Genomic DNA, 54,834 nt, shown 5'->3' with positions numbered 1-54,834 from the left:
CACCATGCCCACATATAGCCGGGGGAGGTAAACCAGTTAATGGCAAATAATATGGCACACAGAATAACGGCCCGCAGTAATTGGCGCAAAAATGACATTTCATTTTCAACAGCTTTACGCGCATCTAATACTCGCTGATCAACAGCTTCGCCAGGCCCATCTTGAGGTTGATTGACATCAAGTGAATAGAGTTCACTGACTTTCAATTCCATCACTGCCGCAATGGCACTCAAGGTTTCGAGACTGGCTTGTTCGCCATTTTCGATTCGCTGAATAGTGCGCACGCTGAGGCTACAAAGTTCCGCTAATTGCTCTTGTGACCAAGCCCGCGCCTGGCGTAATTCACGAATACGATAAAGATTCATTTTTAACTCCCCTGAGGTTTGAAAGTATATCTACAAACCTAAGCATAAGTGCGCAACACCACCACGACAGCAACCAGACAGTAACCCGACATCTGTCTGCCACAGGGATGACTGCCTTGATTCGGCCTGTTTAGTCAAGAATAGCCGCGCTAATTCAACTCAAGTCCTCATCCAGCAGCGGGGTATTTATCACAATTACTGACTATCTACATTGACAGTGTAGCGTCCGATTAATATCTTCAGTGATAGTAAAACTCCAATGATGAATAGTTTATGGAGTTTTATTGTCCTCACCATTCAACCCAATCTAACGATTCATTAATGAGGAATATCTTGATGACTCAGATATATCATCAATATAAGAAAAAATTGAGCACAAAAGTCATCCTGCTGGGTGCGCTTATTCCCCTCGTCATGCTTTCCTTATCTTACGCCAATGCTGAGAGTTATCCCGATGTACCTGTCCCTTTTAAATATGGAACGGGTACTCGGATTAATAACAATTTATATATCGGTCTCGGTAGTGCCGGTCAATCCTGGTATCGCCTTGATACAGATAAAGCCAGTGGCGGTTGGCAGAAAATAGCCGATTTCCCAGGTCAACCCCGTGAACAGGCCGTCACGGTAGCATTAAACAGCAAACTATATGTTTTTGGTGGGGTAGGTAAAAATGCCGCCAGCGACACACAAATAAGCGCACTGAATGATGTTTATCAATATGACCCGCAAACTAATCAATGGCAGCTGCTGGCAACGCGAGCACCGCGTGGCTTGGTCGGAACCGCCGCCACTACCCTGAATGGCTCCCAGGCGCTGCTGCTAGGGGGCGTCAATAAGGCTATTTTTGATGGCTATTTCGCGGATCTGGCCTCTGCGGGCAGCGATGAAACCCAGAAAAATGCGGTTATTAATGCGTATTTTGAACAAAAACCAGCGGACTATTTCTATAACCGCGATGTACTGGTGTATGACCCGGCCAAAAATCAGTGGAAAAGTGGTGGGCAGACGCCATTTTTGGGGACCGCAGGATCAGCTATCGCGGCTATAAATGGCAATCTTATATTAATAAACGGTGAAATTAAGCCCGGCTTACGGACCACGGCGGTGTGGCAGGGTAAAAAGCAGGGGACAGAACTCAAATGGCAACAGCGGCCGGATTTGATTGCTGAAAAAGGTACGGTACAAGAAGGACTGGCGGGGGCTTTTGTTGGCGTTAGCCATGATGTGGTGCTAGTGGGTGGTGGGGCCAATTTCCCCGGTTCATGGAAACAATTCAATGCAGGTCAGTTATATGCCCATAAAGGGCTGAAAAAACAGTGGCAACAGCCCATTTATGCGCTGGTGGATAATCAATGGCAGATTGTTGGGAAATTACCTCAGCCACTGGGTTACGGCGTATCTATTCAAGATAAAGATAAAGTGATTTTGGTGGGAGGAGAAACAAGCAATGGTGTTGCTACCTCAGCAGTGACCCAGCTTTCTTGGCAAGGTGGCAAACTGCATCTTGAGTAATTGGCTGCGACGGTGGCAACCAATCGCCACAGTTTTCATAGCAGGGCGCTTCCGTCGGAACGAAAAGCTTTGCCCTTAGCCCTGGGTCATTGAGAATCACGGAGATATTGAAAAAAACTCATGCATTTTTATGTTATGGACTACTGATCAATATGGCTGACAAGGGTTGAATCGGGCGGGAAACTAAAACTGGCGCCAGAAAATCTCTGACGCCAGATAATGACTACAGATTACTGTCGTATAGGCGAGTTTTGCGCTTTTTCAAGATGATATAGCCGATGGTGAGAATGACAAACCACAGTGGCGTCACAATCAGTGCCTGGCGGGTATCACTTTCCAATGTTAACAATACCAATACAAAGGCGAAGAATGCCATGCATACCCAAGACATGAAAATACCGGCTGGCATTTTGTAGATGGACTTTTTATGTAGCGCCGGGCGTCTTTTGCGATACACCAGATAAGAGCAAAGGATGATAGTCCAGACAAACATAAACAAAATCGCAGATACCGTGGTGACCAGCGTAAATACGGTCATGACGTTCGGAATAAGGTAAATCAGCACCACGCCACCTAGCAAGCAAATACAAGAGAATGTCAGGCCAGAGGCGGGAACAGAACGGCGCGATAACTTACCAAATTGTTTTGGCGCATCGCCTTCTTTTGCTAAACCGAACAGCATACGGCTGGTGGAGAATACGCCACTATTAGCTGACGAGGCCGCAGAGGTTAACACCACAAAGTTGATAACACTGGCCGCTGCGGGCAGGCCGACCAAAACGAATAACTCAACAAACGGGCTTTTATCGGCAACCACTGAGCTCCATGGGGTCACCGACATAATCATAATCAATGAGAAAACATAGAACATTATGATGCGGATAGGAATGGAGTTAATCGCACGTGGCAATACCACCTCTGGATCTTTGGTTTCAGCGGCGGTGGTCCCCACCAATTCAATGCCCACAAAAGCAAAGACGGCAATCTGGAAACCAGCAAAGAAACCACTGATTCCTTTAGGGAACATTCCTCCATCATTCCATAAATGGGTAAATGATGCAGTAGTACCAGAAGGGGACTGATAACTCAGTAATACCATGGTCAGGCCAGCGAAGATCAGGGCCACAATGGCCACAATTTTGATCATAGCGAACCAGAATTCCATCTCACCGAACATTTTCACTGTTGCCAGATTCAGCGACAGCAGCAGTAAAACCACTAATAATGAAGCGACCCATTGTGAGAAATCAGGGAACCAGAATTGTGCATAAGCCGTGATAGCGACAACATCCGCGATGCCGGTTATTACCCAACAAAACCAATAAGTCCAGCCAGTGAAAAATCCCGCCCATGGGCCAAGCAAGTCAGCGGCAAAATCACTGAATGATTTATATTTCAGATTCGACAGCAGCAATTCACCCATTGCTCGCATCACGAAAAACAACATAAAGCCGATAATCATATAAACAAAAATGATTGACGGCCCGGCAAGGCTGATGGTTTTACCCGATCCCATAAACAAACCAGTACCTATGGCGCCGCCAATAGCTATCAGTTGAATATGACGGTTGGAGAGACTTCGTTGAAGGTGCTCTTCAGGTTCCGGCAACGGTTTTGCCACTATCTTGGATTGGTCTACCATCTTTCCCATTCCCTCTTCCTGTATTTGTGAAGTTGTTGAGCTCTATGTTGGCTCTTTGGTCTTACCCTGTCTGTCTATTAGATTTTTTGCATGCTTTAAGTACAATTTTCAAATTATTTAATATCTTCGTAACAATAATCACACAATGCGCCTTATTTTCCAGTGTTTATATTTCACACACTGAAATTTGTTAAGTTCATCACAGCATATGGAATTACAACATGAAGTTACATAACTAACAATAATCGTCAGCATCAGGCGCATAATTAATTCGTAGAGAGGAATCTCACGCGGTATAAAGAGAAAAATCCGATGAAGTGTTTGACAGCCAACGCCAACAGGAGAATAATTATTGCCGTTGGGTCGTTAGCTCAGTTGGTAGAGCAGTTGACTCTTAATCAATTGGTCGCAGGTTCGAACCCTGCACGACCCACCAACAGAATCAATCACTTAGTATTAACCTCTAATTTCAAATCTATTTCATGGGACATATTTGGGACACAATCATTAAATATTGCGTCTATTTGTCTGGCATGTTCATTTAAATGATTTGGTGAAAGATGCGCATATTTTTTAATCATTTCAATTGATTCCCATCCGCCCATTTCTTGCAATGCAGATAATGGAACCCCGGATTGAACTAACCAACTTGCCCATGTATGTCTTAAATCATGAAATCTGAAATTATCTATTCCGGCTCTTTTTAATCCAGCCTTCCAAGCCTTATTTCCGTCAACTCTCATTTTCCTTATTTCAGCTGTTAATTTTCCGTTAGGTTTCACTGATGATGACATGTGAACAAAAACCCATCGATTGTGTTTCCCTATTTGCCTACATAAATAGCTGTCGCGTTAGTCGAAATATTCCATGCCAGAAAATCCGGTCAGATCATCATCAGCTCACGCTGACTGAAATTATCTCGATAGGTTTTCGCTTCAGGAACAGTCTCAAGCCCCACGCGCGACATAACCAAATGCGCGCAACTTCTGGCAAATAGACGCAAGTGCGACGGCGATCTCTTTGGTGTCCAGTCCGGTACCCCAAGAATACGTGGCTTAACACCAGTGACAGTCTCAGCTGTGAGTAGGGCTTTCCGACTGGTGTATTTACCATTTTCATCAGTGGTGCCAATGATGTTGGAAACTGTCTGCGAAAATTTGGCTTCCTCATCATCGCTGGAGCCATCCTCCACGCGTACGACAACAGTGACGGGTTTCGACTGGTTAGCAATAGCCTGTAATGTTATTGTCCGGTTGGTTTTAAGGAAGGCTATTTATTTGAATTGGTTAAGGTCTGGCACAACAGCAGACAGTGACATAATCATCAGACATGCAAAGTCGAAGCAGCACTTATCCGGAAAGTGGTTTTATGCGTGGACCATCTGCCCATATTACCTAAAAATATTTTCAAACATATATCTGTCATCGGTAACATGCGATTCTGGGCATAAAAATACGAACTCTACCGTTGTTTTCGCGGTGAGTTGATGTGCAGTATTGGGATAAATACAAAATACAGAACCTTTGCTAAATTTATCCTCTCGGCGATTTTTTAAAATACCCTCTAAAACATCTGCTGTCCAAATAGAGCCCTCCCCCGAAAGGATGATATACCATTCTTCACCCTCAGTATGACTATGGCAGCCAACATACTTTCCTTGATTAATTATTGTACCATAGGCCTGTAACCCCTTTTTCTTAAACATTTCTATAATTGATATACCCACCACGTGGTCTTCTTTTATTTTATTACCACCAAAGTTTGAAAAAATTATCATGCCAAATATCCTTTTTGTTAGCAGAGTAAAAAATGACCTAGACAGCTGATGGTAACCGCTATTTAATAATTAAACAATCACGACTTAAATATGAAAGTAAGATGAATTATTACCTATTTAATTAATAATTAAAATATAATTACGACACTAAAAGGTGAATTGAATGAATAAATCCCTATACGACTCACTCAAGTTATTAATACATTTTTGGAAACTCAGTTCTGAGCCTTGGGGGGAAAAGGATAATCAATCAAAGTTTATTTATGCAAATGATAAATACAAAGCCTTATTGGCATTACCAAACAAATTTTGCGTTGAAGGACGATTTGACGGAGAACTCCCAGCGCCTACCGCTGAATTTCAAATAGATTTTCAACAGCATGACCGCAAAGTCGAGCTATTGCAAGACCGTATAATATCAATTGAAATACATGCTTTTGACGGGCAAACCTATTTTCAAGCTTGGTTTTTTGATAAGTATCCTTTAATAGATAAAGACGGCATTTCACAAGGAACGATTTTCCATGGAAGACCGGTCGATAATCTATTACTGAAGAATTTGTATAAAATAAAAATCCCAACCTCACTTGTGTTTACACCTCCATCTGAACTGTTTTCAAAACGAGAGTGGGAAGTTATTTTTTATATCATGCAATCATTTACTAGCAAGGAGATATCAAAAAAAATCCATTTATCACCGAGGACAATCTGTAACATAATTCAGAATATTTATGGGGAAATTAATGTTACCAGTAAAAAACAGCTAATCGAATATTGTTATGAGAATAAAATAAATAACTATATACCCCAGAGCTTCTTAGAAGCTACAGGTTCATTTCCTTTGATGCCATAATTAAAAATAACCGTATACCCCTTTTTAGCGGGCAAAGGTTTTATTTTTCGTGCAATTAAAGCTAAAATATATTATCCAGTTTATCTTTATCTTTAATTTTTATTTTTTTTGACCTCTTATAAAGATTAAAAAGAGCCACACCTTTTGTGAGGCTCTTTTCGTGACTACTGAAAAATAAAATGGATAAACCCAGCAATCAATAGTAAAAACACGGTGTATTGTAAGTAGTGCGCAGACATTGTGTTCATATGTACCCCCTTTTGGCATTGCTATAGTTAGTAAGCAATTTTTGAGCCATAACTAACTGATTGAAAAGTTGGGTTCTTTCAATTTCTTTATTAAAATAAAGCACTATATTGGGGAGTAAGCACCATTTTGGGGCATATAGACAGGGATATGTTCGTGGATGCTTTGAAATAGATAGCACGGGAGTTACCTCCCTGATAGCGGATAACTAATTTAGATTTATTTATTAATGTTTAAATTTGTGTTTATGCTGGTTTTTGCGTGGAGAGTAGAAATATCATTGGGCGCTCTTTTTCCTCATCCAATGCAGGCAAATCTGTTACTCGTTTCCCTTCAGCCTGATAGCTATTTACAGGCCATGATTTTTGCCCAGGTAAAGGTGGTAAGATTTTGCAAATAGCCGGCCACTCTGGAGTACCATCCAATCCATCAACTGAACGACTAAGTTTGGCGTAACCTGAAAAAAGTCTTGATTATCATAAATTTTTTGCGTCATTTATTTTTCTCTTTAAACGTCATTTATATTGTTCCATAAAAACATCTCTAATTAAGCAATTTCAGCTAACAGCTAGTTGTTATAAGAGAATAATAGGGATCTGAATATCCCAAAATCAATCGACAATAAAAAGCTTAGCACCAGATAGGGTTGATGAACGATGTGCTTCAGCATGGTCCGCGACTTGATAACTCATCCCCGCTTTTAATATAAAAATGCGCCCATCATCGAGCTTTGTGCTTAATTCACCGTCGAGGCACAGTAAGATATGTCCTTTGGAACACCAATGGTCAGCAATGTATCCCGCACTGTATTCCACCATACGAACCCGGATACTGCCAAAGTTCTGAGTTCTCCAATATGCAACTCCTTGATCCCCTTTATGCTCGGTTTTATCGACAGTAGACCAATTTGTGATCCCGAAAGGGATGTCCCCTATATTCATTTAAGCTCACCAATAGACAGATAGATAAGGCCTACATTAGCCCATTAATAAAAGAAATACACAGTCTATTACCTTATTACCAACCCAAATGTTATAAAGTGGGCCATACTATGAGAGAACGATAAAATGGAGTCATCAAGCCTATGAAAAACCCCACTATTTTTCAGTTTTTCCATTGGTATTATCCTGATGGAGGTAAGCTATGGCAGGAGGTCGCTGAGCAAGCAGAGCATATTAGCCAACTTGGGATTAATTATGTTTGGCTTCCTCCTGCCTATAAAGGAGCCTCTGGTGGATATTCCGTCGGATATGATACCTATGACTTATATGATTTAGGTGAGTTTGATCAGAAAGGAACTCGGGCGACAAAATACGGAAATAAAGAGGAGCTTGTGAATGCAATAAATCGATTAAAGGAAATGGATATCAAAATCCTTTTTGATGTTGTATTCAATCATAAAATGGGCGCTGACGAAAAAGAGGCGGTAAGTGTTCATAACGTCAATATTGAAAACCGTACTGATATTGACGATGAGGTTATCGATGCCCAGGCTTATACCCGATTTACCTTTCCGGGCCGCAATGAAACATATTCCTCCTTTATCTGGGATAAGCAGTGCTTTAGCGGCGTTGACCATATCGAAGATCCGACAGATGAAGGTATTTTTAAAATTATAAATGATTACAGTGAGGAAGGTTGGAATACTGAGGTCGATGACGAGTTAGGTAATTTCGATTATCTGATGGGGGCCGATATTGATTTTCGCAACCCTGCGGTAATAGGTGAGTTAAATTATTGGGGAGAATGGTTGCTAGAAACATTACCCATAGATGGTTTCCGCCTGGATGCAGTGAAACATATTCCCGCATGGTTTTTCAAACAATGGATCCAGCATGTACAAAATAAAGCGGATAATAATTTGCTGATTATCGCGGAATACTGGTCGCCTGATATTGCAAAGTTACAACAGTATCTGGAGCGGGTAGAGGGTTTGGCAATGCTGTTTGATGTCGCTTTGCACCACAAGTTTCACGAAGCTTCAAATCAAGGTGAGGAATTTGATCTTACACAAGTGTTCAGTGGGACATTAATTGAAGTCGATCCAATGCATACCATCACGATAGTAGCAAATCATGACACTCAGCCACTCCAATCACTAGAGGCGCCAGTGGAACCTTGGTTTAAACCGCTAGCATACGCATTAATTTTAATTCGTGAGCAGGGTATCCCATGTGTGTTTTATCCTGATTTATTCGGTGCTAGTTATGAAGATACCGGGGATGATGGCGGGACTTATCAAATAGAAATGCCAATCATTGTGGAGTTGGAAAAGTTAATTCAAGCTAGAAAGCGCTTCGCACATGGTGCACAAAATGACTATTTTGATGATAAAAATTGTATCGCTTTTGTGCGGGCTGGCACAGAGGAAGACCCCGGCTGTGTTGTTATTCTTTCTAATAGTGCGGAAAATAAAAAAGTAATCACGCTTGGGGAAGACTTAGCTAATAAAGAGTTTGCTGATTTTTTAGGTAATCATCCAGCTATTATTACTACAGATGATTCTGGTAAGGCGGTATTCCCAGTGAGTGGGGGGAGTGTGAGCCTTTGGGTACAAAAAGAGTTTTTGCAATAATATGATGTGAGTTAACCTTGTATACCCAAAACGTTAGGTGATTAATCATGGTCTTCGTCATTATTTGGTTTGTTGTTGCAGGGCTAAGCGAGTATTTGGTCTGGGGTTATCCTCTGTTGGCGGTATCATTAGCACTACTTTTTGTGGTGCTTGGTGGGTACTGGATTTACAAAATCAGAAAAATTCAAGTCAGTGATGAGCCGTCTGATGAGGTGAGATCAAAGTCAATCAGTAATTTGAACCTGACTTTTTCTGTAATAATGCTGGCTATTCATGCCCTTGTTTTGTTGCTATTACGCTGATTAGACGAGGTTTATAACATCGTCGCCGTTAACTGTGCCACTGACTCCAGGCAGATATGAGTATCCAAGCTGCAATAATCCAACATAAAACAGCGGCACTTAACGCAAGGGATAAGCGTAGGTGGTCAAGGAAAAAATAAAGTGATATCAGATAGATAAAGTAAGGAATGATTGCCCATAAGCCAAAAACAATTGTTACGCGTAATGCTTGGATACTCCTTTCACTGCCGACAATATAATGCGCAATAAGTGCAAACGTTGGAAACAATGGGATTAAGCCCGCAATATAGTAATTACGTGTTTTCGCTAATATTCCAATTAATACCACAACGCTGGCACCGATTAATGCTTTAAGTAACAGGCTCATCATTGTCTCGAGCGACCATAAAATAAGCTGCCGATAGAGTATATTTCAATGAAAGAAAAAGAATTTTCTATATCGGCAGCATGACTGCATAGGGATACTACTGGTTGTCACCTGCTGCTATTGACGATAGCCGCTTTTAATTTGAGCCAGTGTATTGGCGAAAACTTCAGCTTGAGCAGTGTCTTCGATATCGGCAATGGAACGTTCGATATTTAAGATTACTTTCCCCGCATCGGCTTGGCCGATCGCTTTTAGCAGCAGGGTTACAGTAGCTTTCAAACATGCAACTTCATTGGCTAAAATTTCTGGGTCAGCAGAAGTGGTAAAGTCTGGATTACTCATTTTTTTTCCTGAAGTAGTCACTTGCTTGTGGACAAGGTGATGCAGGTAGGCCCGCACGACAGTGGACATAAGCGGCATTATTAAACAGTTATCGTATTATATCATAAACTGATGATTAGCTTTGATAACATGTGCGCAATCTCCAATGAGTACCACAAATCAAGAGGGCATTTATGCCGATACCGCAGTTAATCTATGTTTCTATTCGTGCTGGAGGCATTAAGTTAATTAAGTTAATTTTGTTCATAATGTCCATGTCTTTCTGGTAATGGATTATTTGTGTCAGAAATCACTCATTTTCATAGTGAATAAGAGATCAATAATAAATAAAAAAATAAGTATAATTCCTATACTTAAAAATAAAACAAAGTTATCTGATTGTTAGTTGTATCAATATGTTGTGTTTGCTTGCATAAAAAATAACTTTCTGAGGGTGAAAATTATTTTTTTATGAATGAATAGATAAACCCAAGAAAAATCTTAAAAAAACTTTTCTTTTTTATCTTGTCGTTAATTGATACACCTGAAATTTTATGTACATAGTAAAAATGTTGATGAAAACAATATCTGTCAAACAATATAGATATGAATTTGCAATTATTCTGTATTCATTCTTTGCCCGAAAACAAGTAATATCATTGCTGTAAGTAAAGCGTGATTAGGTTACTCCCTTATTTTTGGAGAATTTTCTTTGATTAGCGTTCTTCTTGTTGATGACCACGAACTGGTGCGCGCAGGGATACGACGCATTCTTGAAGACATCAAGGGTATCAAAGTAGCGGATGAGATGCAGTGTGGCGAAGATGCGGTAAAATGGTGCCGCAGCCATATTGTTGATATCGTATTGATGGATATGAATATGCCCGGTATCGGCGGGTTGGAGGCTACACGTAAAATTTTACGCTTTTCTCCGGATACTAAAGTTATCATGTTGACTATTCATACTGAGAATCCATTACCCGCGAAAGTTATGCAGGCGGGTGCCAGTGGGTACTTAAGTAAAGGTGCGGCACCTCAGGATGTTGTTACTGCTATTCGTGCTGTCCATTCGGGGCAACGTTACATAGCCTCAGATATTGCACAGCAAATGGCGTTGGGGCAGTTGGAACCCCCGACGGAAACACCTTTTAGTTGTTTATCTGAGCGTGAATTGCAAATTATGCTCATGATAACGAAAGGCCAAAAGGTGAATGAGATATCGGAGCAACTTCATCTGAGCCCAAAAACGGTGAACAGTTACCGTTACCGGATGTTTAGTAAGCTTAATATTAGTGGTGACGTTGAATTGACCCACTTGGCTATCCGCCATGGGCTGTTTAACGCGGAGACGTTATCAAATAGTGACTGATTGTTTTGATTCTAAAGAGTTTTTGAAAACTGTCACCAGCCAGCCTGGTGTTTACCGCATGTATGATAAGGCGGGAACAGTTATTTATGTCGGCAAAGCAAAAGATCTTAAGAAGCGCCTGACCAGCTATTTCCGTGCTCAGGTTGCGAGCCGTAAAACGGAAACCTTAGTTAAGAATATTGCCCAGATTGATGTCACCGTCACTCATACGGAGACGGAAGCGCTCTTGCTCGAGCATAATTACATCAAACTTTATCAGCCCCGTTACAATGTGTTGTTGCGGGACGATAAATCGTATCCACTTATTTTCCTCAGTGCAGATAAGCATCCTCGTCTGGCGATTCATCGTGGTGCAAAGCATGAAAAAGGGGAATATTTTGGGCCATTTCCAAATTCCTATGCCGTTCGTGAAACTTTAGCATTATTACAAAAGCTTTTTCCTGTTAGACAATGTGAAAACAGTGTTTATCGCAATCGCTCGCGGCCTTGTTTGCAATACCAAATTGGCCGTTGTTCTGGGCCCTGTGTTAGCGGATTAGTGACTGAAGAAGAGTATCAGCGCCAGGTCGATTATGTGCGTTTATTCCTCTCAGGCAAAGACCAACAAGTATTGACGCAATTGATTTCACGAATGGAAGATGCCAGTCGATTACTTCATTTTGAAGATGCGGCGCGTATTCGTGACCAAATACAAGCGGTACGACGTGTTACGGAGCAACAGTTTGTTTCCGGCGACAGTGAAGATCTCGATGTCATCGGTGTGGCGTTTGATGCCGGGTTAGCTTGTGTACATGTGTTATTTATTCGGCAGGGAAAGGTTCTGGGAAGCCGAAGTTATTTCCCCAAAGTTCCTGCTGGAACTGAATTGAGTGAAGTTGTTCAGACATTCGTCGGGCAGTTTTACTTACAAGGAAGCCAGGGGCGTACGCTCCCTGGTGAAATTTTGTTAGATTTCACCCTTGAGGAAAAGGAGCTATTGGCATCCTCTCTTTCTGAACTGGCGGGAAGAAAAATCCAGATCCAAAGTCGCCCTCGTGGTGATCGTGCTCGTTACCTCAAGCTTGCTCGGACGAATGCTTCAACAGCACTGGTGACACGTTTATCGCAGCAATCAACTATCCATCAACGTATGAAAGAGTTGGCTAAGATTCTTAATCTTGATGAGATAAATCGGATGGAATGTTTTGATATCAGCCATACGATGGGAGAGCAGACGGTAGCATCTTGCGTAGTATTTGATGCAAATGGTCCTGTACGTTCAGAATATAGGCGCTACAATATTAGTGGCATCACGCCGGGTGATGATTATGCGGCAATGTCTCAAGTACTGAAACGCCGGTACGGCAAAGCATTAGATGATAAAAAGATCCCCGACGTTATCTTTATTGACGGTGGTAAAGGTCAGTTATCCCAAGCTTTTGACGTTTTTGCTTCACTCAATGTTACGTGGGACAAGCAAAAACCACTATTAGTTGGGGTTGCCAAAGGAAGTGACCGAAAAGCGGGGCTGGAAACATTGTTTTTGGCAGCTGAAGGCGAGGGTTTTTCATTGCCGCCAGACTCTCCTGCATTGCATTTAATTCAACATATTCGTGACGATTCTCACAATCATGCAATAACTGGGCATAGGCAGCGTCGTTCAAAAGTAAAAAATACTAGTGCATTAGAAATGATAGAGGGAGTTGGCCCTAAACGGCGGCAAATACTGCTGAAGTATATGGGGGGACTGCAACCTTTACTTAATGCTAGCGTCGAGGAAATTGCAAAAGTGCCGAGTATTTCACAAGCATTGGCAGAAAAAATCTACAATGCATTGAAACACTGAAGCTAATGTTGCACCATACTCATAATATCCACACCAGCCAGATAGTTATCGTAGCATTATGCAATTGAATATACCGACTTGGCTTACCCTGTTTCGTGTTGTACTCATCCCATTCTTCGTTTTGGCGTTTTACCTGCCATTCGTCTGGGCTCCGATGGTTTGTGCCATCATATTCGTGTTTGCAGCAGCAACCGATTGGTTCGATGGCTTTTTAGCCCGGCGCTGGAAGCAAACAACCCGTTTTGGGGCTTTTCTTGATCCTGTTGCGGATAAAGTTATGGTGGCCATCGCATTAGTGCTGGTTGCTGAATATTACCATGTCTGGTGGATTACTTTACCGGCAGCGACCATGATTGCCCGTGAAATTATCATTTCTTCTCTCCGAGAATGGATGGCTGAAATTGGCAAACGCAGCAGTGTTGCGGTTTCATGGATTGGTAAGGTAAAAACAACTGCTCAAATGGGCTCATTAGTTGGGTTACTTTGGCGTCCTGACCACAATATTGAACTTGCGAGCTTTGTTCTACTCTACATTGCCGCGGTACTGACATTTTGGTCAATGTTTCAATATTTAAACGCTGCCTGGAAAGATTTGCTCGAACCTTGATCGAAGCGCCGGAAAAAGCAGCAAACGAACGAATTAGTCAGATAATTTTATTGACTCATCGCGTCAGGTAAGTAGAATGCATCGCATCAGACGGCAGCAACCAAATGTCGAAAGATAGCAAAAGAATCAGTAAGTTCTGATGTTGCGGGAATAGCTCAGTTGGTAGAGCACGACCTTGCCAAGGTCGGGGTCGCGAGTTCGAGTCTCGTTTCCCGCTCCAAATTAGTAGGTTGGCTATAAGCGAACCTCAGCAGTAAGGCAAAGAAGAATAAGGCGCGTTGGCAGAGTGGCCATGCTACGGATTGCAAATCCGTCTACCTCGGTTCGACTCCGGGACGCGCCTCCAGTTTTCCAGAGCCCGGGTGGTGAAATCGGTAGACACAAGGGATTTAAAATCCCTCGGCTTATGGCTGTGCGGGTTCAAGTCCCGCCCCGGGCACCATGGAAAATAGTATAAGTAAAACAAAGTAGTATGAGTATGTCGTTAACCGCCGTGAGGCGGTTTTTTTGTGCCTGAGATTTGGCGAAAACAGGAAAGTGGCGACAGAATGGCGACACCTTGGCGGCGAAGCTTTTTTGAGCAGGATTGTTTTACAGTGATTTAGGCGAAAAAAATCCCGCAAAAGCGGGATGAGAGCAGGGCAGATAGATTTATTTTTAGCTCTCAGAACATCACTTCTTGCCCACCATTTTGTGGGTGAGGTTCTACAGGGTTAATCTCACCGGGCTTCGATATTGAACGCATAAAGCTTTCCATCGTCACAAAGGTATGACCGCAATTCACATTGATGCACTGGTGATAGCGCTCTTTGGTTTCTGTGGTGATCTGGCTGCTGCTGCGGGTATGGGCTGCACTGTGGCATAAGGGACAATTGAACATGATCCGGACTCCGGCATCATCCCGGCTATGGCCGGTGTTAATGATAATTATGCGTGATTATTGATTAAAAATCATCATTCCATATCCAAATCATCTATTTTCACCTCTAATTCCAGCGCGGTAGTAAAGCCGCTATCACTCACGGAATGGGTCACGGTGACCAGCGTCCAATCAGCCTCATCAATCTGCTTTTTGAATCCGATCACCTTAACCGGCACTTCTGGATAGAGATCTGCGCGTCCCTTGGCAAGCTGAATAGAGAATTTTGCCGCGCCACGTTGCAGCCGTTCCCAATTCGATTTAGCTGCTCGCTGTGCATTGTGTTTGTTGGCGTAAGTGGTGCGCAAGGTCAGCACATTCTCATCAGTGCCGATCAAGTATTCGCCCTGTTTCTCTTCTGGTTCTTTTGGCTTGGCAGTAGTTGTTGCTTTACCTTTGCGCTTCCGCTTTACCTTTACCTCCGGTTTTTCGGTGGTGCGGGTATTAAGCCAGTTTGCCACCATGCCGGTATAAGCGCCCCGGTCAGCCATACTAAATTGATGACCATCGCCCAGGCTGCGGATAATCATCATCACCGGAATCGGTTTACCGCTGGCGGTTTTCGCCTGGCCCTGACGGATAAATAACAAATTGCCATTTTTCACTGTGGCAATAGCGCCGTATTGTTTTGCTAATCGGGTAATTAAATTGCCGTCTGATTCATTGGTTTGGTCTATATGGTCGACGGTTAAATCAGACATGGTTTTATTTAATGTAGCCGTGAGTTTATTGCGCTCGGCAATTATTTTAATCATCCCGCCAATGGTGGTTTTATGATAAGACTGGTCGCGGCGAATATTGAGTGTTTCACGGAAATCAGCACTGCGGGCGCGAATAGTCAGCTTATCCGGCGCGCCGCTGTGTTCTATTTCATCCACGGTGAACGTGCCTTTATCAATCAGCGCCGCCCCTTGCCAGCCTAGCGCCACTGCTATTTTAGCCCCGCGTCGGGGTAGCACTAATTGGCCGTCTGAATCATCCAGTTCTATATCAAGCTGATCCGCTTCAAAACCCCGGTTATCGGTCAGGGTTAAGGACATCAGGCGTTCTTTAATACCATCACTTTTATCTATTCCATCTACGGTAATAGAATAATCCGGCGCGTTATGGCCGTTATTTAACAGGCTATCTATCATCGTCATGATAATAATCCGCTGGCGGCATCAGAGACTTGAGAGGCGATATCGTCAAATTGCTGGGATAAATCACCAAACATCTCTTTTAATGATTCATCGGTACGTTTCAGTGTGAGGGTAAATTCAATTTTGCGTGCCGAGCCGTCACTGAAAAAGATACTTTTGGTACGGCTAAGACTCTCAATCACAAACATGCCGTGAATAGCACCGTTCCCCTCAATTAATGACCATGCCTTGCCGGTTTCAGCCATCAGTTGCAAGGCCATCAATGAGACCTTGCCGCCGGTCAATTCAGGGTATAACACGCCGGATAGGGTAATTGATTCTTCATCTGGCCCTAAAAACTGGCTTGACGGGCGTAAACCAATACGCGCATTGGACGGGTGACGCCATGCCATTTGATGCTGAAAATCTTGATAGGGGACGGTTTGCAGCATAAATACAAACATCCCTAACGCCATCATCATGTTATTACTCCTTAGTCGTCATGGTCTTGATAACTGCGGTTTGATTTACTTTGTGTCTGGCGCTGATAGGCCGCTAACTGGCGGGCTACCTCGCGCGCGATATCTTGCGCGTCATGTTGTGGTAGCGGGTAAATATTGATAATGGGCGCACCAGTGCTGACTTGGTTTTGCTGTTGGTTGCCGGATTGGCCGTTATTGTGATTGCGGTACTGCGCCGCTGGTAAACTATACGGATGCAGCGGGGCGGCGGCAGCTTGATAGCCACTAAATAGCATGGAAGCGGCAACCGCCATGGCGGCAGTATTGCGGCGGCCGGTAACTTGCGCCGGGCCGTTAATAATCTCCGGCCCATGCTCACCGACTACGCCAAATTTACCCAACGGGATAGTGCCGCCGTTATCATATTCACCGGTGTATTTCGCGGCGATATCAGCGGCACTGTTGCCCTTGGGGGCGGGTTTCCATGTAATACCGTAGTTGCCAGCGGCGGCAGCTAGCGCCGGATTACTCTGTGCCAGTTCGCGGGTTTTCTCGGAGCGCTGTTTCACTTCATCCAGTTTTTCCAGTACCCATTTAATGGATGAAATCAGCGCGTTAAGGGGGGTCATGGCAAAGCTGATACCATCGGCCAGAAATTTACCGAAAGATTTACCGGCATCGGCAGCGCTGTTTAAATCGGCGGTGGTGGATTGCACCGGCTCCAGTAATTTTTTAAACCAGTTCCACACGCTTTTAACTGCATCGCCGATCCAGTCAAACACCGGCCCCAGCGGTTTCAATGCCTCTTTAATTGGGGCGGCGGCTTGCATAAAGCCATCCACTACACCGCCTAAAAACGCCTTAATCGGATTCCAATACTTGTAAATCAGCAAGCCCGCACCGGCGATGGCCGCACCAATCAGGCCGATAGGGCTGATTAAGATCCCGAACATGCCCCCTAAGCCGCCAAGAGCAAAGCGCAGGAATTTAAGCGGAGATTTAGCCAGCCAGCTAACGGCATTGCCCAACATTTTAAAACCGCTGATAGCGGATTTAACCGGAGAACGCACCACATTAACCAGACCATTACCCAGCCCTTTAAGGGTGGCAATCGCCGACTGCCCGCCATTTTTAGACAGGGTAAGCAGTGAGCGGCTAAAGTTGCCGATCTGTTGGGTGGTGATGGGTGTGGTGCTCGCCAGTTTGGACATACCAAACGACAGTTGCGGCAACAGCCGAATACCTAATACCGAGGTGGTAAAACGCAGTAGAGCAAACGGCCCCAAGATACCGACAACAGCGATAGCCAATGCGCCAAATGCGGCGGTAGCAATAGCGACAGCGGTACCCACCTGCACAATGCCAAGGCTGATTTTTGGATGCGCTTTGAGGAACTCGGCCACACCGTGCATAAACTCGGTAATGCTTTTAGCTGTTGACCTAAGCCATGCGTCATTTTTCTCAAACAGTTCAACGCTGACGTTTTCCAGGGCGGCATGAATAATAGTCATGTCGCCTTTTAAGTTGTCCAGCTTGGTCGCTGCCACGCGCGCCGCCTCGCCATCATACTCACCGGGCTGACCGCGCATCTTATCCAACGAGCCATTACCGGCAGCGTGCATCAGCACGCCAAAACCGGTCACGGCATATTGCCCGGCGATGCTCTTAAAGATAGCCCCGCGCTCAACGTTGCCCATTTTAGCGGTTTTCTCATTGATATCTTTGAGGATATCCACCAGATCACGCATATTGCCGTTTTTATCGGCCGTCTTAACCCCTAAATCTTTAACGGTACTGGAGCCACCAATACGGCTTAAGATGCTACGCATGGTGGTACCGGCCTGACTACCCTGAATACCGGCGCTACCTAGCATGGCGGTAGACGCTGCGACTGTCTCCAAACTCTGCCCGTATTCGCGCCCAACGCCGCCAGAATACTTCATGGATTCGCCCAACATCGGAATATCCACGTTATTCCGGGTAAACAGGGCGGTGAGCACATCGGCCACCCGATCCATTTTCTCCGCCGGTATCCCCATCGCGGTTTGAATATTGGACGCGATATCGGCGGTGGTACCCAAATCGATATCACCGGCCGCCGCTAAATTCAGCATGCCCGCCATCGCCCCAACAACCTGTTTCGGGCTGTAGCCGGTGCGGCCAAGGTAATATTGGCCCTCGGCGACTTGCAGGTCGGTAAATTTAGAGGAGAGCGGCAAGGTACGGGCCTGATGGCGCATCGCTTGCATTTCAGGCGAGTTTTTATCTTGAATGCGCGTTACCGCTTGGGTGCCGCTCATCATGGCGTCAAATTCATAGCCGACATGTAAAGCATTCCCTATCCCACGGCCCATGGCGCGGCCGGTGGAGAGCGAGGTGTAACCCAATCCGGCGGCAATGGCTTTGCGCTGATTGCTGCTATCAAAGCGGTTGCGGGCAGCACTAAGGCGCTGTTGCTGCTGCGCTTGCTGCTCTAACCGGCGCTGTTGCGCGGTCAGCGCGGCGGTGGTGCTGGTGATATTGGCTTTAAGGGATCGCTGTGCCTGGCCTAATCGGTTAGTGGCAATGCCGTTGCTTTGCAATGCGCTGCGCTGGGTATGTAGCGCGGTGCGTAAATCATTGTATTTTTGTTTTAGCTTGGCGGCGGCTTCACTGGCGCGCTTAAACTCTCTGGTTTGTTTCGCGGTGGGTGCGACGCTGTTTTTTAATTCATTAGCAAGCTGGCGCGCTTTATCGCGGGCGGCGGCCAATGCCTGAGCGGCACCATTAACCGCCGCTTTGTTCTTACGAAAACCCTCAATGTTAGCCGCCTGGCTATTGAGTTGTTTTAGTTCTTGTTTGGAATTTTTAATCGATGCGGCCAGCATCTTATTACTGGCCAACATAGATTTAAATGGCTTGGTAACTTTATCGATGGCACTTAAAGAAACCTGCAAGCGGAGGTTCTTATCACTCATCACTGCCCCCGTTACGGATAATGGCCTTATGTCGCCACTCTAAAAGCTCGCCTACAGTCATCGGATCGGTGGCTGATGGCGGCCAATGGAATACCACGGCAATATCAGCCATCAAATCATCAACCGTTAAACTGGTAGGTAATCTGACCTGACCGAGTTCGGTAAGAAAAAAAGTGCCAGCGCCTGAGACAATGCATAAATGTCAGCCGGATCAAGATTGTTGACTTCCGGCACGGTCAGATTGGGCGTGGTAATACGAGGTAATACTCTAATTAATGCATCAACGTCGGTTTCCATCAGCGCTTGCAGCCTGACACCGCGTAATGCGCCAGCATTGGGTTTATTTACCGTCACTTCGGTGATGGTGGTATTACCTCGGACAATGGGGACGTCCAGTGTGATCACATTAAATTGGGGTTCTGTCGTGTCTTTTTTCATAGTAATTATCCGATTAAAAGTTAGGAGGTTTGCCCCCGAGTGCGACGGGGTGACTGTTCCTACGGGCGCTCCGGCGGCCTAAGCCGCTACGACCCGAACGGAACTTTTCCCCATCGATGGGCTATCGTGACTCGTCATCCACTCTCTGATGGGGGTATTAAAGGCCGATATTGCGGCGGTGGGCTTCCAACATATCGACGCCGTTGACCATTTCGACCATATTCACAATATCGACCTCGATCAGCACTTCGCCGTCCCAGGTCAATTTGTAATAGGTATTTTTGGTGGAAATCTTGGTGGTGGTGTTATCACCTTGCTTGCTGTCGCCGCCGTCAATTTCCTCATGGCGGCCGCGCATCACAATTTCTACCGCGTGGGTTTCCCCGGTATCGTCGCGCTGATAGGAACCCGCAAAGCGCAGTAACACCCCATCGACCTTGGTCACGCCCCACTGCTTGTAGATTTCGGACTCTATACCGCCCAGTGTCCAATCAACATCTAGCGCACCATCGGCCAGCCCCAAATCAACCTTGGCGCTGCCGTTCATCCCGCCACCGCGAAACTCTTCAAATTTGCGGCTGAGTTTGGGCAAGGTGATCGATTCAACCACCCCTTGATAGCTGTTCCCGTCATTGAATACATTCAGGAACTTAAGTTTGCGTGGTAATGCCATGATTAAGCTCCTTAGCTATTAACGGCGGCGGCGAAATTAGCCAGGTAACGATCGGTAATGCGCTGGCGCAGAGTTAAATCTTCCAGCGGCGGTACCGGTGTATAGTCGTAATCAATAAACAGGCGGCCCGCTTTAAGGGTGTCTTTATCGTTCACGCTATCGTCGTACCAGCAGTCGCCATCAATCAGATAACCCAATGATTTCAATTCACGCATTTTGGCGCGAATGCCCTCAATAATGTCTTTTGCCAGTGACGGGGTAAGCGGCTTATCGTTAGCCCACATATGCGCCTCGGCCATGGTGTCAGCTAATACCTGTGCGGTGCGGGTGTAGTTCTCAAAGGCAAATAGCGGATCATCAGAGCAAGAGCGGGAACCCCAAAAACGGTAACCGTCCTTGCGGATCAGAGTGGTAACGTCTTTGCTGTTAAGCAAATTGGCATCAGTGGCGCTGTTTTGCAGATCCCAGAATACATCCGCACTAATCCCGGTAACGCCATTGACGCCCACGTTAGACAGGGATTTATGCCAGCCTGTGTCATTATCAATCTTGGCACGCAAGCCCAAGGCGCGGGCCGTGGCGTAAGCAGTAGTTTCGGCGTTGGCGACGGTATCCCAACTGAGGAAATCCGGCCAAATCACCATCGCTTCACGCTGGCTAAAGTTATCACGGTAAATAATGGCTTCTTCTTTGGTTTTACAACCATAGGCGCTGATGTAGGCAAAGGCACGTAGGCTCTGAGCAATGGCAAGCAGTTCAGTGGCAACCGCTTTGGTGTCATGACCTGGCACCCCCAAAATGCGCGGTTTGACGTCAAACTTACCCTGGGCGGCTAACAGCGCTTTCATGCCGGTATAACGGCCATCGGGTGTTATTCCGCCAATAATATTGGACGTGGTTTCAGCTTCGGTTTCACCTTGAGCTACACGGACAACGATAGTGACGGGTTTGGTTTGGTCGCTGATAGCGTCCAGTGAATGGGCTAATGTGCCAGTTTCACCAGCCTTGCCGCTGGCGGCTAACACATCGGTGAGTAATACCGGGGTATTTAATGGAAATACGGTGGCGTCAGCATCATCGGAGGTACAAACCATCCCGACCACCGCCGTACTGGCAGTGCGGATCGGGCGAGTGCCTTCGCTAATTTCAATGACGCGCACACCGTGGTGGTAATCGGTTGCAGACATGCGGTTTTCTCCGGTTAAGCGTTCATTCGCTATGATGCCGGATAATTAGGCGCGGGGCAGTGGGTGGGGGTTGTGTGAGGGATGGCACAAAAAAACAGATACACAGATTCAGCGATATTCTCCGCATAAAAACCGACTACATCACGAATATGAGTACTATGCAGTGTTTCGTGTTGTAGCCGGTTTTTGCAGTGTAACCTTTATATCTCATTGTATTTACGGTTCAACTCCTACAGATTCAAAGTCATTGTAGATAGGTTAACCATCAATAAATCCATTCCAGTGGTGACCTATCTGTTGTGTTAGAGGGCGAACGCTAATTCTAGCGGCTCCTCGCTATCCCGCAGATAAGTGCTACGTAACGCATCAATTTGTTGCCACAAAATAAGCGAAAGAATCTCTTTAGCATCGGCCCGATCAACGGAAATGATGGCGTAAATCAACGCACGGCAGTGATCGATAAGTTCTTCTACTTCGCAGGGGGTGTCATCGTACATAGCGCACCTCCGGCAGCAGAGGGTCAGATGAAGAAACAGGTGTGGGAATAACAATGATATTGCTGGTCAATAATGATAGGCGTCTAGTCGTCAAATCCATGATGACTACCTCTCTGTATGAGTTTTTAAACTCACCACCTTGAGGTTCCAATCTCTTTATGGGTGGTGAACTGGGCAGGGTTGGAACTACCGGTCAACAGAGAATCCGGCGCATCTTTCGATGCCCCTGCCCAGCTCACCATTGTTTTACAGATGTAGCCGTGCCTGCACATAATAACCGACTAGGCAGTCATGCGCCCTGTTGAAAACGGGGTTCCAAACCCGACAGCGGATTTTGCCGCTGCGGCGTGACTATAGCCCAGCGAAGTTCTACCGTGCAATCAGCCAACATCACTTTAGGACAAACATTTTTTGTGGAAAAATAGGAGGTTATCGTGGTGATGCGTTAAAGAATGGATGAGGCAACAAAGAGTAAGAAATAAAAAGGGAAAGGAGTGATAAACAGCGTAAACAGACGACGTTTAAGGCAACATCGCCTGTTAAAAGTAGGGATTTAACTAGCAACTTAATGGCAAATTTGTGCCAGTTCTTCTTCTCTCAGACCTGTCATTTTCATTACTGTGGCACGGTCAAGACCATTGGCTAACATGGTACGGGCAATTTTCAGAGTGGCATTCTTCTCGCCCCTTGCTTCACCCCTTGTTTCACCTTTTTGTTCCAGTTTTTGTGCAATTGTCATCAGTGACTCCTCATGCTGCGGTAAGCGGTTGGCCAGGCTGCGGAGGAACGCTTCTGGGTCTGCCGTATCACCAACCTGTATGATGTAATTTATCGCCGCTTTTAGTTGATCTTCTGTAGTGTAACCACTTGCTATCAGCATGACCAGTTGATCCGATAATTCGGATAGGTCACGTTGACGAATGTGTTTCTGCAACAGCTCCAGAATGGCGACATGCTTATGTGTCATGATTTCGTCATCGGGGATAACGGTCACATCAATCAACGGAAAGTTGCCGCCATATAGCTGTCCGGCAAGTGTGGGTACGCTGAACGCTTGTAACCAGCTCATGGGATACGGATACGGCGTGACCATGCCATGATAGAACAACATGGGAATGACCAGCGGCAATTGGTCGTGTCCGGCATCAAGATGACTCTGCATAGCGGCAATAGCGTAGCGCATCATGCGAAAAGCCATATGCTTATCAGGGGAACTTTGATGTTCAATGAGGGCGTAAACATAACCGTCCCCCGCAGTCGTTTTGAGCGAGTAGAGCACGTCCGAGTAGCAAGCGCGCAGGTTGTTTTCAATAAAACTGCCAGATTCCAGCCGTAAGGTGCTCAGGTCACAAAGTTGCCGCAATTCAGGTGGCAAATGGAACTCCAGCAGGTCACACGCCGTCGCGGGCTGGGTCATAAAATTCTTAAAAAGTGCATCATGGGGGGTAGGGGTCGTTTTCATCGGGCGATAATAGTCATGGTGATCAGTGTGAGCAATCACTCCGCACCACTTTAGGACAAACATTTTTTCTATTTAAAATAATGAGTTATCGATATAAATAAGAAAGAACAAACAATCACAGCGCGGAATAAATAAGGTACGAAAAATAGCAGAAATAAGGCGACATCAACGCGACATCGCCCGTTAAAATTATGGTTTTTCCGGCCAGTCAATATCCGGCGCGGCGTTTGAGTCAATGCGCATTAGCGCGACACGGTACTGTTTGAGTGCCGCCAATTGCTGAATATCAGTCTGTTGATTATCCATTGCGATGGCGTCGAGTAGGATGTTGATGTGCTCCGAAACCTGCTTTATCAGCGCGGTTTTTTGTTGGACGGCGGCGGCAATATGGCTGGCTTTTAATGCCTGTTGATCGACTTTCCAGGCGGTTCCCGTCCATCGATCAAATTCATGTGTTGGCTGAATCAGTGTTTTATTGTGTGGCATGGGGCCGAGCGCAGAAATGATGGATTCAGTTTTGGTTTCAATGTCATACACCGTTTGATGGCGATGGTCTGCTACTGTTATCCACTGGTTTTCCGTCAAATCTCTCACCAATGCCATGCCGGTTTTAGGCTGGATGACTGGCGCGTCAGCCACCGAATGAGCCGGTAAGCCGACGCCGAGCGGCAAGTACTCCATATCCGCACTGGTGTATTCCAGACTACCCGCATCATAGTGATAGAGCGTTATCCACCCCGCCTGACTGGCGAGTTGACGGTCATCCAAGATGGCCGGTTGCACCGTAAAGTCATATTTCATTAGATCGCCCTCAAGATATAGCAAAACGCAATATTGCGTGGTCGGGTTTCGGCGGCGGTGCGCACCACGCGGGAGGCGTCAAAATCAAAGCTGCCACAATGGGTGATGTCGGTATGGTGTGGGGTGTTGTCGTTGCCGACAGAGTGCGTTTTCGCGAAAGCACCAGTGAAATTGCTCTCTGCTGCGCTGCCGAGGCTTTCCGATACGCCACGGATACCACCGGTGATATTTTGCAGCGCGTCGGTTTGTGCGCTTAACAGGGTGCGACTGGTATCAATGCCGCGCCCGTCATCAAATCCACGAATAAACTCACCGCGCAAATCGGGTAATTTATGAGTCGGATATAAGGTTGCCAGCGTGGGGTAACGGTAGGGATAAAATGCTGCGCCGTTGCATTTTAAATAGCCAGCCGGTGGCGTGGTGCCTGGGTAGGGCAGTGGGATGCCGATGGGCGTTAGTGTATCGCTGCGACTGGTGACGATATCTATCCATTCCCGCCATTGACCATAGGAGCGCAGGCGATAAGCTATTTTTGCCGCAGTGTGGGTATTATTGGTGGAGAAAATGAACTGGTGGGCGGTTAACGAGTCATTTTGAATATGCTGAATGGTCGCATCACCAAAGCCCTCGGGCTTATCGGCAGCGTATTGATTGACACAGTACATGCCGGTTTTTGTCAGCGCATTGATCCCCGCCGAGGCAATAATGCAGGAGCCGCCCCAGCCAAAGGCCCCGACCGCCATGAGTTCATCTTGCGCATTACCGACATTTCTGGTGGCCGCAGAGCCTAATTGCAGGTTTTTCCGCGCCGCCTTTTTATCGATAAGCTCATATAAGTTTTGGCTGACGAGGAGATATTGCGGATGAGGATAGGGGGCGTCGAGATGGTCGCGCATCAATGTCATCGCCGCCCTTACCGCTTTTTGCACCGCTTTTGGCGTGGCGGCTTCGGTCTCAATTTTGCTATCGATGGCGTTACTTAATCGCGTAAAACCTTTGGCGTATAAGCTAGCATCGGGATGGTTGCATGAGTTTTCATGAGCAATCATTAACTCATCGATATAGGTTTTGACCTCAATCGCTTTTTCATCCGCATAGTTTCGCGCGGTCAGTACCGCTGATGGGATAATTTTCAGTATCACTGACGCGGTGCTGCTGACCATGAATATCATACGAATCAGTTGGGTACGGCCACTGCCTTCCTGCATTTGCGGCTTATAGCTTTCCGGGCAATTGGCGATGGCAATTAATTCCCCGGCTTTATTCAGCAAGCCAATCTCCCGAATCCACCACCCGCCCTCAATCTCAGAGATAATCTGTTCCGCAATAATCTGACGGGGATTGCTCGGGTCAATCGTCAGGGCACTAAGGGCGGCGCGGCGCTGTTCATTCACCAACTGAGTTTGTGCCGGATCGGGTGTCGGCAGGGTGCCGCCGCCATCCCCGACCGCCATGTGAGTTATCTCTAAACGGGTGCCTAACGCGGTGGCGCTCGCCAGTCTGGCCGTGCCGATATGGGTTAATAAGGCAAAGTATTTATTTGTCATATTGAGTCCATTCATAGGGGTAAATGGTCATTTCGTCGCTGTCATAGCTGGCGGCGCTGATGGGGATTGCCCCGTTAACCGCCAAATTAATCGACAGGCCATTCAGATGGCGACTGCACGGTTTGGCATCGTCTATCAACCGCTCCAACTCAAAATACATTTCCTCGGTAATACCGGTTTCCAACACACCTACATCAAGGCGAAAGGTGCCGGGGGTTTCGTTGGTTTTCCACCATTCGATCACCCGAATAAGGTAGCCGAGCGGCTCTACCACGCGGCGCAATGCGCCAATGGTGCCCTTGCGTTTATGCACAGTGTAAGAGGCTTTAACCACTGCCCGTTTTGTGGCTTCCGGCCATTTTTCATCCCAGCGATCCACTGACCACGCCCACGCTAAATAAGGCAATAAGTCCAACGGGCAGGTGTCAGCGTTCCACAGTTGGCGTAATGGCACGTCAATATCCGCCATACGGGCGCAGGCTTGGGCGGCGGCAATTTCCAACGGGGTAGAGCCAACCGGCAATAGGCGTTTATTCATCGGAGCCTCCCGCCGTCAAGGTATAGCCGGTGCAGTGAGCGGCTTGCGTTCTATCCAACACCACATCTGCCAGCGGCGCGACCAGCTCTACCCGCTGCACCCCCTCAACATGCAGCGCGGCGTAAATGGCAGATTGGCGAATATCCCTGCCTAAGCGGCGTTGGGTGCTGATATAGGTTTTTAGCCTGGCTTCGGCGGCGGCGCGGATCGGTTCGGCTTCTGGCCCCGGATAAAAATAGAGCGTGGCGTCAATCTGGTATTCCACGATAGCGGCAGAATTGACGGTTAACCGATCCGCCACCGGCCGCACGTTCTCATCGTTTAGCACGGTAAAAACTTTATCCAATAAATCTTGTGCGGCTACGCCATTGCCCTCGCGAGAGAGCACCGTGACGGTAACGCAAGCGGGGGATGGGCTGATTGCGGAGGCGTCAGCAATCCGACCATCTGCACTGCGAGCATGATATTCGTAAGCGCCGGTTGGCCCGGCTACGCTCAAACCCTCAAAGGCCTGCGGGATACGCATACGGAAATCGTCGTCAGATTCCATCACTGCGGTAATCGGCGGGATAGCATCTGGATTGGCTGGCGTGATGGTCAGTCGCGCAATACCATTATTTGCGCCGAGGTGATCTAAATCACTCCCCATCGCATGGGCCACCATCACCGCTTGCGCCCCCTCATTGACACGCTGACGCAACAGCAATTCACGGTAAGCACTTTCCTGCAACATTTTCACGATGGGTTCGGACTCAAATGACAGCGTTAGTCGCACCGCGTCTTGTTGGTCAGCCGGATATAGGGAGATATATTCCTCTTTGCGCACGGCAAGTAGGCTTTCAAAATCCAGTGATTCAATCACCAGCGGGGCTGGTAACTGGCTTAAATCAATGATCGCCATTATTGGCCTCCTAGTGGCACGGCCAAACTCAACCGGCTATCGCTATCGGTACGGCTACCGGATAAATCCACTATCATCTGGCCGTCAATCTGGGTGGTGATACTGATGGCATTTAAAGTCACACGCGGCTCCCAGCGCATCACCGCGCCATACACCGCCGCCATCATTTTGAGGCGCAGAGCGGGATTTTGCGGCTGGTCGATTAGGGTTGATAGTAAGGAGCCATAATCACGGCGCATCACTCGCGAGCCTTGCGGCGTGGTCAGAATGTCACTGATTGACTGGCGAATATGGTCAATATCTCCGATGTTTAAACCGCTGTTGCGGTTCATACCGATATATTTATAGCTTGTCATTTTACCCCCTCAGTCCAGCTTCCGCCGCGCTGCACGCCGCCGTGGTCATGCTTATCGACCACCACGCCATTGGATGAAAACTGGCCGCCGGAATGTTCAATATTGCCGGTCATTTTGCCGCCTTGTTTCACTTCTAAGGTGGCGGTCGCCAGATGTTGAGTGCATTCCACTTCGGGTGTATCCAGGGTGATTTTGACTGATGCGGTACAGGTGATATTGGGGGCGGTAACATCCACCGATTTACTGGCCTCAATCACCGCCGTGGCTATGCCGGTGACAGCCAGGTGACTGCTTTCCGGCTCATACTCAAAACGCGCACCATCGGGAAAAGTGATCACCATGGCGTCAGCCGATTGTGATGGCGCAGGATTGGCATCCGAAAAGATGGCGGGCAGCACAAAACCGGTGGTGAGTTCACCGCCGATACTCAACACCATGACTTGTTCACCCTTGGATGGGGCAGACCAAAAACGCACCCGACCGGCGCGGAGGGTGAGCCAATTGAGCCAATCGGTTTCAAGGTTGCCTATTTTAACCCGGCACAGTCCGTTGGCGAGGTCGACGTCTGAGACGATGCCAATACGAATAATGTTAGCCAGCAGGCGTTTAAGACCAGCAATAAGGATATTCATGCGGCCAGTGTGCCGCCTACGGGCGCGCGCGGCATGTGATGAGTTTTGTGTGGGGGATGGCACAAGAGAGAACAAATTTTAACAATAATAAGAAACCTTGAGTGAGGCTTCTTATTATTTATTATCGTATTTTTTGCTTACTTACCATTCTGGTAATCAGCTAATATTTCTTCTGTCATAGCATTTATTTCTTTATCTGAAATCAGCTTTACAACAGCGGATTCCATTACGCTTGTTTTATCTCCATTAATTTCTAATGCATCATTCATCATTGCAGCGATAGTTAGGTGAAAATAAATTAGCTTCTCTTCATCATAAGATTCAGTCTCATCATCAAAAATAACATGATAAAAATCTGACATGAGAGCTAAAAGGGATGCTGTTTCCTGTATGTCAACTTTATCACCTGCAACCATTACTGTCAGTTTCGTAAGATAGAAAGATGATTCGGCTAGCTGTATACCATTTGCCCGCAAAAAAGATGCACATGAAATAAACGCTGTTCTTTTGTTAGCATCAGCAAAGGCATGTGACTTAGCTATAGAAATTAGATACATGGCCGCAAGTTCAAATATATTATTGCAGTTATTGTAATGTTGATGATTTTCAACGCGGGCAAGTGCCCCAGCTAATTTTCCTCTATCAAAAACTGCACCTGTAGGAAGAGTAGTACTCTGGATTTTAATCACTTGATCAATGTTAAGGAAAATAAAGTCATCCATTACTTATCTTCCAAAGCTTTAATTGTCTCTGCGTGGCGCGCACGAACTTCTTTTACTGCGTCCTCTACAGATATTTTATTTTGTTTATTTATTTCGACTGCTGTTTCAGCTAGTTTTCTCAACGTACTTATTAATTCAGGGTCAGATGAATCCATAAAGGCTTTAACTTGTTGGCCTAAATTTTTATATATTGAGGCTATACCCAATGTGGCGTTGCCAGCATTAATCATGAATTTTTTCGCGGCGTCATTGAGTGTTAATACTGTAATCTGAGTCTCCGCAGGCGCAGCTTTTATTTCCGCTGATTTTAGTTTTACCGGTTCTTTCCCACGCTGAGTTACGAGAAATTCTTCTCCATTCCTTATTTCATCTAGCACATTGGCTAAATCTTGTCTAAGACGTGTATATGTTATTTCTTTCATTGGCTACCTCGGTATTCCTGCCATATCTATACGACAGGTTAGCATGTTGCCCGCCAAAACTCACTCTGTACATGTACATAATTTACCATATGAGAATAGCTGTGTTTAACAGGCTATTTAGCAAGCCACTCCAATGCCAGATCCCCAATCCATTCACTGTCGCCGTCAGTAAATCCCAATAACTGGCGGCGTTCGTATTTCACTGTTGGCCCGTTCTTTGTGACTTTATCCCGCAAGCCGTAGTGATGTACCCGCACCAGATTATTAACCTTGCCACTGAATGTAACGGCGGCCTCGTCGGCGTTGGATTCGTTTTTGATATAACGAGCGGTGCGCAGTTTGGTAAACATTTTGCGCTTGATGCGGCCTTGTTTATCACGGCGTTTTTTCTTGCGCGGAACAAAAGGGGAGCCGTCCGGGTTCTGCTGTGCCTGAATGTGTTTTTGCTGGCGCTGGCGTAACTCTTTAGCCACCTGACGCATAAATGCACCGCGCGCCTGTGGTGCCAGTTGCGCCAGTAAGATGGATAAAGCTTGGTCTAGCTCATGCAGGTCATTCATGCAGCCCATTCCGCCACGGTTTTACCGTCAACATTCACTTTGTAACTTTTGACAAAATGCTCCGGTGGCACTGGCTCATCAATATGGGTAACGTTTAATGTTCCGTCCTGCTCTTTGACAATCACCCGCTCAGTGAGCTTGATATCAATACTGATATCGCGCACTTCATTATCCAGATAATCCACCTCAAAGGTGAAACCATCCTGACGTTTATCGGGATTCGCCATGATATCCGGCTGATGGGTGCGCAACCAATGCAGGATCGGGACAACAATCAAATCAATGCTATCAGCATAATCGGTCACCACCAGATTTAAGGTGTACTGATACTCAAACGATAATGACGGGGCCAGCGTGGCAATAATCGCCCCTTTATCAATAAACACATGTAAGCAATCTGGATTTTGCTTGATATACGGCACCGCCTTTAAAATAGCGCTACGCAGCGAATCAGGCTTTAACATTGGCAGCCCCTTGCTGGCAAGTTAGCACTGTATCAACTTGCGCCGCGCAAGCGTGTAACGCTGCTTCCAACTGGTCAATGTCGTCGTTTAAATCACCGTTAGTGTGCGGTTCCGCTGCTGGAAATTGGCACTGCGCCACTCTCGGACAGCCATTGACGGTAATCTGCGGCCCCGGTGATGGCGGGGCGTCGGCGCAAGCGGATAATATCATCAGGCAAGGGAGCATCAGCCCAGCGGCGTAAGGTTTCATTTTCACGATATAACCTCTTGATTTGATTATTACGTTGCGCCAATAACTGATCTGTACTGGCAACCTGCTGGCGTAAATGCGCCTGTGCCTGATTGTTGGCGTTGGCGGTCAGTGCCAGGGCAATAAGTTGGCCGTTTTTACTGGCTGTCTCGGCCGCTTGCTGGTCAATAACCAGTTGCCGAGCCTCAGACAAGCGGTAGGTCTGTACGCCATTGGCGATCAGCAAGACGGCGGCAATCGTCCAGGCGAGCGGGGCTGTATTGATAATTGACATGGATTAGCCCGGATATTGACGGGCGGGCAATTGAAAATGCGGGCCGTCTTTAAAGGTTGTCCAGTTACCGCCCCATTCCACAGCGATCCCCAACTCGGCGGCGGCCTGTTTCATCGCGTCAGCCATTGGATAGAAATATTTCCATTCCCAGCTGACCTTGCCGTCCGGCAGCGGCACAATATCGACCGCATGGCCGGTTAAGTGGCGGCTGTTTAGGGTTTGGCTGGCTCCAGCCTTGACTAGTTCGCGCTGGCGCTCCAGCGTGCGGCGTCCCTCAATCACTTTAAAATCAATGGGGGTCAATTCCAGCGCGCGGCGCACCACTTTCACCAAATCAGGATGCACGCCGATCAGGTTGTTTTCGCTGGCTTTGCCGAAAATAAATTTATTGCTTGGCATCAGTGGCTCCCGTCTTTTTGTTAACAATTTTAAATACCAACTCACGAATGGTCTGCAAGCCGATTAGTCCGATAAGGCAACTGACAAATATCTCCACTTTCCCGGCGGCAACTTCGGTTAACGCGCCATTTAGCCAGGGAATGGCATCAATCAGGTGGATCAGCATCGGGGAAATTACCGGGCCGATATTGACGCCGACCAGCCCACACACCACGCCCTCGCCAATGCCCTCACGCAACTTACCGCCGCCCCACACTACGCGGCGAAACGCCACAATAAAGGCGACGAGAAAGCCGTTTATCACGGTTGAATGGGTAGAATAAAAGGCCAGCACCACCCCCACCCAACTTGGATCTTTTTCTGGCATTTTCATATCCGTTACCCCCTATGGGGAATTGTGCAATTAGTCCCAAAGTTGCAGGGTTTGCGTCTTTGTGGCGGCGCTGACTTCGGGCATTTCCACCGGATAACCGTGCGGTAAAGTTGGCCCGATATCCGCTAAACCCGGATTGGCCGCCAGCACTTTCTCAGTCACGCCCTCGGTGCGGCCGTAGTAGCGCCAACACATGGCGTCAAGGGTGTCGTACTGCTGGGCCAGAATGCGCATTAAATCAATTCCACTGTCATGCGGTTGATGGCCTGAATATCGTTAATTGCCCAGGCAGCATCACGGCGCAAATTATCAATGGTGGGTTCCAGTGAATCGGCCCGCTTGCCGCCAGTGCCGGTAGTATCAAAGCCACGAAAACGATCAGTTAAACGGGCTTGCATCAGGCAAAACACCGCCGTGCGGTACAACTGAATACGGGTACTTTCCTCATTCAGTTTTTCCGCTGGCACCTCCGCTGCTGACAGATAACCCTGTTTTTGCTGGGTTAAGCGCCAGACTGTCAGCCGATCATTCACTTCATTGATGGCAAACAGTGCCGCCTCAATCACGCGCGGCTGCGTAATAGTGCCGTCTTGGCGCGACTCTTCGCGGTACTGATTCAGGTCGATATCCGGCCAGAAACCGTCATTTTTAATGACCGTGTTTTCCGCGAGTTCCTCCGGTGCTGGCGCTTCTGGTGTCTGATTGGTGTTGATGACGATTTCCATGCTGACACTCGCAAAATAAACGGGCGGTGGACGCTGGCTTTATCAGGGTAAAAAATATCCTGACTTAGCTAGCGTGCCGCCCTCGCCGGGGCGTTTGGGTGATTAGGCTATTTTATTTGCCATTTTGGGCTTGGGCAGTGCTCGCACAAAAGTACGTGTACTTTTGAACGCCAATAAAGGCGGCCCGTAAGGGTGAGCGAAGCGAATAACCATCACGTACTACGTGTACGCTCCGGTTGCTCCGCGCTGTCCGCGTCCAAACTGCCTGCAACAATTACGCCTAATCGAATTTTTCTTAAGTGGCTTTAATCAGCTTCTCAAGATTCTTGATATCGGTTTTCACACCGCTGTTATCGTCCAGTTGCAGCGCCGTTTTCAGGTTTGCCAGCGCGAGAACGTTGTCGCCGTCCTGACGCAGGGCATAACCGACAAACTTAAGCAGCCGGGCGCAAACCATATCCGGCATATCCTGACCGGTGAGAATTTGCTGGGCGCGTAATAGCTGCGGAGTATCCAGCGGCTTTTGGTCGGTCAAGGTACGCTGTGCAATGGCGGCGACTTCCTCGGCAATCAGGCACGCGGTGGTGCGCTTAAAGCTATCCGGCGTCACCAAATCATGCTTGATGGCATACTCCGCAATATCCAGAGCGCGGGTGATATCGCTCACATCCAGATGCCAAATCAACATGCGCATCAGAATGTCGTCCTGCTCGCCGCTCCCTTGCGCCAGCACTCCCGCCACCCACGGAAGATAGGTGGGCAACATGCCTTGTTTAACTTCGGCTTTGCGGGCGATCGACTCAATACGGCCCAATTGGGCCATATCCTGCTGCAACTTGAATAACAACAGCTCGTAGTTGCTGGCATGGCTGAGGCTAGCCGCCTCGCTCAGTGAACCTGATTGTTGGGCCGCCACGAATAGCCGGTGGCGGCGAACGGGGTTAGTCATAGGAATTAACCCTCTTTTGGCACGGAGAAATCACCGAATTCAATGTTTTCAATCAGCGCCACGCCGTCAAAATCTTCAACCACATAGGCTTCATTGACTGACTCATAGTTTTCAATGCGATCGCGTTTTGGATTGTCGATAATGTGGCGGCGGCGGGTGCCGTCTTGCCAATAAATAGACAGGTTATCCAACCGGGTGATCAAGATGGCATTAGCCGGGAAAGAGGGCGCACGCACTGCGGGCAAACCGCCAATACGTTTTTGACTGATAATTAAATCAGCGGCCAGTGCTTCGCTGTTCGGCTGTTCCTGATTGACGATCGGGAAGTATTTATCTGCCAACAACTGACGGCCAACAATCACCACCAGTTCGGTATCGTCCTGGTACCACGGCTGAATCAGCTCATCAGTGGCGGCCATCACCAGCGCGTCAAGATTGTGGAAGTCGCCACCCTTGCCGATGCGGATTTTGGGCGAAATGACACTGCCTTGCTCATCAACCACTTTATCCATCACCTGCCCGGGAGCATCTTCACGAATGCCTTGTAGCCAGCCACGGCTTACATCTTCCAGTAGCTTATTAACGGTATGATCGGAGGTTTTTGCGCGGTGAGTACCGTTGAAACCAATCATGATGCGATCGAGTGCCTGGCGTTTCACAATGGCATCACGGATACGGGTTTGAAAATCAGGGAATTTAGCCCACATATCCAATTTGATATAAGCCAGCGCGGTATCAAAGTTAGTCTGAGTACAGTTGTATTTTGTCCCATCCAGACCGCTGGGATCGGAGGCTTCACGCTCTTGCTTTGAGGTGTCAGTGGTGCTGGCAATCGGGCGATCAATGCTTAAGCCAACCTTTTCACCCTCTTTTTCATCTACTGGATAGATGTTTATTTTTGACAGGAAAACACTGCTTTCCTGTTGTTTGGTTTCCAGTTTTTGCGCAATGGACGGCTCAACGGTAAATTTCGCGCTGATATCCTCTTTATTGTCCAAATTGTTCAGTTTGGCGACTTGCTGCAAAAACTGGTTGTACTTAAATCGGGTGGTTTTTTTCATGTGAAATTAAATCCTTAACGTAGCAAGCGTAATAAATTAGCAATCCGTCAAAATGGCACTGTCATTGCCGGTTGAGCGCTCGCGCTGGGAGAAGTTGCGATCTGTTTTACTGAGTGTGGTTTTAAGCTCGGCAAGCTCTTGATTTGTTGCCTCACTGGCGGTTTTTAGCTCAGAAAACTGCTGTTCCAGTGCGGTAAGGGCGTTAAATTTCCCCTCAACTTGTTGCGCGACCAATCCAACCGCCTGATGCACATCATTAAAACGTGCGTCATCACCGGTTTGCTTTTTGGTAAACATGGTTTTGATGGTGGTCAGCAGGTTGGTTTTAACTTCCTGCTCGGCTTCGAATTCAAGGTTGATTTCGGTGGCTTCGGTAAAAATGGCGTCAGACTGACTTTTGCGCGATGCCAGCGGGCTATGTTCGCTTTGCGCGCAGAATGTCAGCATTTCAGCACCTAATGAGGCCGGGGTGTCAGTAAAACCAATGCCGGTTAAATAGGCTTTGCCGGTATCCGCGAATTTCTCAATATATTCAATGCTGGAGTAGACCTTTTGCCGCGCCTGACGCAGTTTTACCAGATCGTCAGTGGCATCTACCTGGACAAGCAGCGCTAATTTGCCTTTCAGTGGCCCGTCACTGATTTCTTCATATTTGGCCGCTGTGATATCGCCATAGGCGCGGAACTGGCTATCAGGTAAAGCGCTCTTGATATGTTCCAGATTGGCGCGCGAGCCACGAAATGCCGGGTTGTAGCTTTCGGCCATTTCAATGATATGGGCGCGGGGGACATGGCGGCCATCACTGGTGGCACCCTCCACCACGGCACGGAAAAACTTGGATATTGGCATGTGATTGATTCCGGTCTGATTCGATAGTAGTGACCTATGTTGGCGACCGGCGACCAACGGAACAATCAGGCGCTGTTGTGCCATGGCTGGCACAAGGTGTAATGCGGGATGGAGGCGGTGCGGATAGGTAGCCTTGCCGTAATTAAGCAATAAAACAGGCTATTTCACATGGAAAGCGTTGTTATCAATGCCGATTTAGATCCCCGTCGTCAAGCCATGTATCTGTATTGGCAAGGGCTGCGTATCGCCCGAATTGCGGAAATGATCGGTGAGAAAGCCGTCACGGTACACAGTTGGAAGCGCCGCGACAAGTGGGACGCGTACGGGCCATTGGATCAGATGCAGCTGACCACGGCAGCGGAATATTGCCGCCTGATCATGAAGCCTGTCAAGGAGCCGAAAGACTACAAAGAGATTGATTTGCTGGGCCGACAAGCCGAGCGTCACGCTCGCATTGGTAAATACAATGATGGCGGCAACGAGGCCGATCTCAACCCCAATATTGAGAAGCGCAACAGCGGAACACGCAAGGCACCGCAGAAAAATATATTCAGTGAGGCGCAAGTTGCCAAACTGAAAGATATTTTCAATGAATCCATGTTCGACTATCAGCGCAACTGGTATGAAGCTGGTTTATCGCCTGATTTCCGCATCCGTAACTTTTTGAAATCGCGCCAAGTCGGTGCAACCTACTTTTTCTCTTGGGAAGCCTTGCTTGATGCACTCGACACTGGCCGCAACCAAATGTTTGTTTCTGCCTCAAAAGCACAGGCGCATCAGTTTAAAAATTATATTGTGGCGGCCGCTCGTCAGGTGGATGTTGATTTGCGCGGTGAGGTAATTATTTTGCCTAATGGCGCTGAAATGCATTTCCTCGGTACCAACGCCAGCACCGCACAGGGCCGCCCCGGCAATCTCTATCTGGATGAATATTTTTGGATACCCGGCTTTCAGAAGTTACGCCGTGCCGCATCGGGTATGGCCTCACAGAAAAGATACCGTTCTACCTATTTTTCTACTCCCTCCAGCACCTCACATGAGGCTTACCCGTTCTGGGCTGGCACGCTGTTTAACAAAGGCAAGGCCAAAGATAAGCGCATTGAAATTGATGTCAGTTATCCACGGCTGGCGGCGGGCCGGTTGTGTGAGGATAAACAGTACCGCCAGATTGTCACTATTGAGGACGCACTGAAAGGCGGCTGCGACCTGTTTGATATTGATGAATTACGCAATGAAAACAGTGATGAAGATTTTGAAAACCTGTTTATGTGCGGCTTTATTGATGATAACGCCTCCACGTTCAAACTGGCCGAAATGCAGCGTTGCATGGTGGATAGCTGGGAAAAATGGACAGACGTCAAACTGCTGGCGTTACGCCCGTTTGGTGATCGGCCGGTGTGGATTGGCTACGACCCGGCCAGCACCGGTGATAGTGCCGGTTGCGCCGTTATTGCGCCGCCAGTGGTGGCGGGCGGTAAATTCAGAGTATTGGAGCGCCACCAGTGGAAAGGGATGGATTTTGCCGACCAGGCCAGCAATATCAAAAAAATCACTGAGCGCTATAACGTCACCTATATCGGCATTGACGATACCGGTCTGGGCCGCTCCGTGACGCAATTAGTGCGGCAATTCTTCCCGGCGGTGAACGCCATTCACTACAGCTTAGAAATGAAAGCTGACCTGATTTATAAGGCCAAAAATATTATTCATGGCGGCCGCCTGGAGTTTGACGCGGGCTGCATTGATATTGCCACCGCGTTTATGTCGATCCGTAAAACCATGACTGCCACTGGCCGCAACGCCACCTTTGTCACTGACCGCTCCAAAGACGTCAGCCACGGCGACGTGGCATGGGCCATTATGCACGCCTTATTCCATGAGCCTCTTGAGGGCATTAACAGTAATAACACCAGTGTGATGGAGATATATTAATGAGTAAACGCAACAGGAAAAGTCGCCCGACCAAAGTAACAACAGCCATAGCAGGCAATAGCACCCCACAAGCCGAGGCGTTTACTTTTGACGACCCGATCCCGATGATGGACAGGCGCGATATTCTGGATTATCTGGAATGTGCAGTGATGGATCGCTGGTATGAACCGCCAGTGTCATTTAACGGCCTGGCGAAATCCTTTCGTGCGGCCGTGCATCACAGTTCGCCTATCTACATGAAACGTAATGTATTGGTTAGTCTGTTTGAGCCGCACCGGCTGCTATCCAAGCAGGATTTTAGCCGCTATGCGCTGGATTTTTTGGTATTCGCCAACTCGTTTTTAGAGGCCCGCTATAACCGGCTGGGCGGCATCATGAAACTGGTCCCCAGCCCGGCCAAATATACCCGCCGAGGGGTGGATCTGGATACTTACTGGTATGTCTCATCTTATGGCAACCCACACCCATTTGAAGCCAATAGCGTTTTTCACCTGTTAGACCCGGATATTAACCAAGAGGTCTACGGCGTTCCTGAATATCTCGCCTCGCTAAACTCAACTTGGCTTAATGAGGCTGCCACGCTTTTTCGCCGCAAGTATTATCTGAATGGCAGTCACGCCGGATTTATTCTGTATATGAATGATGCCGCCCATAAACAGGAGGATATCGACGCCTTACGCAAGGCGTTGAAAGAGTCCAAAGGGCCAGGCAATTTTCGTAATCTGTTTATGTATGCCCCAGCCGGTAAAAAGGATGGGATACAGGTGATCCCACTGGCAGAAGTGGCCGCCAAAGATGAATTCGCCAGCATTAAGAATGTCACCCGCGACGACCAGTTAGCCATGCAACGGGTACCTCCCCAATTGATGGGCATCCTACCCAACAATACCGGCGGCTTTGGCGATGTGGAGAAAGCCGCGCGGGTATTTGCCATTAACGAGCTGGCCCCCTTGCAGGAAAGACTGATGGAAATTAACGATTGGGTAGGGGAGGAAGTTATCAGATTTAAGCCCTATGAATTACTCGCCAAACAAGAATAAATTCAATTTATGCACACACTAACCGCCTTTTATGAAGTGAACCCCATATGTTGGACACTTTATCTGGCGGCTTTGTGCCTGATCAGCCAACCATTTAGGCCCAATGGTAGCGAAGCTGCGATTGGCAACATTTGGGCTATGTCACAACCAAGCGCTTTCGTACATCCAAAACAATGCGGTCCGAAAATAAATTCGTTACGTGTCGCAATTAATTTAAATAACTTACGTTTTGTAGCCCTGCCAGTTACCCGAACTAGACCTAAATTCGGGTGGAATGCAAATTTATTGTGATATCCATCACAATAAATAATAAATTTTCTTAGATTTTGTTAACCCGTGCGGATTATTGTTCCGGCGTAAATACGCTAAATTTATCAAGGAAAATGATATGTATAAAATTATAGAACTGATTAAAGCTACTAAAAAATCTCCTAAGCCGACACAAAAAGTGAACGGCAAAGATATGTATGTTGGTGGTGCTGGGTCAGATCATAGTTCACATTGCCAGGGTGGCGGTGGTTGGTAAGAATGATGTGTGGAGGGGGGAAACCCTCTCCACAGTTTTAGTAAAATGGATGCTTATAAAATGCTAGAGAAAATAGCTGAAACGTTGCCCCATAGTATGATTGTTGATAGTCAAACCCATTACCCGACCTTAGAATCAGCTGTTAATTATATTGATTCAATGGAATTTGTAGAACTTAAAAATAAGTTATCAAGACAAGATCCGCTTATAAGTAGAGTATGGACTCTGGATGAGTTGAATCTAACGGAACAGTATTATAAAAACTTTCTTTACTTGAATAAAAAATATGGTGAAAAGATTAAAGTCATTGTTCCCACTTTATCTATAGATGAATTCTGGCATCATCATATTTTAGATACCAGAAGTTACTTTAAAGATTGCCAAGGAATATTTGGTTATTATTTTCATCATTATCCTTATTTTGGCATGCGAAGTGACGACGATTATAAAAACTTAAATGAAGCTTTTGAGATAACCCAGGTGATTTATGAGGAAGAATTTGGTGAAAGAATTAAGGCTGTTTGGTAAAGATGATTACTATCATAATCTAAAGGAAAAATTAATACCCTTTACAACAAGCCGCCTTGCTCCTTTTATTGCCTTTACACTCATATTGATTTCGATATCAAGATTTAATTACCCTGAGCTAGCTAACTTCAGTTATCTTACAGCACTTTATAGCCTGCCAGTAATCCTGCTATCGATGCCGCTAGCTATGATTGGAAATCTTGTATCCAATAAAAAAAATGATATTGTACATGGGGTTTCTGCCTTTAAGTCAGGATTGCCATTATGTATATTTTTAACTTTAGCTGGATTCATTGTCTCACTAGTAATTCATTTATTTTTTTTGCATTCGACAAATCATAACTTTGTGTTAGCTAGCGGCATTTATATTTTTTGTGTTCCATTTTTAATATTAAACACATATCTTTTTTTCTTTATAGAAAGCTCTATTAACAGCAAAGTCATGGCTAATATTAAAATTTACACCGCGTTACTTTGCACTATAGGTATTGTTGTAACAGCCTTAAATGTTCAACTTCTTTTAACATGGCATGTTTTTTTTGTGTTTTTTATTTTTGAAATAGTCTTGTTTTTGTGCTATTTAAATGTGATTAGAAAACATCTAAAAGATTGTTATCTTGATTTAAATAAAAAATCAATCTATAAGTACACAAAAAATATATTAGCAATGGGTTTGCCTGTGTCATTAGGCATGGCCGGACAGAAATTAGTATATTTTCTGATGGCATTACGTCTGTTAAAAGTAGATGAGTTATATGTTTCAGATTTATCAGTTTTAATGAGTGTGTTGGGGTTTATAGCTCTACCTCTAGGTGCTTTTACTCAAATACACAGTTTGTATGTTAGCAATGGAGATTATTCAAATCAGCTTCATGCCTTTAAAAAAGGAATTGTGGCTTTTTTATTTCTTATTATTTTTGTTTCAATTATTTTTTTGTTACTAAACACTAAAATAATTGAAATTTTTGGTAGCACCCATATAAATGATCAACATGGTTATATAAAATCATTGACGATTTTTTTTCTTTCCACTTCGTTGATGTCATTATGCATGGCTCACCTTAGAGCATTAAAAGATACTTTTATTCCACAAGCTATGGCCAATATAATTTTGCTTTTATTTTACATTCCCGCAATTTGGTTTCAAAGTGATTCGGCTAGCACGGTGCCAATATTTCTTAATTATCAATCAGCTTTCTTGTTTTTTATCTCGTTTTTATTGGTTTTACGTATTCACAGGAAGCGCATGGCGACTTGTGAAAATGAGGTTTTACCATGAAAATTATTAACTTAAAAGGTCAGGAGTTAAATTCTGATATATTAATGCTGCATACAGATAACATGAAAAGGCCTTGTATTTTTCAAGATGTAGCTATTAATCAGGATCTTGAGTCATGCACTAAAGAGGAAATACTTCAGCTCAAAGATAAAAGTTTTGTTTCCAGCCTGCATTCTGGCTCTTACTGGGATAAGAAACCTCTTCAAGCTGAAGTCCAGGGAAGAAAAATCAGGTTAAACTTAGAAAGAATGTTTTTAGGCGACGAGGGGCATTATTATGTTACCTATTTCAAAGTGAGCGATTCTCATCCAATTGTATGGAGTACGGCACGGACTTGTGGCAATAACAGTTTTGATGATTATCTTGCTAGTAAAACCAAATTCAAAGATTATATGAAAGGTGCTTACCTTCATAATCACTGGGTTTCAAATGGAGGCACTCTTAGTTCATTACATGCAGACCCTGTTGATACTGTTTTTTTACAAGTAAAAGGTGCTAAAACATTAAGACTTATTCCAGAGTCGTTAAGACTATGTTTATATGCTGATCTAAAACAGCCTCACAAGTTAATCCACACTGTGGAACAATTTCGGCATATGAAACTCGGATTTAAAGAAATTTTAATAAAACCCGGCAATGCCGTTTTTATGCCAGCTTGGTGTTTTCATGAAATTGAAAGTGAAAAAGGTGAGTTGAATATTTCTTTAACGAGCCATTTTCAAAGAAAAAGGAAAGGTTTTGCTTTTTCCATATTTAAGCACATAAATGATGTTCGCCGGAAAATCTATCCTAAGTTAGTTAATAAAAAAAGAATAGCTTTTCAACTCGAAAATCTATCCGGAGATTCAATCCCATTCTTCCCATGGCACACATCGTATGTTAATAATTTAGTTTTCCAGAATGATACCTCATACCAATATGAAAATTTAATTCTAAATCGTAAGAAAAGAGTCATTAACCCTATACAGAATGAAAGTCTCAAGGCGTTTTTAAAAGAAATTGATGGTTTTAAAAATATTAAAGATATTGCAAAAAATATAAATTTTGATGTTGATATGGTTATACATTTTTGCTATCAATTAATTCAGGATGAATTTATCCAAATACTATTTGAAGCGGATGATAAATATAATTATTTTTATCAAAGCATTGAGGCCAGAAGATAACAGGAGAGGCATCCAAAACAGACAGTCCACGTTAATGGCTGGCGTTCGCCAGCCGCCCCTCCCGGCACTGTCCTAATTCTTCTCTCTTGGCTTTCCCCGCAGAGTGCCAAAACGCAAAAACCGCCAGCTAAAGCGTCTAATAAATGGGGTTCACTTCATTTTAGGCGGTTTTTGCATTTATATGCATACGAAAAAATACACCGGCTGCCGATTTATTTCTAATACTGAAAATTGTGTCAGTCACATCGAGTAAAAATTAATTCACTGTGACATGTCACAAGCCTCTTGATTTTACTTCTGTGCCATGTCACGATTTTAAAAGAGTAAGCCGCAACGGCCACATAGAAAATCAGTGATAATTGCTCATATTGTTTAGCCAACTGACCGCTACAACACCGCAAGTTCAAAGCGCAACAATCCGCATTATTCTATTCACCCCTTAATCACTACCTAAGCCGCGGCAATACTGGGTTTTTAACCTCTTCCTAACTGCATAAAAAGTGAATATTTAGTCATTGCAAAGCGCGGGCGGGGGAGCGCGCGGAACGGGGTGTGGTCGGTGGTGCCGTGTCTCCGCATATATGGCATAAATCACCCTGTATACGCATGTGCTCAACCCTGCCTTTTCGGCATAAAATGCACATCATCGGAGGTGAAATAAAAAAGCGCCTCTCTGTGTGGCGTGGAGGCGCTTTTGTGTGGGGTGATTTTGAGGGTAAATTGAGTGAGACTTTTATTTTATTCAAACTGACGCATATCTATTCATTTCTATGGTTTATTTAATATTGTGGTGGTACACTATCAGCACCCGCGTTATAGGGTGTCCAACATCAGTTTCTTATACCCCTGCGTCTGCCAGCACTCCGTGTCACCTTGTAAACAGCAACCGGCTTTATCGCCCGGTAATGTGTCACCACATCGCTTGCAACTGCTTTTTTTCAACTCATCAAGCTGTTTGTGTAGCAATTTATTGTCCTGGCGAAGCAAGCCGATCAAATACTCGGCCCGTTCATAAGGCCCGCGAGCAATGCGGCGCTGTTCGCAGCCCTCCAGTAGCATTGTCATTTCTGCGGTATCCAGACGTAAAGTCAGTTCAGTGATACCTAATTCTTTATCCCGCTGGCGCTGGGCGCGCTTACGTTCACTTGCTGCTGTCACAATCGGCCACCTCTTAAAATTTAATACGCATGAATCGGTTTGCATTCCAGCAACCCAAGCCAATAATTTCTATTTTTGAGGTGAAATGTTTATGGCTTTTCTCCTCTTTTTTAAACGTTTTTAAGGCTGCAATCCCGTGGAGCAATTCGATTCTTGCAAAAATATCTACAGTTCTATCTTCATGAAACTTAAAGTTTTCATCTTTAAAGTTTTTAAAGACTGACCTTGTAGCAAGATAGCCATAAGCGAAACGATCGGCCCTAACGGCCACTAACTCAACCCGGCGGCGTTCCATTTCTTCATCAAATAAAAACTGAATATCTGTCTTGATCATTTCATTCTCCTAATAGAAATAGGGCTATTTCTTATATCCCTGGCCTTTTTCAGCCAGTCCACGAATTGCTGGGCGGGCCAATATGATTCTCTGGCAATCGTGAATAGCTCGGCAGAACTCATCACGCTCATATGGATGCTCAACCGGAAGCTGTAAATATTGATTCCATGCGTCGCCAAGCATTTGAGCAACGCGCTGTTCATCGGTTAACAATGTGCAAAGGGTGTCGGTGTAATTAATTTTCTTTCGCAAACTCATAGCTATTCGCCTGTGGTCTGATGGGTTTTAAGGAGGGCGTTTAAGATAGCGAGCTGTTCATTCGCCGATAAACCGTTGTAATTATTGGCCCAGCGCAAAGCCTTGCGTTTGATTCGCTGGCGGTCGATATAATCCCTACCAGCAAAAGCAGCACTGCAAGCGGCCTCAGCCGGATAGTTCATCCATAATTGCTCTGTGCGCGGGCCGCCGCGCGTCATGACTTGAAACTGAATTGAGCGCCAATCACCTAGTAAGTCGTTGTATAAATCCGATGGATAGCCAGAAATCATGACGAAAGCAGGGACATTACGCAGAGCGGCAATCAAACGCCGGTGATCACCAATGGTATATTCATGTTTATAACGGGCCCGACTGGTGCGGGTTTCCAATAAATAAGGTGGATCAGCATAAATTAGGACGCGCCCGGCGCGGCTAAAGTCGAAGTGGTCAAGGTAGTCAACGGCATCTTTATTGAACACTCTGACATGTGGTAGATCATGAGAAAAAACAAAATCTTTTACGGCGCGCGCATCAATATCTATCCCAATATTATTGGCAGCCGGCGGTTTTTTTAGCATCACAGCGCCACCGCCTAAATGTGTTTCGATATAAGTGTCATGGGGCGGCATCTGGCTAATAATTGCCTGATATGCTCCGCTTGCTGCCTTACTGCCTAAATATCCCATTCCGATCTCCATAGTTAAAAATATCTATACTGCAGCGGATTTTTACATCTGACACAGACGTGTTTATCTGTGCTTGCCGGTAAAACTACATTCTGGCCAGTACAGACAAAGCTGACTGTGCTCTTGGTATCCGGTACCGCACAGACACTCATGACTGTGCTCGATAACCCTCTCGTAATTTCGCCACTCGGCTCATGACGCTAGATACTCGCTGGGCGGTGGTTGGTTGGCACTGGTACAAACAACAATCCTCTCTTGCCCGCCAGTTCTGGCCACCGATGGTCAACGTTGCGCCACAAGCCAGTGATTGCGCTTGCTGCTTGCTAATGGAAAGCCCGATTGACTCGGCAAAATCGCGGATTTTTGTTGTCACTGGTGCCAGCTGTGCGGTTTTTTCTTGCCGCTGGACGGCCTTTTCGGCTGATACCTGGCGCGATAATTCCTCGGCTGGCGTCAATGGATTGGTTTTAATCGTTGCTACCGGTGCGTTTTTTATCCTGCGCAGTAAGGCCCGACGTTCTGCGTCGGTGATCGCGGTGAAATCGATTATTTTTTCTTCTAATGTTCTGTCTATGGCCTCCTCCGGTTCGACTATTTTTTGCTCTACCGGAGAGTTATTGACAGAACTCCAAGGGACGGCGGGGCCGTCCTGAAAAACATCAAACCCCACGGCAACGGCGGGTTTCACCTTTTGGCGGGCGACAATCTTCCAAGTTTTTAGGCGAGTACAGATGCGCGACGCCTCGCCCAAAAGCGGGGAATAGATGCCGAAAATCTTCTCGGTGATTTCGCCGTAGGCGTTGGGCTGTTCATTGTCCTGATAGGCAATGCGCACTGTGTATTCCCCGCGAGGAATTAAGACGCCACCCTGCTGCATGATGTAAGTAGCAAAGCACCCAGCATCAGCGGCGGCGGTAACGGCATCCATTGCTGGATCAAGTAATAGCTTTTTCCCTCGCATGGCGGCGACTTTCGCTGCAATGTCTGCGGGGTCGGTTTTTTTATCTATCAGGCGCTGTATGGCTAACTTAAATTCATGTGACTTAATCAGATCATTGAGTAGCTGGTTATTCAGCTTGCGCAGCTCCCGCCAGACAGTCACCGGCGGCGTGCCTATGGGCTGATATTGGCGGATACGGTGACGAGATGCCCAGGCCATAGCAAAACGAGCCGTTTCTTTCAGCGGCTTGTCGGTTTCATGGTCTAGTTCACCGTCCAGTGCGTAACCATCAATATTTTTACTGATGTATTTAGCGATATAGGCGGTGGCGCTGCCTTTCTTCGGATCCAGCCGTTTAGCGGTAAAACGGGCGCTGGTGCGTTTACCTAATTCGGCGCGATCAGTTTTGACAGCGTAGGCACGCATAATTTCGGTGATCGCGTGGCACTCTTGCGGTTTCATAAATAACAATAAGTGCCAGTGCGGTGTGCTGTCATGATGCGGCTCAGCCACACGAAAACCGTAGACGCGCAGATTTTCCCTACCCAATTTTGAAGTAATGTTTCTCCATAACTTGGTGAGATAGGCTTGCGCTTGTGACGGCGTGGTGTAGTTCCATTTCGGGTTAGCGTGGCCGCTTTGGTTGTTGGCGTGGTATTTAGACGGGCAAGTGATGGTATAGAACATACCCACATCATCACGCGACTGAGCAACCAGTTCGATCCCTTTCATGCGTGCCATTAGCTCATGGCGGCGAATAGTCGGATTGCTGATACTGGCATCCACCATTGCCTCTAAAGAAACAGTGTTGCCCTCATCATCAACTAATTCATGTCGTTTAAAAAATTCACGGTTCCGGCGTTTTTGCTCTATCCAGTCGGCCAACGCCTCCTTACTGATGTAAGGTGCGGCACGCTTATGGATCAAGCCAGCGGCGCGCAACTGACTTTCTCGCCAGTCATTACGCAGTCGCCACAATTTACCTTCCCACCAATCCGCATTAATCAGCCGGGCAATAGCAGAATAATAGATTGTGCGATCAACAGGCTTATCTGGCTGGTCGGGCTTCGGCCCCAATTCACGCCAGTGCGACGGCCTGACGCGTAAAGACCACACTTCAAGCGCAATATTGCGATAAATGGTTAATAACTCGGCATCAGTTAAATTGCGAGTTTCTTCGGTGGGCGTGGATACCTCGGTGCAGAACATTTCATTAATGCGGCCAGCAACATCATTCGCCAGCGACTTAACCCGGCGTTTGTTTAGCTCGGCAAGGTGGTTGTAAATTCCCTGAAAATAAGCCATTAACTCAGATTTTCGGCCCTTGCTCACTCCCTGATATTCGCGCACGGCATCCAGACGTAACAATGCATTCTTGCCGGTGCCGGTTAAGAATGCATTGGTATGTTTATCGCCATGGTTTTCACGTAACCACTTAATTTTATTTTGAAAATGCGATTTAATAAAAATAGGCTGCTGATCAATGCGGGCCTCTACACCCTGCGGTGAATCCGCCCATTGCTGCTTGTCCCGCAAATAGATTTGGCGCTCAAGCTCGGCGCGTTCCCTGCGCATTTTAAGTAAGGTTTGATTAGGCTCGCGTAATTCGGTATATCCCAATGCATTCAGGCGTTTCACATAGCGAATAACCAGCGGGTGAGATTTTGGTTTTGCTACCACTGCGACCGGTGCTAAAGATTGGTAGCCACCAATGGCAGGGCGCGGGGCATTCCATGAGTGCTCCCATTCAATAGAAACATCACCGCTGCCCGGATAAGGCAGCGGTGGTACTGGGGTGATGCGGCTTCGTGAATGCTCGGTCATTCAGTGACACCAGCCAGATCGGTACCTATCCACAGGGGCGTGGCTAAATATGCCCTAATGAAAGCCTCTGCCGTCGAAGCATTGATGGCGTTTCCGTAGGCGCGCAGTCGTCCCACGCGATTGGTAATCCCATCAACCAACGGGAATGTGCCGGATTCAGCTGGCCGCCACTTTCCATCCCTGCACAGGAGCCAGTCAGCATCTCGCCAGAAGCCGTTAACCGCGCCGCCTGATGCAACGGAAGATGGTCTCGGCTCCCAATTGAATTGATCACTACTGTCGTGAGGCTTTCCTGAGTTCCTTTCTTGCCCGTGTTCCGGTTCTGATACCCCAGCCGGGCTTCTGTCGCTAACGGTGTCGGCCATCCCGCTAAAAGAACCTGCCCGTTCAATGTCATGCCGCCCTGCCTCAACGGCGGTGTCTTGCTGCCTTTCCCGTTTCCCGCTGTTGGCGTTGTCCAGCCCGACAAGGTAGCTGCTAGCGTTAAAGGCATTCCACCCTGCGCATAGGGCTTCGTTCGTTGGGCTGTATCGCAAGTCGGTGTCGGCCAGCCCGCTATGGCTGACGCATTCGCCAGCGTGTCCGTGAAATTCCCTTTCCGCATTTGTCTGCCCAACCCCGACACCCCCTTGTAATCTCTGGTCGTCGGTGTCGGCCACCCAGAAGAGGCGCTGCCTGATGTTCGGCGCACCGAAGCCCGCAGCGCAAAGATCGACCGCTGTTGGGGAGTAATTCGCACTTTCCAAGTCAGCTTGTACAAGGTCGAGCCATGTAAGGCCGTCTTTGCTTGCAACCTGCTCACCAAAAATTGTTGGTGGCCGGCGCTGTTGGATGAGGTGAAAGAATGCGGGCCACAGGTGCCGCTCATCATCAAACCCGCCGCCTTTGCCTGCCGCGCTGAAAGGCTGGCAAGGGCAAGAGCCTGTCCAAACTGGCTCGTCGTCAGGCCATCCGGCACGACGCAAGGCGTATGACCAGACGCCGATTCCTGCAAAGAAATGGCACTGAGTGAATTCTCGTAAGTCATCGGGTTTGACATCTTCAATACTCCGTTCGTCAACATAGCCGGGGGCAATATGACCGGCCTTAATAAGGTTTCTCAGCCACTGGGCTGCATAGGGATCAATCTCGTTGTAATAGGCGTTTGTGGTCATATTGCCGCCCCCAAGGTCGCAATGATTTCACCTACAGCTTTACGACCATCGGCTTTACAACTGGCAGAGCGGGGGGCGGTGATGCTGTGAATATCGAAACTTTCGTAAAGATACCGGCCGTGTGGAGTATCGCTGTTCGATGCAATAACATGGCAACCCTGACCTGCGGTGATCGTGAGTATTTCCGACAACCAAAATTGCTCGCTAAGGCTAAAGCTGCCGGTGTGGTAACTGGTAAAATCTGCGGTCGTGGATGTAGGGATATAAGGCGGATCGCAATAAACCACGTCGCCCGGTTCGGTCATTGTTAACGCTTCGGAAAAGTCACAGCATATAAATGTGGCCTTTTTTGCTTTTTCAGCGAAATGGCGGATCTCAGCTTCGGGGAAATAAGGCGCTTTATATCTTCCGTAGGGAACGTTGAATTCGCCTTTTTGGTTATAACGGCAAATACCACCGTGGCAATGGCGGTTTAAATATAAAAACATGGCGGCGTTGAATTCGTCGCTAAATTCACGCTCATTAAAAGATTGGCGATTAAAATAATAATCAGCCTCGTTGTTATCTAATCTGAAAAGCGCTTCCGCAAGAACAATGACGGTTTTATAATCCTTTTGTAATTGCTGATAGAAATTAATTAAATCGCCGTTAATATCAGCGATTAGATACTCGTCATAATCAGTATTCAGCATGACGGAGCATGACCCGGCGAACGGCTCTACCAGCCGTTTACCTGCGGGTAGATGCTGGCGCAAGATTGGCATAATACGGCCTTTGGAACCGGCCCATTTCAGCGGGGAGAAAATTCGTTTCATGATTTCACTCCTGCCATGGCACGGATAACACCCAGCGTTGTTTTGCAATCGGCAAGTGCGCGGTGCGGCGTTCCATCAATAACAACGCCTTGCTGTTTGGCTGCATTACTCAGACTTTGCCATTTAAATTTATTCCGCTTCTGATCCCACTGGCCGTAATACTCGGCATAATTGTACATAGCGCATTCAGTATTAAGTTCAAAAGAACCAAAGCCACAGTTATTTATTTTGGCTGTTTGCATAATTAACCGGATATCAAAAACTATATTGTAAATAACCAATGTTTTGGTATGGGTGAGAGCCATAAATTGCCAATGAATATCACGCCATGTTGGGGCGGCGGCGACCATTTTATTAGTAATACCATGAATCGCAGTTGCCTCGGCTGGGATGGGATTGCGTGGCCTAATCAGCGTATTGAGCAATACTTTACCGGTGCAGTCGATAATACATATTTCTATTATCTCGGCATCTTTACCAAGGCCCGTTGTTTCCGTATCCAGAATAAAACAGTTATTCTTTAACCACTGGTTAGCGCGATATTTTGCAATTAACTTGCAGTATAATTTTCCGGATTTTTTAATAGCTTTCCAGAAAGCGTTCGCCAAGTGATAGGGTAAGTTAAAAATATTCAAAATGGGATACCTCCATCAGAACCATCAAGGTAACAATCTATAGAATCAATTCCCTCAAATGAGAGCATGACGTAGTTGGGTATAGCGAAATCACATGGAGTGACGTCCGTAACTTCAACTACAATGCTTCGCCCTGAATATCCGGCGTTTAATTCCCATTCATTTAAAATTAAACAATCGCCGACAGAAAAATTACGGTCATTCAGTCGCAATTCAGCTTTTTTACATCCGATGAATACGGCGTCGAAATACTCCGGGATTATTTTTAATGCATGAAATACTGGCACCCCCCGCGTGTCCAACGCTTCCCTGTATGCTGATTCGGTTTTACTAATGGCTGAAATAACATTAATCACAGTCTGGTGTGCGTAATTAGTGGTGCAGCCTTTGCCGTGCGCTGTTGCTTCAATCGCTGCGACGATTGAATCTAGGTAGGTCGATACCTTTGTTGCAGTGCCGGAAGCTATTTCCACCTGTTTTTTCAAGGCATCTATGGCGGTTGATTGTTTATTTAGTGTGCATTCCAAATAGGCAAGGTCTGCAAGTGCCTTATTTTTCCCTCCCGGAGTAAGGCCATGCCCCGGACGTCTGTTAATGAAATTTTGCAGGTATATGATTGCGGGGATATTGGTAGTTTCTTTCTGCTTTTCCATATCACATCACCTTATTTTAGATAATAGGAGTCCCGGCGCTAGAAATACGCCATATTTAGCAATTTGCTAAAATGCTATTTATTTATAACAAGTCTTTCGGGATTGAATTTAAATCAACCCATAAATCCAAAGCCGCTTTACGCACTGCTTTTCTTTCGTGAAATTCCAACTCTCTAAACTTTTCGTCATGTCTGTCTTTCTTTATTCCAGCCGCGTAATAAATAATGCCCTTTGTCCCTCCCTTTCTTAATGACTCCAAGCGTCGTTCAAACTCTTCATCTGGATCTTTTTTAAACAATTCCTTTATGCGGTCTAAATGCCGTAAACCTACTTTCTGATTCCATTCCTGCATTGAAAGTGGTGATTCATCCGAATTAATTTGCTCCATCATTCACCTCTCGGTGTGACTTATCAGAAAAAATAAATTAAAGCCGGTTAGTGATTGATGTAAAGGTTTGGGAATATCTCCGCCGTTACACTGAGTGACCAGTAACTCTAATTCCTGAGCGCTATCTTGATCCCCGGATGCGTGCGCGGCACTTAACAGCCCCTCCAAACCAACACTCAAACGAAAGGCGTAATCATTTAGCGAAAACATTCGCACCTCATCGGCAACAGCGGAAGCGATGCGCATGTTTTCGGCCTTGAAGTGGTATTGCTGCAACAGGTCGTTAATCAGTGTGGAATATGCTTGTTTCATTGCCGCCCCTTAAATGCCTATTTATAAAAAATCTATCAGTCTGCTTTTCCGTCAAACTTTGTGCCGCAAAATGGACAATGCTTAATCACTATATAAACATCTGAATTGGTGATTCTTTGTTCATTGGTGCCGTCTTTTTTCTTGCGGTAATAACGGAAAATATAATTAAGAGAAACAGGGCAATAATCGCCACGGCTAAAGGAAAGCATTTCACGATCAAAGTGTGATTCGTCAACCTTACCGATTGAATCAGCATTTTTTTCCCGCAATGCAGAATCTGCTTTGGCGGCGACATCGTTAAAACAAGTACAAGCCATTTAATTCACCTTAAATAAACGTGAGTGGAGCCTTGTCAAAATGACTGACGTGCTTTGCGCTCTACTTCGGCTTTGCGTTCTAGAAACGCCTGGTGTTTTGCTTTTTGCTTGATACTGGCGCGGCGGCGGTGATCGCGGATCACAGCGCGGGCAGACAAGACGGCAACCCAGACCAGAAATACCATTGCAGCCAATACACCGCTGGTCAATTCAATTAGTTGGCCTGACATGTCGGCACCTCTTCATTAAACGGAGGAGGAAGAACGCCAGATTCACGAAATTGCTGTGTAGCGGCATTCAGTTGATGGAAAGTGGCTAATTCGTTTTCGCGCAACTGCCATGCTATGGCGGTAATCATGCTCAAACCTGACAGTGTATTACTGGTGATGGCTTTTTTTTCACGGGCATTGAGGCTTGTTCTTAATGAATAAATGCCATCTTTCCCTACTTGGCGATTGATTAACTCGGCCATATCAGCGCTGTGCGTTTGCAGTATGGCGTTAGCTATCTGTAGGCAAGGTGATTTCATGCTGCGGCTCCTGTCTCACGCTCGTCGTGTAACTGATCGATAAATCCGGTGGCGAGTGCTTGCGCGTCAAACAAGCCGAAAGACTGCTCACCCAAGAAAACCTCATACCGATTAAGTAAGTTAATGGCCGTTCTGCGACGAAAATTAATCACAAACCCGCGATAAATTGACGTGTTACGGCTGATGGCGGTTAAGGTATGCATTGTATTTTCCCCTAACTATTGGCAATGGCATCTTTCAACATAGCGACCAAGTTAACTTCAACTTTGTCTCCGGCTTTAATTTTCGGACGAATAATAATCCGGCCATCGCGCACCATTCCCCGGCAGGTAGCGAAAGGGATACCAGTCATTACGGCATATTCTTTCAGAGAGACATAGCCCGTGGGTACGGTGATATTAATGGTGACATTACCCATAATTTCCCCTTATCAATCAGCCTGAATAGCAGCGATCCCGCGCAAGTAAACCAGGCGGGCCATACTGGAAATTGAACGACTTTCTTTTGCTGCAAGTGCTTCTAATTCAGAGCGTTCACCATCAGATAAACGCATGGGGGTAGGATTTTTTGAGGCGATTCCTTTCGGTAATCGCGAGCGTTGATCATGTTCGACTTGTTTCATAATGATATATTGTGATCCACTAAGTTCCTGTACAACACAATTTAAGGAAGTATTGTTCCTATGTCAAACAAAAAAGAGGAATTATTATTCCTAATTGGCGCGCGACTGCGTGAAGAAAGGGAAAAAACGGGTGAAAGCCAAGAGGCTATGGCGACAAATTTTGGTGTTTCAACCAGAACATGGGGTAAATACGAGAGAGGGGAAACTGTACCTGATGCAGCCACACTCGCATTGTTGAATGCTCAGTATGGTTTAGACGTCATGTATATACTGACTGGGAAACGAACCCCTCCAGATACTATCTCTACAGAAGAGCTGAAATTAGTAGAGAATTACCGAGCAATGGATGACTCGGCAAGGCTAAATATACAGGCGGTTGGCGATGCGTTCGCGCAATCGAAGCCGAATAAATTAGCTAACAATAAATAGTGAATAAGCATTATTTTTACGAATATGGAGATTTTTTATAATGAATCTAATCAATAAGTTAATTTTTGCATCCACTGTGATTTTTTCCAGTATCGTCTATGCCGATGGTCCGACAAAATTCCCATCTGTTCCAGATATGGTTCAACAGTTTAATGATTTTTCTACTGACAATGGCACTTTTAAAGTAATTTCAAAAAAACCTCTTCATATCCAATTATCTCCAGAAGTATTTCCGAATGATCTAAAAATAGTGATTTCTGAACAAACAGAAAGAGCAGCGATCTATGGCATATATCGTAGCTTCATTCACACGGGTGTAGATAAAATCACCGTAACTGCCATGCCTAAAATTTATAGTAAAAATGATTATTTGATTGCAGATAAAGTGACTATTACAAAAACTCGGGCACAAGCATTAAAAGATATTCAGAAATTTATACCCGTTACTGATTTTTCTGAACTCACTATATCTGATGAGTATGGACATGATGAGACGTCTAAAGAATACAAGCAGATTTATTATAATGATCAGGGCGGAGCTGGCCTTAATGAATTTTTTAAATATATATCTAAAAAATAAATAGGGGCATTAATTTTGGCTGTTCGTAAATTAACCACTGGCAAATGGATTTGTGAGTGTTATCCCAATGGACGGCGTGGTGAACGGCTTCGCAAGCAGTTTGCCACTAAGGGTGAGGCTCTCTCATTTGAGCGCCGCATGATGCAGAAAGATCAGGTTGTTGAGGCTTCGGTTGGTAATACATTGAAACTCAGCAATTTGGTTAGTCGTTGGTACGAGATGCACGGGCAAACTCTAACATCGGGCGAAACCCGAAAGGTAAAGTTAGAGGCTATCTGTGAACGGTTGGGTGACCCACTTGTCACGGATTTTGATAAGAATGCTTTTGCTGTTTATCGGGAACAGCGGCTTAACGGTAAATGGCAAGCTAAGGGCAGGGCGGCTCCGAAACAAGCAACGGTTAACCGTGAATATTCTTATCTTCGGGCGGTATTTTCCGAGTTAAAACGGCTAGGGGAGTGGGAGGGTGATAATCCTCTGGATGGCTTACGCCAATTTAAAGAGGGTGATCAGGAGCTGGCATTTCTCTATCCTGACGATATAAAGCGGCTATTGGCTGCTTGTGACGAGTCGGAAAATAAAGACCTGGGTAATGTGGTTCGCTTATGCCTGGCTACCGGTGCAAGATGGAGTGAGGCACAAGGGCTTTCTCAGTCTCAACTTATGCCGAATCGTGTCACATTTACTCAGACTAAAAGTAAGCGTAATCGTACAGTTCCCATATCCAAACGTTTATATGACCGCTTGCCTAAACGGCGCGGGCCAATGTTTTCATCCTGTTATGATGCTTTCAAAAATGCACTAAAAAGGGCGGGGATAGAACTGCCTAAAGGACAGCGTACTCACGTACTGCGGCACACATTTGCCAGCCACTTTATGATGGGGGGAGGTAACATTCTGGTACTGCAACAAATCCTCGGCCATAGCACCATAGTGATGACTATGCGTTACTCACATTTTGCCCCGGATCATCTGGATGCAGCACTAACATTAAATCCCTATGATAAGCTCGAAAATGATTAGTTTTTAGTGGCGGCGCAAACTAACCCTGCGCAAATATAGCCAAACATGCTCACAATTAACCAATTGATATAACTTAACTTTATGTTTTCATTGGTTATGTTTTATTTTTTAAAATCCCTCGGCTTATGGCTGTGCGGGTTCAAGTCCCGCCCCGGGCACCATGGAAAATAGTATAAGTAAAACAAAGTAGTATGAGTATGTCGTTAACCGCCGTGAGGCGGTTTTTTTGTGCCTGAGATTTGGCAAGTGGCAGCAAAATGGCAGCAGAGTGACAGCACAAGTTTTTTGTGTCATGAAAAATCCCGTCGAAAGCGGGATGAGGGCAGGGTATCAATTATGGTCTAAAAATGAGCCACAGTTATGCTTTAAAAGTGCGCCACTTTAAGACCGGTTTTTGAACCTAAATG

The 54,834-nt window shown here is 46.2% G+C and carries 68 protein-coding genes, 4 tRNA genes and 4 pseudogenes (1 of these 76 only partly in view); 20 read left to right on the top strand and 56 right to left on the bottom strand.

Going from position 1 to position 54,834, the window contains the following annotated elements; translation table 11 throughout:
* On the bottom strand, nt 1-365 hold the 5' portion of the coding sequence (locus tag FTA91_RS10850) for a helix-turn-helix domain-containing protein (RefSeq protein ID WP_050115528.1). Its footprint begins 121 nt before the window's first position; only the first 365 of its 486 coding nucleotides appear in the window; its start codon is at nt 363-365; the stop codon falls past the left edge of the window.
* A gap of 336 nt (nt 366-701) precedes the next feature.
* Here FTA91_RS10850 and FTA91_RS10845 point away from each other — a divergent pair, with 336 nt between their 5' ends.
* Nucleotides 702-1,877 (top strand): N-acetylneuraminate epimerase, encoded by a 1,176-nt coding sequence (locus tag FTA91_RS10845; RefSeq protein WP_145536009.1) that lies wholly within the window; start codon nt 702-704, stop codon nt 1,875-1,877.
* Between the two features lie 223 nt (nt 1,878-2,100).
* On the opposite strand, the gene cycA is transcribed toward FTA91_RS10845, so the two are convergent.
* Nucleotides 2,101-3,519 carry a D-serine/D-alanine/glycine transporter gene (cycA, locus tag FTA91_RS10840; RefSeq protein WP_174635177.1) on the bottom strand — a complete coding sequence of 473 codons (1,419 nt, stop codon included), beginning with the start codon at nt 3,517-3,519 and terminating at the stop codon, nt 2,101-2,103.
* 360 nt (nt 3,520-3,879) lie between these two features.
* Here cycA and FTA91_RS10835 point away from each other — a divergent pair.
* Nucleotides 3,880-3,955, top strand: a tRNA-Lys gene (locus tag FTA91_RS10835).
* A 10-nt stretch (nt 3,956-3,965) separates the two neighbouring features.
* Here FTA91_RS10835 and FTA91_RS20465 read toward each other — a convergent pair.
* The 3 genes and pseudogenes from FTA91_RS20465 to FTA91_RS10820 form a co-directional block, all read right to left on the bottom strand.
* A pseudogene (locus tag FTA91_RS20465) lies at nt 3,966-4,358 on the bottom strand (tyrosine-type recombinase/integrase); the annotation flags it as partial.
* A gap of 47 nt (nt 4,359-4,405) precedes the next feature.
* Nucleotides 4,406-4,762 (bottom strand): annotated as a pseudogene (locus tag FTA91_RS20460) (hypothetical protein); the annotation flags it as partial.
* Nucleotides 4,763-4,909: 147 nt separating this feature from the next.
* On the bottom strand, nt 4,910-5,296 hold the full coding sequence (locus FTA91_RS10820; protein ID WP_050115535.1) for a cupin domain-containing protein: 387 nt from the start codon (nt 5,294-5,296) through the stop codon (nt 4,910-4,912).
* A gap of 163 nt (nt 5,297-5,459) precedes the next feature.
* Between FTA91_RS10820 and FTA91_RS10815 the strand changes: the two genes are divergently transcribed.
* Nucleotides 5,460-6,149, top strand: coding sequence for a helix-turn-helix transcriptional regulator (locus FTA91_RS10815; protein WP_145583328.1), 690 nt, complete (start codon nt 5,460-5,462; stop codon nt 6,147-6,149).
* A 608-nt stretch (nt 6,150-6,757) separates the two neighbouring features.
* Here the strand turns inward: FTA91_RS10815 and FTA91_RS20555 are convergent.
* Together FTA91_RS20555 and FTA91_RS10805 are read right to left on the bottom strand one after the other, a co-directional pair.
* Nucleotides 6,758-6,891, bottom strand: a pseudogene (locus tag FTA91_RS20555) (SAM-dependent methyltransferase); the annotation flags it as partial.
* Between the two features lie 115 nt (nt 6,892-7,006).
* On the bottom strand, nt 7,007-7,336 hold the full coding sequence (locus FTA91_RS10805) for a DHCW motif cupin fold protein (protein ID WP_050115539.1): 330 nt from the start codon (nt 7,334-7,336) through the stop codon (nt 7,007-7,009).
* A gap of 143 nt (nt 7,337-7,479) precedes the next feature.
* Between FTA91_RS10805 and amyA the strand changes: the two genes are divergently transcribed.
* Entirely contained in the window at nt 7,480-8,970 is a 1,491-nt protein-coding gene (amyA, locus tag FTA91_RS10800) for an alpha-amylase (protein ID WP_050115541.1), read from the top strand.
* Nucleotides 8,971-9,017: 47 nt separating this feature from the next.
* Nucleotides 9,018-9,272 (top strand): hypothetical protein, encoded by a 255-nt coding sequence (locus FTA91_RS10795; RefSeq protein ID WP_050115543.1) that lies wholly within the window; start codon nt 9,018-9,020, stop codon nt 9,270-9,272.
* A gap of 28 nt (nt 9,273-9,300) precedes the next feature.
* Here the strand turns inward: FTA91_RS10795 and FTA91_RS10790 are convergent, their stop codons facing one another.
* Both FTA91_RS10790 and FTA91_RS10785 read right to left on the bottom strand, forming a co-directional pair.
* Nucleotides 9,301-9,639: a GlpM family protein gene (locus FTA91_RS10790; RefSeq protein ID WP_050115681.1), complete on the bottom strand. Its 339-nt coding sequence runs from the start codon at nt 9,637-9,639 to the stop codon at nt 9,301-9,303.
* A 117-nt stretch (nt 9,640-9,756) separates the two neighbouring features.
* Nucleotides 9,757-9,981, bottom strand: coding sequence for a DUF2594 family protein (locus FTA91_RS10785; RefSeq protein ID WP_050115545.1), 225 nt, complete (start codon nt 9,979-9,981; stop codon nt 9,757-9,759).
* 691 nt (nt 9,982-10,672) lie between these two features.
* Between FTA91_RS10785 and uvrY the strand changes: the two genes are divergently transcribed.
* The 6 genes from uvrY (at nt 10,673) to FTA91_RS10755 (ending at nt 14,203) form a co-directional block, all read left to right on the top strand.
* Nucleotides 10,673-11,329, top strand: coding sequence for a UvrY/SirA/GacA family response regulator transcription factor (gene uvrY / locus FTA91_RS10780; protein ID WP_050115548.1), 657 nt, complete (start codon nt 10,673-10,675; stop codon nt 11,327-11,329).
* The gene (gene uvrC / locus FTA91_RS10775) at nt 11,322-13,154 is read left to right on the top strand and encodes an excinuclease ABC subunit UvrC (protein WP_050115550.1); all 1,833 of its coding nucleotides are present in this window, start codon (nt 11,322-11,324) and stop codon (nt 13,152-13,154) included. Before uvrY ends, uvrC begins: the two co-directional genes overlap by 8 nt.
* Before the next feature lie 58 nt (nt 13,155-13,212).
* On the top strand, nt 13,213-13,761 hold the full coding sequence (pgsA, locus tag FTA91_RS10770; RefSeq protein WP_038633627.1) for a CDP-diacylglycerol--glycerol-3-phosphate 3-phosphatidyltransferase: 549 nt from the start codon (nt 13,213-13,215) through the stop codon (nt 13,759-13,761).
* 144 nt (nt 13,762-13,905) lie between these two features.
* Nucleotides 13,906-13,981: transfer RNA gene (locus FTA91_RS10765), tRNA-Gly, on the top strand.
* 52 nt (nt 13,982-14,033) lie between these two features.
* Nucleotides 14,034-14,107: transfer RNA gene (locus tag FTA91_RS10760), tRNA-Cys, on the top strand.
* 10 nt (nt 14,108-14,117) lie between these two features.
* Nucleotides 14,118-14,203 (top strand) — tRNA-Leu (locus FTA91_RS10755).
* Between the two features lie 222 nt (nt 14,204-14,425).
* On the opposite strand, the gene FTA91_RS10750 is transcribed toward FTA91_RS10755, so the two are convergent.
* The 30 genes and pseudogenes from FTA91_RS10750 to FTA91_RS10605 form a co-directional block, all read right to left on the bottom strand.
* On the bottom strand, nt 14,426-14,641 hold the full coding sequence (locus FTA91_RS10750) for an ogr/Delta-like zinc finger family protein (RefSeq protein WP_145583326.1): 216 nt from the start codon (nt 14,639-14,641) through the stop codon (nt 14,426-14,428).
* A gap of 74 nt (nt 14,642-14,715) precedes the next feature.
* Nucleotides 14,716-15,822, bottom strand: coding sequence for a phage late control D family protein (locus FTA91_RS10745; RefSeq protein WP_413081218.1), 1,107 nt, complete (start codon nt 15,820-15,822; stop codon nt 14,716-14,718).
* The gene (locus FTA91_RS10740; protein WP_050115555.1) at nt 15,819-16,283 is read right to left on the bottom strand and encodes a phage tail protein; all 465 of its coding nucleotides are present in this window, start codon (nt 16,281-16,283) and stop codon (nt 15,819-15,821) included. Before FTA91_RS10740 ends, FTA91_RS10745 begins: the two co-directional genes overlap by 4 nt.
* Before the next feature lie 11 nt (nt 16,284-16,294).
* Complete coding sequence (locus tag FTA91_RS10735) at nt 16,295-19,219, bottom strand: phage tail tape measure protein (RefSeq protein ID WP_145534582.1); 2,925 nt, start codon at nt 19,217-19,219, stop codon at nt 16,295-16,297.
* Nucleotides 19,212-19,331 (bottom strand): GpE family phage tail protein, encoded by a 120-nt coding sequence (locus FTA91_RS10730; protein ID WP_049530285.1) that lies wholly within the window; start codon nt 19,329-19,331, stop codon nt 19,212-19,214. The genes FTA91_RS10735 and FTA91_RS10730 overlap by 8 nt, the downstream gene beginning before the upstream one ends.
* Nucleotides 19,332-19,345: 14 nt before the next feature.
* Entirely contained in the window at nt 19,346-19,657 is a 312-nt protein-coding gene (locus FTA91_RS10725) for a phage tail assembly protein (RefSeq protein ID WP_145583324.1), read from the bottom strand.
* A gap of 157 nt (nt 19,658-19,814) precedes the next feature.
* The gene (locus FTA91_RS10720; protein WP_049648478.1) at nt 19,815-20,330 is read right to left on the bottom strand and encodes a phage major tail tube protein; all 516 of its coding nucleotides are present in this window, start codon (nt 20,328-20,330) and stop codon (nt 19,815-19,817) included.
* 11 nt (nt 20,331-20,341) lie between these two features.
* Nucleotides 20,342-21,517 (bottom strand): phage tail sheath protein, encoded by a 1,176-nt coding sequence (locus tag FTA91_RS10715; RefSeq protein ID WP_145583322.1) that lies wholly within the window; start codon nt 21,515-21,517, stop codon nt 20,342-20,344.
* Nucleotides 21,518-21,819: 302 nt separating this feature from the next.
* Nucleotides 21,820-22,014 carry a hypothetical protein gene (locus FTA91_RS10710; RefSeq protein WP_050298085.1) on the bottom strand — a complete coding sequence of 65 codons (195 nt, stop codon included), beginning with the start codon at nt 22,012-22,014 and terminating at the stop codon, nt 21,820-21,822.
* A gap of 131 nt (nt 22,015-22,145) precedes the next feature.
* Complete coding sequence (locus tag FTA91_RS10705; protein ID WP_072079170.1) at nt 22,146-22,256, bottom strand: ash family protein; 111 nt, start codon at nt 22,254-22,256, stop codon at nt 22,146-22,148.
* 323 nt (nt 22,257-22,579) lie between these two features.
* Complete coding sequence (locus FTA91_RS10700) at nt 22,580-23,476, bottom strand: Rpn family recombination-promoting nuclease/putative transposase (RefSeq protein ID WP_072088421.1); 897 nt, start codon at nt 23,474-23,476, stop codon at nt 22,580-22,582.
* 189 nt (nt 23,477-23,665) lie between these two features.
* Nucleotides 23,666-24,277 (bottom strand): tail fiber assembly protein, encoded by a 612-nt coding sequence (locus FTA91_RS10695; protein ID WP_145534573.1) that lies wholly within the window; start codon nt 24,275-24,277, stop codon nt 23,666-23,668.
* A complete protein-coding gene (locus FTA91_RS10690) occupies nt 24,277-25,824 on the bottom strand; it encodes a phage tail-collar fiber domain-containing protein (protein ID WP_145534570.1) in 1,548 nt (515 codons plus the stop codon). The genes FTA91_RS10695 and FTA91_RS10690 overlap by 1 nt, the downstream gene beginning before the upstream one ends.
* On the bottom strand, nt 25,814-26,362 hold the full coding sequence (locus FTA91_RS10685; protein ID WP_145583320.1) for a phage tail protein I: 549 nt from the start codon (nt 26,360-26,362) through the stop codon (nt 25,814-25,816). The genes FTA91_RS10690 and FTA91_RS10685 overlap by 11 nt, the downstream gene beginning before the upstream one ends.
* Nucleotides 26,355-27,263: a baseplate assembly protein gene (locus FTA91_RS10680; RefSeq protein WP_145583318.1), complete on the bottom strand. Its 909-nt coding sequence runs from the start codon at nt 27,261-27,263 to the stop codon at nt 26,355-26,357. The genes FTA91_RS10685 and FTA91_RS10680 overlap by 8 nt, the downstream gene beginning before the upstream one ends.
* Nucleotides 27,263-27,619, bottom strand: coding sequence for a GPW/gp25 family protein (locus FTA91_RS10675; protein WP_145583316.1), 357 nt, complete (start codon nt 27,617-27,619; stop codon nt 27,263-27,265). Before FTA91_RS10675 ends, FTA91_RS10680 begins: the two co-directional genes overlap by 1 nt.
* Nucleotides 27,616-28,251: a phage baseplate assembly protein V gene (locus tag FTA91_RS10670; RefSeq protein WP_145534557.1), complete on the bottom strand. Its 636-nt coding sequence runs from the start codon at nt 28,249-28,251 to the stop codon at nt 27,616-27,618. The genes FTA91_RS10675 and FTA91_RS10670 overlap by 4 nt, the downstream gene beginning before the upstream one ends.
* Before the next feature lie 137 nt (nt 28,252-28,388).
* Nucleotides 28,389-28,973 (bottom strand): type II toxin-antitoxin system death-on-curing family toxin, encoded by a 585-nt coding sequence (locus FTA91_RS10665; protein ID WP_145534554.1) that lies wholly within the window; start codon nt 28,971-28,973, stop codon nt 28,389-28,391.
* On the bottom strand, nt 28,973-29,395 hold the full coding sequence (locus FTA91_RS10660; RefSeq protein ID WP_145534551.1) for a type II toxin-antitoxin system Phd/YefM family antitoxin: 423 nt from the start codon (nt 29,393-29,395) through the stop codon (nt 28,973-28,975). The genes FTA91_RS10665 and FTA91_RS10660 overlap by 1 nt, the downstream gene beginning before the upstream one ends.
* Before the next feature lie 113 nt (nt 29,396-29,508).
* The gene (locus FTA91_RS10655; protein ID WP_145534547.1) at nt 29,509-29,955 is read right to left on the bottom strand and encodes a phage virion morphogenesis protein; all 447 of its coding nucleotides are present in this window, start codon (nt 29,953-29,955) and stop codon (nt 29,509-29,511) included.
* Nucleotides 29,952-30,419 (bottom strand): phage tail protein, encoded by a 468-nt coding sequence (locus FTA91_RS10650; RefSeq protein ID WP_145583314.1) that lies wholly within the window; start codon nt 30,417-30,419, stop codon nt 29,952-29,954. The genes FTA91_RS10655 and FTA91_RS10650 overlap by 4 nt, the downstream gene beginning before the upstream one ends.
* A pseudogene (gene lysC / locus FTA91_RS20220) lies at nt 30,406-30,606 on the bottom strand (Rz1-like lysis system protein LysC); the annotation flags it as partial. The pseudogene lysC and the gene FTA91_RS10650, both read right to left, overlap by 14 nt.
* On the bottom strand, nt 30,518-30,943 hold the full coding sequence (gene lysB, locus FTA91_RS20320; protein ID WP_145583310.1) for an Rz-like lysis system protein LysB: 426 nt from the start codon (nt 30,941-30,943) through the stop codon (nt 30,518-30,520). The pseudogene lysC and the gene lysB, both read right to left, overlap by 89 nt.
* Before the next feature lie 3 nt (nt 30,944-30,946).
* Entirely contained in the window at nt 30,947-31,342 is a 396-nt protein-coding gene (locus FTA91_RS10635; protein ID WP_145534536.1) for a M15 family metallopeptidase, read from the bottom strand.
* Nucleotides 31,329-31,715 carry a phage holin family protein gene (locus tag FTA91_RS10630; RefSeq protein ID WP_145534533.1) on the bottom strand — a complete coding sequence of 129 codons (387 nt, stop codon included), beginning with the start codon at nt 31,713-31,715 and terminating at the stop codon, nt 31,329-31,331. The genes FTA91_RS10635 and FTA91_RS10630 overlap by 14 nt, the downstream gene beginning before the upstream one ends.
* Nucleotides 31,716-31,745: 30 nt before the next feature.
* Nucleotides 31,746-31,949 carry a tail protein X gene (locus FTA91_RS10625; protein WP_145534530.1) on the bottom strand — a complete coding sequence of 68 codons (204 nt, stop codon included), beginning with the start codon at nt 31,947-31,949 and terminating at the stop codon, nt 31,746-31,748.
* On the bottom strand, nt 31,949-32,440 hold the full coding sequence (locus FTA91_RS10620; protein ID WP_145583308.1) for a head completion/stabilization protein: 492 nt from the start codon (nt 32,438-32,440) through the stop codon (nt 31,949-31,951). Before FTA91_RS10620 ends, FTA91_RS10625 begins: the two co-directional genes overlap by 1 nt.
* A gap of 295 nt (nt 32,441-32,735) precedes the next feature.
* Nucleotides 32,736-33,389 (bottom strand): phage terminase small subunit, encoded by a 654-nt coding sequence (gene gpM, locus FTA91_RS10615; protein ID WP_145583307.1) that lies wholly within the window; start codon nt 33,387-33,389, stop codon nt 32,736-32,738.
* A 5-nt stretch (nt 33,390-33,394) separates the two neighbouring features.
* On the bottom strand, nt 33,395-34,450 hold the full coding sequence (locus tag FTA91_RS10610) for a phage major capsid protein, P2 family (RefSeq protein ID WP_145583305.1): 1,056 nt from the start codon (nt 34,448-34,450) through the stop codon (nt 33,395-33,397).
* 36 nt (nt 34,451-34,486) lie between these two features.
* A complete protein-coding gene (locus tag FTA91_RS10605) occupies nt 34,487-35,383 on the bottom strand; it encodes a GPO family capsid scaffolding protein (protein ID WP_235896847.1) in 897 nt (298 codons plus the stop codon).
* Nucleotides 35,384-35,467: 84 nt separating this feature from the next.
* Here FTA91_RS10605 and FTA91_RS10600 point away from each other — a divergent pair, with 84 nt between their 5' ends.
* The 6 genes from FTA91_RS10600 to FTA91_RS10580 all read left to right on the top strand — a co-directional run bounded on the left by FTA91_RS10600 (nt 35,468) and on the right by FTA91_RS10580 (nt 41,770).
* Nucleotides 35,468-37,231, top strand: coding sequence for a terminase large subunit domain-containing protein (locus tag FTA91_RS10600; RefSeq protein ID WP_145583301.1), 1,764 nt, complete (start codon nt 35,468-35,470; stop codon nt 37,229-37,231).
* The gene (locus FTA91_RS10595; RefSeq protein ID WP_145583299.1) at nt 37,231-38,271 is read left to right on the top strand and encodes a phage portal protein; all 1,041 of its coding nucleotides are present in this window, start codon (nt 37,231-37,233) and stop codon (nt 38,269-38,271) included. Before FTA91_RS10600 ends, FTA91_RS10595 begins: the two co-directional genes overlap by 1 nt.
* Before the next feature lie 388 nt (nt 38,272-38,659).
* Nucleotides 38,660-38,797 (top strand): hypothetical protein, encoded by a 138-nt coding sequence (locus FTA91_RS20095; RefSeq protein WP_186366576.1) that lies wholly within the window; start codon nt 38,660-38,662, stop codon nt 38,795-38,797.
* A 60-nt stretch (nt 38,798-38,857) separates the two neighbouring features.
* Nucleotides 38,858-39,325, top strand: coding sequence for a glycine-rich domain-containing protein (locus FTA91_RS10590; RefSeq protein ID WP_145534517.1), 468 nt, complete (start codon nt 38,858-38,860; stop codon nt 39,323-39,325).
* Complete coding sequence (locus FTA91_RS10585) at nt 39,300-40,604, top strand: hypothetical protein (protein ID WP_145583297.1); 1,305 nt, start codon at nt 39,300-39,302, stop codon at nt 40,602-40,604. Before FTA91_RS10590 ends, FTA91_RS10585 begins: the two co-directional genes overlap by 26 nt.
* Entirely contained in the window at nt 40,601-41,770 is a 1,170-nt protein-coding gene (locus tag FTA91_RS10580) for a cupin-like domain-containing protein (RefSeq protein WP_145534511.1), read from the top strand. Before FTA91_RS10585 ends, FTA91_RS10580 begins: the two co-directional genes overlap by 4 nt.
* An 813-nt stretch (nt 41,771-42,583) precedes the next feature.
* On the opposite strand, the gene FTA91_RS10575 is transcribed toward FTA91_RS10580, so the two are convergent.
* The 17 genes from FTA91_RS10575 to FTA91_RS10495 form a co-directional block, all read right to left on the bottom strand.
* Nucleotides 42,584-42,928 carry a hypothetical protein gene (locus tag FTA91_RS10575; RefSeq protein ID WP_080382447.1) on the bottom strand — a complete coding sequence of 115 codons (345 nt, stop codon included), beginning with the start codon at nt 42,926-42,928 and terminating at the stop codon, nt 42,584-42,586.
* A gap of 13 nt (nt 42,929-42,941) precedes the next feature.
* Complete coding sequence (locus FTA91_RS10570) at nt 42,942-43,262, bottom strand: hypothetical protein (protein WP_145534508.1); 321 nt, start codon at nt 43,260-43,262, stop codon at nt 42,942-42,944.
* A gap of 24 nt (nt 43,263-43,286) precedes the next feature.
* Entirely contained in the window at nt 43,287-43,520 is a 234-nt protein-coding gene (locus tag FTA91_RS10565; protein ID WP_145499102.1) for a hypothetical protein, read from the bottom strand.
* Nucleotides 43,521-43,522: 2 nt separating this feature from the next.
* Nucleotides 43,523-44,206 carry a DNA adenine methylase gene (locus FTA91_RS10560; protein WP_145583295.1) on the bottom strand — a complete coding sequence of 228 codons (684 nt, stop codon included), beginning with the start codon at nt 44,204-44,206 and terminating at the stop codon, nt 43,523-43,525.
* A gap of 148 nt (nt 44,207-44,354) precedes the next feature.
* Nucleotides 44,355-46,970, bottom strand: a complete 2,616-nt coding sequence (locus FTA91_RS10555) for a replication endonuclease (RefSeq protein ID WP_145583293.1) — start codon at nt 46,968-46,970, stop codon at nt 44,355-44,357.
* Nucleotides 46,967-48,124 carry a DNA cytosine methyltransferase gene (locus tag FTA91_RS10550; RefSeq protein ID WP_145534500.1) on the bottom strand — a complete coding sequence of 386 codons (1,158 nt, stop codon included), beginning with the start codon at nt 48,122-48,124 and terminating at the stop codon, nt 46,967-46,969. The genes FTA91_RS10555 and FTA91_RS10550 overlap by 4 nt, the downstream gene beginning before the upstream one ends.
* Nucleotides 48,121-48,939, bottom strand: coding sequence for a DNA adenine methylase (locus tag FTA91_RS10545; RefSeq protein ID WP_145534497.1), 819 nt, complete (start codon nt 48,937-48,939; stop codon nt 48,121-48,123). Before FTA91_RS10545 ends, FTA91_RS10550 begins: the two co-directional genes overlap by 4 nt.
* Complete coding sequence (locus FTA91_RS10540; RefSeq protein WP_413081184.1) at nt 48,936-49,523, bottom strand: 3'-5' exonuclease family protein; 588 nt, start codon at nt 49,521-49,523, stop codon at nt 48,936-48,938. Before FTA91_RS10540 ends, FTA91_RS10545 begins: the two co-directional genes overlap by 4 nt.
* Nucleotides 49,524-49,570: 47 nt before the next feature.
* Nucleotides 49,571-50,227: a DUF3850 domain-containing protein gene (locus tag FTA91_RS10535; protein WP_145534494.1), complete on the bottom strand. Its 657-nt coding sequence runs from the start codon at nt 50,225-50,227 to the stop codon at nt 49,571-49,573.
* Between the two features lie 82 nt (nt 50,228-50,309).
* Nucleotides 50,310-50,618, bottom strand: a complete 309-nt coding sequence (locus FTA91_RS10530; protein ID WP_235896845.1) for a DUF5347 domain-containing protein — start codon at nt 50,616-50,618, stop codon at nt 50,310-50,312.
* Nucleotides 50,619-50,927: a hypothetical protein gene (locus tag FTA91_RS10525; RefSeq protein ID WP_145534491.1), complete on the bottom strand. Its 309-nt coding sequence runs from the start codon at nt 50,925-50,927 to the stop codon at nt 50,619-50,621.
* Nucleotides 50,928-50,962: 35 nt separating this feature from the next.
* Nucleotides 50,963-51,244: a hypothetical protein gene (locus FTA91_RS10520; RefSeq protein ID WP_145534489.1), complete on the bottom strand. Its 282-nt coding sequence runs from the start codon at nt 51,242-51,244 to the stop codon at nt 50,963-50,965.
* Nucleotides 51,245-51,279: 35 nt separating this feature from the next.
* Nucleotides 51,280-51,474: a hypothetical protein gene (locus FTA91_RS10515; protein WP_145583291.1), complete on the bottom strand. Its 195-nt coding sequence runs from the start codon at nt 51,472-51,474 to the stop codon at nt 51,280-51,282.
* On the bottom strand, nt 51,459-51,773 hold the full coding sequence (locus FTA91_RS10510; RefSeq protein ID WP_145534485.1) for a hypothetical protein: 315 nt from the start codon (nt 51,771-51,773) through the stop codon (nt 51,459-51,461). Before FTA91_RS10510 ends, FTA91_RS10515 begins: the two co-directional genes overlap by 16 nt.
* Nucleotides 51,770-51,976 (bottom strand): hypothetical protein, encoded by a 207-nt coding sequence (locus tag FTA91_RS10505; protein WP_050115621.1) that lies wholly within the window; start codon nt 51,974-51,976, stop codon nt 51,770-51,772. Before FTA91_RS10505 ends, FTA91_RS10510 begins: the two co-directional genes overlap by 4 nt.
* A gap of 11 nt (nt 51,977-51,987) precedes the next feature.
* Nucleotides 51,988-52,191, bottom strand: a complete 204-nt coding sequence (locus FTA91_RS10500) for a hypothetical protein (protein WP_004706419.1) — start codon at nt 52,189-52,191, stop codon at nt 51,988-51,990.
* Nucleotides 52,192-52,203: 12 nt separating this feature from the next.
* Entirely contained in the window at nt 52,204-52,395 is a 192-nt protein-coding gene (locus tag FTA91_RS10495) for a hypothetical protein (RefSeq protein WP_049648451.1), read from the bottom strand.
* 60 nt (nt 52,396-52,455) lie between these two features.
* Between FTA91_RS10495 and FTA91_RS10490 the strand changes: the two genes are divergently transcribed.
* The 3 genes from FTA91_RS10490 to FTA91_RS10480 are packed head-to-tail and all read left to right on the top strand — an operon-like array spanning nt 52,456 to nt 54,427.
* A complete protein-coding gene (locus FTA91_RS10490; RefSeq protein ID WP_050115625.1) occupies nt 52,456-52,824 on the top strand; it encodes a helix-turn-helix domain-containing protein in 369 nt (122 codons plus the stop codon).
* 40 nt (nt 52,825-52,864) lie between these two features.
* Nucleotides 52,865-53,404 (top strand): hypothetical protein, encoded by a 540-nt coding sequence (locus tag FTA91_RS10485; protein ID WP_050115627.1) that lies wholly within the window; start codon nt 52,865-52,867, stop codon nt 53,402-53,404.
* Nucleotides 53,405-53,419: 15 nt separating this feature from the next.
* Nucleotides 53,420-54,427: a phage integrase gene (locus FTA91_RS10480; RefSeq protein ID WP_050115629.1), complete on the top strand. Its 1,008-nt coding sequence runs from the start codon at nt 53,420-53,422 to the stop codon at nt 54,425-54,427.
* Nucleotides 54,428-54,834 lie beyond the last annotated feature (407 nt).

Source organism: Yersinia thracica (assembly GCF_902170565.1).
GTDB lineage: Bacteria > Pseudomonadota > Gammaproteobacteria > Enterobacterales > Enterobacteriaceae > Yersinia > Yersinia thracica.
Note: the sequence above shows the minus strand (reverse complement) of the source record. Positions and strands in the feature narration are given on the sequence as shown.

Coding starts and splice junctions, on each gene's coding strand:
- FTA91_RS10490 (WP_050115625.1), top strand. CDS start 52,456: ATGTCAAACAAAAAAGAGGAATTATTATTCCTAATTGGCGCGCGACTG.
- FTA91_RS10505 (WP_050115621.1), bottom strand. CDS start 51,976: ATGCATACCTTAACCGCCATCAGCCGTAACACGTCAATTTATCGCGGG.
- FTA91_RS10635 (WP_145534536.1), bottom strand. CDS start 31,342: ATGCCAAGCAATAAATTTATTTTCGGCAAAGCCAGCGAAAACAACCTG.
- FTA91_RS10650 (WP_145583314.1), bottom strand. CDS start 30,419: ATGTTAAAGCCTGATTCGCTGCGTAGCGCTATTTTAAAGGCGGTGCCG.
- FTA91_RS10820 (WP_050115535.1), bottom strand. CDS start 5,296: ATGATAATTTTTTCAAACTTTGGTGGTAATAAAATAAAAGAAGACCAC.
- FTA91_RS10530 (WP_235896845.1), bottom strand. CDS start 50,618: ATGATGGAGCAAATTAATTCGGATGAATCACCACTTTCAATGCAGGAA.
- FTA91_RS10525 (WP_145534491.1), bottom strand. CDS start 50,927: ATGAAACAAGCATATTCCACACTGATTAACGACCTGTTGCAGCAATAC.
- FTA91_RS10710 (WP_050298085.1), bottom strand. CDS start 22,014: ATGTACGATGACACCCCCTGCGAAGTAGAAGAACTTATCGATCACTGC.
- FTA91_RS10535 (WP_145534494.1), bottom strand. CDS start 50,227: ATGGAAAAGCAGAAAGAAACTACCAATATCCCCGCAATCATATACCTG.
- FTA91_RS10495 (WP_049648451.1), bottom strand. CDS start 52,395: ATGAAACAAGTCGAACATGATCAACGCTCGCGATTACCGAAAGGAATC.
- FTA91_RS10720 (WP_049648478.1), bottom strand. CDS start 20,330: ATGGCATTACCACGCAAACTTAAGTTCCTGAATGTATTCAATGACGGG.
- FTA91_RS10665 (WP_145534554.1), bottom strand. CDS start 28,973: ATGGATGACTTTATTTTCCTTAACATTGATCAAGTGATTAAAATCCAG.
- FTA91_RS10715 (WP_145583322.1), bottom strand. CDS start 21,517: ATGTCTGCAACCGATTACCACCACGGTGTGCGCGTCATTGAAATTAGC.
- FTA91_RS10625 (WP_145534530.1), bottom strand. CDS start 31,949: ATGCGCATTCTGGCCCAGCAGTACGACACCCTTGACGCCATGTGTTGG.
- FTA91_RS20095 (WP_186366576.1), top strand. CDS start 38,660: ATGTATAAAATTATAGAACTGATTAAAGCTACTAAAAAATCTCCTAAG.
- FTA91_RS10550 (WP_145534500.1), bottom strand. CDS start 48,124: ATGACCACAAACGCCTATTACAACGAGATTGATCCCTATGCAGCCCAG.
- FTA91_RS10685 (WP_145583320.1), bottom strand. CDS start 26,362: ATGAATAAACGCCTATTGCCGGTTGGCTCTACCCCGTTGGAAATTGCC.
- FTA91_RS10730 (WP_049530285.1), bottom strand. CDS start 19,331: ATGGCTGATATTGCCGTGGTATTCCATTGGCCGCCATCAGCCACCGAT.
- FTA91_RS10520 (WP_145534489.1), bottom strand. CDS start 51,244: ATGGCTTGTACTTGTTTTAACGATGTCGCCGCCAAAGCAGATTCTGCA.
- FTA91_RS10750 (WP_145583326.1), bottom strand. CDS start 14,641: ATGTTCAATTGTCCCTTATGCCACAGTGCAGCCCATACCCGCAGCAGC.
- FTA91_RS10485 (WP_050115627.1), top strand. CDS start 52,865: ATGAATCTAATCAATAAGTTAATTTTTGCATCCACTGTGATTTTTTCC.
- FTA91_RS10795 (WP_050115543.1), top strand. CDS start 9,018: ATGGTCTTCGTCATTATTTGGTTTGTTGTTGCAGGGCTAAGCGAGTAT.
- FTA91_RS10555 (WP_145583293.1), bottom strand. CDS start 46,970: ATGACCGAGCATTCACGAAGCCGCATCACCCCAGTACCACCGCTGCCT.
- FTA91_RS10510 (WP_145534485.1), bottom strand. CDS start 51,773: ATGAAATCACCTTGCCTACAGATAGCTAACGCCATACTGCAAACGCAC.
- FTA91_RS10785 (WP_050115545.1), bottom strand. CDS start 9,981: ATGAGTAATCCAGACTTTACCACTTCTGCTGACCCAGAAATTTTAGCC.
- pgsA (WP_038633627.1), top strand. CDS start 13,213: ATGCAATTGAATATACCGACTTGGCTTACCCTGTTTCGTGTTGTACTC.
- gpM (WP_145583307.1), bottom strand. CDS start 33,389: ATGACTAACCCCGTTCGCCGCCACCGGCTATTCGTGGCGGCCCAACAA.
- FTA91_RS10700 (WP_072088421.1), bottom strand. CDS start 23,476: ATGAAAACGACCCCTACCCCCCATGATGCACTTTTTAAGAATTTTATG.
- FTA91_RS10680 (WP_145583318.1), bottom strand. CDS start 27,263: ATGGCGATCATTGATTTAAGCCAGTTACCAGCCCCGCTGGTGATTGAA.
- FTA91_RS10695 (WP_145534573.1), bottom strand. CDS start 24,277: ATGAAATATGACTTTACGGTGCAACCGGCCATCTTGGATGACCGTCAA.
- cycA (WP_174635177.1), bottom strand. CDS start 3,519: ATGGTAGACCAATCCAAGATAGTGGCAAAACCGTTGCCGGAACCTGAA.
- FTA91_RS10590 (WP_145534517.1), top strand. CDS start 38,858: ATGCTAGAGAAAATAGCTGAAACGTTGCCCCATAGTATGATTGTTGAT.
- FTA91_RS10705 (WP_072079170.1), bottom strand. CDS start 22,256: ATGGTGAGCTGGGCAGGGGCATCGAAAGATGCGCCGGATTCTCTGTTG.
- FTA91_RS10560 (WP_145583295.1), bottom strand. CDS start 44,206: ATGGGATATTTAGGCAGTAAGGCAGCAAGCGGAGCATATCAGGCAATT.
- FTA91_RS10565 (WP_145499102.1), bottom strand. CDS start 43,520: ATGAGTTTGCGAAAGAAAATTAATTACACCGACACCCTTTGCACATTG.
- FTA91_RS10670 (WP_145534557.1), bottom strand. CDS start 28,251: ATGAATATCCTTATTGCTGGTCTTAAACGCCTGCTGGCTAACATTATT.
- FTA91_RS10735 (WP_145534582.1), bottom strand. CDS start 19,219: ATGAGTGATAAGAACCTCCGCTTGCAGGTTTCTTTAAGTGCCATCGAT.
- FTA91_RS10745 (WP_413081218.1), bottom strand. CDS start 15,822: ATGACGATGATAGATAGCCTGTTAAATAACGGCCATAACGCGCCGGAT.
- FTA91_RS10655 (WP_145534547.1), bottom strand. CDS start 29,955: ATGAATGACCTGCATGAGCTAGACCAAGCTTTATCCATCTTACTGGCG.
- FTA91_RS10545 (WP_145534497.1), bottom strand. CDS start 48,939: ATGAAACGAATTTTCTCCCCGCTGAAATGGGCCGGTTCCAAAGGCCGT.
- FTA91_RS10500 (WP_004706419.1), bottom strand. CDS start 52,191: ATGGGTAATGTCACCATTAATATCACCGTACCCACGGGCTATGTCTCT.
- FTA91_RS10595 (WP_145583299.1), top strand. CDS start 37,231: ATGAGTAAACGCAACAGGAAAAGTCGCCCGACCAAAGTAACAACAGCC.
- FTA91_RS10805 (WP_050115539.1), bottom strand. CDS start 7,336: ATGAATATAGGGGACATCCCTTTCGGGATCACAAATTGGTCTACTGTC.
- FTA91_RS10630 (WP_145534533.1), bottom strand. CDS start 31,715: ATGAAAATGCCAGAAAAAGATCCAAGTTGGGTGGGGGTGGTGCTGGCC.
- FTA91_RS10675 (WP_145583316.1), bottom strand. CDS start 27,619: ATGACAAGCTATAAATATATCGGTATGAACCGCAACAGCGGTTTAAAC.
- FTA91_RS10740 (WP_050115555.1), bottom strand. CDS start 16,283: ATGATGATGGCGTTAGGGATGTTTGTATTTATGCTGCAAACCGTCCCC.
- lysB (WP_145583310.1), bottom strand. CDS start 30,943: ATGTCAATTATCAATACAGCCCCGCTCGCCTGGACGATTGCCGCCGTC.
- FTA91_RS10660 (WP_145534551.1), bottom strand. CDS start 29,395: ATGAAAGAAATAACATATACACGTCTTAGACAAGATTTAGCCAATGTG.
- FTA91_RS10845 (WP_145536009.1), top strand. CDS start 702: ATGACTCAGATATATCATCAATATAAGAAAAAATTGAGCACAAAAGTC.
- FTA91_RS10515 (WP_145583291.1), bottom strand. CDS start 51,474: ATGTCAGGCCAACTAATTGAATTGACCAGCGGTGTATTGGCTGCAATG.
- FTA91_RS10600 (WP_145583301.1), top strand. CDS start 35,468: ATGGAAAGCGTTGTTATCAATGCCGATTTAGATCCCCGTCGTCAAGCC.
- FTA91_RS10725 (WP_145583324.1), bottom strand. CDS start 19,657: ATGAAAAAAGACACGACAGAACCCCAATTTAATGTGATCACACTGGAC.
- FTA91_RS10620 (WP_145583308.1), bottom strand. CDS start 32,440: ATGGAAATCGTCATCAACACCAATCAGACACCAGAAGCGCCAGCACCG.
- FTA91_RS10790 (WP_050115681.1), bottom strand. CDS start 9,639: ATGAGCCTGTTACTTAAAGCATTAATCGGTGCCAGCGTTGTGGTATTA.
- amyA (WP_050115541.1), top strand. CDS start 7,480: ATGAAAAACCCCACTATTTTTCAGTTTTTCCATTGGTATTATCCTGAT.
- FTA91_RS10690 (WP_145534570.1), bottom strand. CDS start 25,824: ATGACAAATAAATACTTTGCCTTATTAACCCATATCGGCACGGCCAGA.
- FTA91_RS10815 (WP_145583328.1), top strand. CDS start 5,460: ATGAATAAATCCCTATACGACTCACTCAAGTTATTAATACATTTTTGG.
- FTA91_RS10605 (WP_235896847.1), bottom strand. CDS start 35,383: ATGGCACAACAGCGCCTGATTGTTCCGTTGGTCGCCGGTCGCCAACAT.
- FTA91_RS10610 (WP_145583305.1), bottom strand. CDS start 34,450: ATGAAAAAAACCACCCGATTTAAGTACAACCAGTTTTTGCAGCAAGTC.
- FTA91_RS10570 (WP_145534508.1), bottom strand. CDS start 43,262: ATGATCAAGACAGATATTCAGTTTTTATTTGATGAAGAAATGGAACGC.
- FTA91_RS10580 (WP_145534511.1), top strand. CDS start 40,601: ATGAAAATTATTAACTTAAAAGGTCAGGAGTTAAATTCTGATATATTA.